This is a genomic window from Streptomyces sp. SYP-A7185 (assembly GCF_046103685.1).
Lineage (GTDB): Bacteria > Actinomycetota > Actinomycetes > Streptomycetales > Streptomycetaceae > Streptomyces.
The window spans coordinates 3087770-3144465 of sequence record NZ_CP122310.1 but is presented as its reverse complement, the minus strand read 5'-3'; the positions used below and the strand labels follow the sequence as shown (position 1 = coordinate 3144465).

At 72.1% G+C, this 56696-nt stretch carries 51 protein-coding genes and 1 riboswitch (2 of these 52 running past the window's edge); of the genes, 20 read left to right on the top strand and 31 right to left on the bottom strand.

What is annotated here, in order from left to right:
* The 5 genes from QBL25_RS13855 to QBL25_RS13835 form a co-directional block, all read right to left on the bottom strand.
* A protein-coding gene (locus tag QBL25_RS13855) for an NAD-dependent epimerase/dehydratase family protein (protein ID WP_409057343.1) crosses the window boundary here: on the bottom strand, positions 1–48 show its beginning. The gene continues 948 nt to the left of window position 1, outside the view; only the first 48 of its 996 coding nucleotides appear in the window; its start codon is at positions 46–48; its stop codon lies beyond the left edge, outside the window.
* 84 nt (positions 49–132) lie between these two features.
* The gene (locus QBL25_RS13850; RefSeq protein ID WP_409057342.1) at positions 133–735 is read right to left on the bottom strand and encodes a winged helix-turn-helix domain-containing protein; all 603 of its coding nucleotides are present in this window, start codon (positions 733–735) and stop codon (positions 133–135) included.
* 424 nt (positions 736–1159) lie between these two features.
* Complete coding sequence (glnII, locus tag QBL25_RS13845) at positions 1160–2179, bottom strand: glutamine synthetase (protein WP_409057341.1); 1020 nt, start codon at positions 2177–2179, stop codon at positions 1160–1162.
* A 159-nt stretch (positions 2180–2338) separates the two neighbouring features.
* Entirely contained in the window at positions 2339–2809 is a 471-nt protein-coding gene (locus QBL25_RS13840; protein ID WP_409057340.1) for a hypothetical protein, read from the bottom strand.
* A 213-nt stretch (positions 2810–3022) separates the two neighbouring features.
* Positions 3023–3391, bottom strand: a complete 369-nt coding sequence (locus QBL25_RS13835; protein WP_409057339.1) for an arsenate reductase family protein — start codon at positions 3389–3391, stop codon at positions 3023–3025.
* Between the two features lie 143 nt (positions 3392–3534).
* Between QBL25_RS13835 and QBL25_RS13830 the strand changes: the two genes are divergently transcribed.
* The 3 genes from QBL25_RS13830 to QBL25_RS13820 all read left to right on the top strand — a co-directional run bounded on the left by QBL25_RS13830 (position 3535) and on the right by QBL25_RS13820 (position 6327).
* Positions 3535–3840, top strand: a complete 306-nt coding sequence (locus QBL25_RS13830; protein ID WP_409057338.1) for a hypothetical protein — start codon at positions 3535–3537, stop codon at positions 3838–3840.
* Between the two features lie 69 nt (positions 3841–3909).
* Positions 3910–4830, top strand: coding sequence for an alpha/beta fold hydrolase (locus tag QBL25_RS13825; RefSeq protein ID WP_409057337.1), 921 nt, complete (start codon positions 3910–3912; stop codon positions 4828–4830).
* Between the two features lie 150 nt (positions 4831–4980).
* Complete coding sequence (locus QBL25_RS13820) at positions 4981–6327, top strand: DUF2252 domain-containing protein (RefSeq protein WP_409057336.1); 1347 nt, start codon at positions 4981–4983, stop codon at positions 6325–6327.
* Between the two features lie 15 nt (positions 6328–6342).
* Here the strand turns inward: QBL25_RS13820 and QBL25_RS13815 are convergent, their stop codons facing one another.
* Positions 6343–7488: a haloacid dehalogenase-like hydrolase gene (locus tag QBL25_RS13815; RefSeq protein WP_409057335.1), complete on the bottom strand. Its 1146-nt coding sequence runs from the start codon at positions 7486–7488 to the stop codon at positions 6343–6345.
* Positions 7489–7684: 196 nt separating this feature from the next.
* Between QBL25_RS13815 and QBL25_RS13810 the strand changes: the two genes are divergently transcribed.
* From QBL25_RS13810 to QBL25_RS13790, 5 genes are all read left to right on the top strand, one after another.
* The gene (locus tag QBL25_RS13810) at positions 7685–8551 is read left to right on the top strand and encodes a helix-turn-helix domain-containing protein (protein ID WP_409057334.1); all 867 of its coding nucleotides are present in this window, start codon (positions 7685–7687) and stop codon (positions 8549–8551) included.
* Positions 8552–8556: 5 nt separating this feature from the next.
* Positions 8557–9024 (top strand): VOC family protein, encoded by a 468-nt coding sequence (locus QBL25_RS13805; RefSeq protein WP_409057333.1) that lies wholly within the window; start codon positions 8557–8559, stop codon positions 9022–9024.
* A gap of 78 nt (positions 9025–9102) precedes the next feature.
* Positions 9103–9289: riboswitch (cobalamin riboswitch) on the top strand.
* A gap of 39 nt (positions 9290–9328) precedes the next feature.
* Positions 9329–10450, top strand: a complete 1122-nt coding sequence (locus QBL25_RS13800; RefSeq protein WP_409057332.1) for an ABC transporter substrate-binding protein — start codon at positions 9329–9331, stop codon at positions 10448–10450.
* A 170-nt stretch (positions 10451–10620) separates the two neighbouring features.
* Positions 10621–11688, top strand: coding sequence for a FecCD family ABC transporter permease (locus QBL25_RS13795; protein ID WP_409057331.1), 1068 nt, complete (start codon positions 10621–10623; stop codon positions 11686–11688).
* Entirely contained in the window at positions 11685–12476 is a 792-nt protein-coding gene (locus tag QBL25_RS13790) for an ABC transporter ATP-binding protein (protein ID WP_409057330.1), read from the top strand. The genes QBL25_RS13795 and QBL25_RS13790 overlap by 4 nt, the downstream gene beginning before the upstream one ends.
* 88 nt (positions 12477–12564) lie before the next feature.
* Here QBL25_RS13790 and QBL25_RS13785 read toward each other — a convergent pair whose 3' ends face one another.
* The 3 genes from QBL25_RS13785 to glnA all read right to left on the bottom strand — a co-directional run bounded on the left by QBL25_RS13785 (position 12565) and on the right by glnA (position 17873).
* Positions 12565–13911, bottom strand: a complete 1347-nt coding sequence (locus QBL25_RS13785) for a hypothetical protein (protein ID WP_409057329.1) — start codon at positions 13909–13911, stop codon at positions 12565–12567.
* Between the two features lie 112 nt (positions 13912–14023).
* A complete protein-coding gene (locus QBL25_RS13780) occupies positions 14024–16075 on the bottom strand; it encodes an ATP-binding protein (RefSeq protein WP_409057328.1) in 2052 nt (683 codons plus the stop codon).
* Between the two features lie 388 nt (positions 16076–16463).
* Positions 16464–17873, bottom strand: coding sequence for a type I glutamate--ammonia ligase (gene glnA, locus QBL25_RS13775; RefSeq protein ID WP_365822919.1), 1410 nt, complete (start codon positions 17871–17873; stop codon positions 16464–16466).
* A gap of 218 nt (positions 17874–18091) precedes the next feature.
* On the opposite strand from glnA, the gene QBL25_RS13770 reads away from it, so the two are divergent.
* On the top strand, positions 18092–18559 hold the full coding sequence (locus QBL25_RS13770; protein WP_409057327.1) for an RDD family protein: 468 nt from the start codon (positions 18092–18094) through the stop codon (positions 18557–18559).
* Between the two features lie 167 nt (positions 18560–18726).
* Here the strand turns inward: QBL25_RS13770 and QBL25_RS13765 are convergent, their stop codons facing one another.
* The 4 genes from QBL25_RS13765 to lipB all read right to left on the bottom strand — a co-directional run bounded on the left by QBL25_RS13765 (position 18727) and on the right by lipB (position 21992).
* Positions 18727–19428, bottom strand: coding sequence for a DUF4191 domain-containing protein (locus QBL25_RS13765; protein ID WP_409057326.1), 702 nt, complete (start codon positions 19426–19428; stop codon positions 18727–18729).
* Between the two features lie 30 nt (positions 19429–19458).
* Positions 19459–19662 carry a hypothetical protein gene (locus QBL25_RS13760; protein WP_160504648.1) on the bottom strand — a complete coding sequence of 68 codons (204 nt, stop codon included), beginning with the start codon at positions 19660–19662 and terminating at the stop codon, positions 19459–19461.
* Between the two features lie 365 nt (positions 19663–20027).
* A complete protein-coding gene (locus tag QBL25_RS13755) occupies positions 20028–20993 on the bottom strand; it encodes a lipoyl synthase (protein ID WP_190081291.1) in 966 nt (321 codons plus the stop codon).
* A gap of 117 nt (positions 20994–21110) precedes the next feature.
* Complete coding sequence (lipB, locus tag QBL25_RS13750) at positions 21111–21992, bottom strand: lipoyl(octanoyl) transferase LipB (RefSeq protein WP_409057325.1); 882 nt, start codon at positions 21990–21992, stop codon at positions 21111–21113.
* Between the two features lie 220 nt (positions 21993–22212).
* On the opposite strand from lipB, the gene QBL25_RS13745 reads away from it, so the two are divergent.
* The gene (locus QBL25_RS13745; RefSeq protein ID WP_409057324.1) at positions 22213–23658 is read left to right on the top strand and encodes a regulator; all 1446 of its coding nucleotides are present in this window, start codon (positions 22213–22215) and stop codon (positions 23656–23658) included.
* Positions 23659–23768: 110 nt separating this feature from the next.
* Here QBL25_RS13745 and QBL25_RS13740 read toward each other — a convergent pair whose 3' ends face one another.
* The 3 genes from QBL25_RS13740 to QBL25_RS13730 form a co-directional block, all read right to left on the bottom strand.
* A complete protein-coding gene (locus QBL25_RS13740) occupies positions 23769–25979 on the bottom strand; it encodes a family 20 glycosylhydrolase (protein WP_409057323.1) in 2211 nt (736 codons plus the stop codon).
* A 302-nt stretch (positions 25980–26281) separates the two neighbouring features.
* Positions 26282–27622, bottom strand: a complete 1341-nt coding sequence (locus tag QBL25_RS13735) for an NAD(P)/FAD-dependent oxidoreductase (RefSeq protein ID WP_409057322.1) — start codon at positions 27620–27622, stop codon at positions 26282–26284.
* Positions 27623–27833: 211 nt separating this feature from the next.
* Complete coding sequence (locus QBL25_RS13730) at positions 27834–28769, bottom strand: TIGR01777 family oxidoreductase (protein ID WP_409057321.1); 936 nt, start codon at positions 28767–28769, stop codon at positions 27834–27836.
* A gap of 62 nt (positions 28770–28831) precedes the next feature.
* On the opposite strand from QBL25_RS13730, the gene QBL25_RS13725 reads away from it, so the two are divergent.
* Both QBL25_RS13725 and QBL25_RS13720 read left to right on the top strand, forming a co-directional pair.
* Positions 28832–29320, top strand: coding sequence for a GNAT family N-acetyltransferase (locus QBL25_RS13725; protein ID WP_409057320.1), 489 nt, complete (start codon positions 28832–28834; stop codon positions 29318–29320).
* A 117-nt stretch (positions 29321–29437) separates the two neighbouring features.
* On the top strand, positions 29438–30730 hold the full coding sequence (locus tag QBL25_RS13720; RefSeq protein ID WP_409057319.1) for a PP2C family protein-serine/threonine phosphatase: 1293 nt from the start codon (positions 29438–29440) through the stop codon (positions 30728–30730).
* Between the two features lie 73 nt (positions 30731–30803).
* On the opposite strand, the gene QBL25_RS13715 is transcribed toward QBL25_RS13720, so the two are convergent.
* On the bottom strand, positions 30804–31427 hold the full coding sequence (locus QBL25_RS13715; RefSeq protein ID WP_409062636.1) for a TetR family transcriptional regulator: 624 nt from the start codon (positions 31425–31427) through the stop codon (positions 30804–30806).
* 261 nt (positions 31428–31688) lie between these two features.
* Between QBL25_RS13715 and QBL25_RS13710 the strand changes: the two genes are divergently transcribed.
* On the top strand, positions 31689–32474 hold the full coding sequence (locus QBL25_RS13710; protein WP_409057318.1) for an SDR family NAD(P)-dependent oxidoreductase: 786 nt from the start codon (positions 31689–31691) through the stop codon (positions 32472–32474).
* A gap of 103 nt (positions 32475–32577) precedes the next feature.
* Positions 32578–33462 (top strand): peptidoglycan recognition protein, encoded by an 885-nt coding sequence (locus QBL25_RS13705; protein ID WP_409057317.1) that lies wholly within the window; start codon positions 32578–32580, stop codon positions 33460–33462.
* Positions 33463–33550: 88 nt separating this feature from the next.
* Here the strand turns inward: QBL25_RS13705 and QBL25_RS13700 are convergent, their stop codons facing one another.
* Entirely contained in the window at positions 33551–34075 is a 525-nt protein-coding gene (locus tag QBL25_RS13700; protein WP_409062635.1) for a DUF4240 domain-containing protein, read from the bottom strand.
* Between the two features lie 217 nt (positions 34076–34292).
* Between QBL25_RS13700 and QBL25_RS13695 the strand changes: the two genes are divergently transcribed.
* Positions 34293–35270 carry an SDR family oxidoreductase gene (locus QBL25_RS13695; RefSeq protein ID WP_409062634.1) on the top strand — a complete coding sequence of 326 codons (978 nt, stop codon included), beginning with the start codon at positions 34293–34295 and terminating at the stop codon, positions 35268–35270.
* A gap of 49 nt (positions 35271–35319) precedes the next feature.
* Positions 35320–36291 (top strand): helix-turn-helix transcriptional regulator, encoded by a 972-nt coding sequence (locus tag QBL25_RS13690; protein WP_409057316.1) that lies wholly within the window; start codon positions 35320–35322, stop codon positions 36289–36291.
* A gap of 123 nt (positions 36292–36414) precedes the next feature.
* Here QBL25_RS13690 and aceE read toward each other — a convergent pair whose 3' ends face one another.
* The 6 genes from aceE to QBL25_RS13660 form a co-directional block, all read right to left on the bottom strand.
* Positions 36415–39111 (bottom strand): pyruvate dehydrogenase (acetyl-transferring), homodimeric type, encoded by a 2697-nt coding sequence (gene aceE / locus QBL25_RS13685; protein ID WP_409057315.1) that lies wholly within the window; start codon positions 39109–39111, stop codon positions 36415–36417.
* A gap of 313 nt (positions 39112–39424) precedes the next feature.
* Positions 39425–40048, bottom strand: coding sequence for a GntR family transcriptional regulator (locus QBL25_RS13680; protein ID WP_409057314.1), 624 nt, complete (start codon positions 40046–40048; stop codon positions 39425–39427).
* Between the two features lie 136 nt (positions 40049–40184).
* A complete protein-coding gene (gene sucB / locus QBL25_RS13675; protein ID WP_409057313.1) occupies positions 40185–41975 on the bottom strand; it encodes a 2-oxoglutarate dehydrogenase, E2 component, dihydrolipoamide succinyltransferase in 1791 nt (596 codons plus the stop codon).
* 100 nt (positions 41976–42075) lie between these two features.
* Complete coding sequence (gene lpdA / locus QBL25_RS13670) at positions 42076–43464, bottom strand: dihydrolipoyl dehydrogenase (RefSeq protein ID WP_409057312.1); 1389 nt, start codon at positions 43462–43464, stop codon at positions 42076–42078.
* 301 nt (positions 43465–43765) lie between these two features.
* Complete coding sequence (locus tag QBL25_RS13665) at positions 43766–45307, bottom strand: leucyl aminopeptidase (protein WP_409057311.1); 1542 nt, start codon at positions 45305–45307, stop codon at positions 43766–43768.
* Between the two features lie 188 nt (positions 45308–45495).
* A complete protein-coding gene (locus QBL25_RS13660) occupies positions 45496–46278 on the bottom strand; it encodes an adenosylcobinamide-GDP ribazoletransferase (RefSeq protein ID WP_409057310.1) in 783 nt (260 codons plus the stop codon).
* A gap of 247 nt (positions 46279–46525) precedes the next feature.
* Between QBL25_RS13660 and QBL25_RS13655 the strand changes: the two genes are divergently transcribed.
* Positions 46526–47287, top strand: coding sequence for a hypothetical protein (locus QBL25_RS13655; protein ID WP_409057309.1), 762 nt, complete (start codon positions 46526–46528; stop codon positions 47285–47287).
* On the opposite strand, the gene QBL25_RS13650 is transcribed toward QBL25_RS13655, so the two are convergent.
* Genes QBL25_RS13650 through cobT form a run of 3 tightly spaced genes read right to left on the bottom strand, consistent with a single transcriptional unit; the run spans position 47230 to position 50963 of the window.
* Positions 47230–47958: a hypothetical protein gene (locus QBL25_RS13650; RefSeq protein ID WP_409057308.1), complete on the bottom strand. Its 729-nt coding sequence runs from the start codon at positions 47956–47958 to the stop codon at positions 47230–47232. The genes QBL25_RS13655 and QBL25_RS13650 overlap by 58 nt on opposite strands.
* Positions 47955–49742, bottom strand: a complete 1788-nt coding sequence (locus QBL25_RS13645; protein ID WP_409057307.1) for a phosphatidylglycerol lysyltransferase domain-containing protein — start codon at positions 49740–49742, stop codon at positions 47955–47957. Before QBL25_RS13645 ends, QBL25_RS13650 begins: the two co-directional genes overlap by 4 nt.
* A gap of 57 nt (positions 49743–49799) precedes the next feature.
* Positions 49800–50963, bottom strand: coding sequence for a nicotinate-nucleotide--dimethylbenzimidazole phosphoribosyltransferase (gene cobT, locus QBL25_RS13640; protein WP_409057306.1), 1164 nt, complete (start codon positions 50961–50963; stop codon positions 49800–49802).
* Between the two features lie 215 nt (positions 50964–51178).
* On the opposite strand from cobT, the gene QBL25_RS13635 reads away from it, so the two are divergent.
* Positions 51179–51916, top strand: a complete 738-nt coding sequence (locus QBL25_RS13635) for a class I SAM-dependent methyltransferase (protein WP_409057305.1) — start codon at positions 51179–51181, stop codon at positions 51914–51916.
* Positions 51917–51925: 9 nt separating this feature from the next.
* Here QBL25_RS13635 and QBL25_RS13630 read toward each other — a convergent pair whose 3' ends face one another.
* On the bottom strand, positions 51926–53125 hold the full coding sequence (locus tag QBL25_RS13630; protein WP_409057304.1) for a bifunctional adenosylcobinamide kinase/adenosylcobinamide-phosphate guanylyltransferase: 1200 nt from the start codon (positions 53123–53125) through the stop codon (positions 51926–51928).
* 90 nt (positions 53126–53215) lie between these two features.
* Here QBL25_RS13630 and QBL25_RS13625 point away from each other — a divergent pair, with 90 nt between their 5' ends.
* A complete protein-coding gene (locus QBL25_RS13625) occupies positions 53216–53440 on the top strand; it encodes a hypothetical protein (protein ID WP_409057303.1) in 225 nt (74 codons plus the stop codon).
* Positions 53441–53497: 57 nt separating this feature from the next.
* Here QBL25_RS13625 and QBL25_RS13620 read toward each other — a convergent pair whose 3' ends face one another.
* The 3 genes from QBL25_RS13620 to QBL25_RS13610 all read right to left on the bottom strand — a co-directional run bounded on the left by QBL25_RS13620 (position 53498) and on the right by QBL25_RS13610 (position 56142).
* Complete coding sequence (locus tag QBL25_RS13620) at positions 53498–54550, bottom strand: S1C family serine protease (protein WP_409057302.1); 1053 nt, start codon at positions 54548–54550, stop codon at positions 53498–53500.
* Positions 54551–54685: 135 nt separating this feature from the next.
* Positions 54686–55393 carry a class I SAM-dependent methyltransferase gene (locus tag QBL25_RS13615; protein WP_409057301.1) on the bottom strand — a complete coding sequence of 236 codons (708 nt, stop codon included), beginning with the start codon at positions 55391–55393 and terminating at the stop codon, positions 54686–54688.
* A gap of 74 nt (positions 55394–55467) precedes the next feature.
* A complete protein-coding gene (locus QBL25_RS13610; protein ID WP_409062633.1) occupies positions 55468–56142 on the bottom strand; it encodes a DUF3043 domain-containing protein in 675 nt (224 codons plus the stop codon).
* Positions 56143–56362: 220 nt separating this feature from the next.
* Between QBL25_RS13610 and QBL25_RS13605 the strand changes: the two genes are divergently transcribed.
* Positions 56363–56696: the beginning of a PspA/IM30 family protein gene (locus QBL25_RS13605; protein ID WP_397710843.1), read on the top strand. It continues 458 nt past the right edge of the window; the window shows 334 of its 792 coding nt (coding positions 1–334); it begins with the start codon at positions 56363–56365; its stop codon lies off the right edge, out of view.

Genomic DNA, 56696 nt, shown 5'->3' with positions numbered 1-56696 from the left:
GACGGCCCGGCCCACGAACTGCGTTCCACCCAGCATCAGAAGTCTCATGCCGACGACTCTGCCCGCGGCGGACCGCCGGCGGAACCGGATTCTGCCACCGGCAGAGCCCGGCCCCGCCCGGGAACCCTCAGGTCAGCGGGTTGCGGGCGGCGCGTACTTGTAGCCGACGCGCCGCACCGTCTGGATCGCCTGGCGGTGCTCGGCGCCCAGCTTGCGCCGCAGCCGCGCGATGTGGACGTCGACGGTGCGCCCGTCGCCCACGTGTCCGTAACCCCACACCGTGGTCACCAACTGGTCGCGCGTGTGCACCCGGTGGGGATGGGCGACGAGATGCGCGAGCAGCTCGAACTCCAGGTACGTGAGGTCCAGCTGCTTGCCGTCGACCTGCGCCGCGCGCTGCACGGCGTCGATCCGGACGGGCCCGCCGGGAGCGGGCCGCTGCTCCTGCCGCCCGGCGGCCTGGAGCGGCTCGGGCCCGGTGACGGCGTGCGGCTCCTGCCCGGCCGGCACGAGCACCAGGTAGCCGATCATCGGCGGCTGGCCCGGCAGCGTGGGCAGGGTGTGCTGGGGCGCGGGCAGCCAGGTCGCGCCCGGCGGCAGGAAGTCGGTGATCTGCACCACCTCGTCCGGGGCGACGGCGCGCAGCCGCCCCCGGCCGGGGCTGGTCAGCGGCGCCGCGGTAGCGGTGGAGGCGGTGGAGGCCGCGGACGCGGAGAAGGTACGGGAGTTCGCCATGGAGGTCAGCTCTTTCGCGCGAGGGAGTCGTCAGTCGTCGAGGACGTACGTACGTCGTGCGCGTCAGGCGAAGGCCGGGTGAACGGCTTTAGAGGGCCTGCGCGTTCGTCGCGCGGCAACACACCCGGTCGAAATCGTGGTGCTGACGGGAAGGCCAGAACGGCTCGAGGTCGTGGTCACGACCCGTCGCGAGGTTCCCGTAGCTGCCCATGACCCCATTGAAGCAGATGGCAGGGGCGCCGGTCGTTCCCTCTCGCACCCTGATACGGCTCCTTGGCGAACCCTTGGCGTGAATCGGACCCTCCGGGCGGTCATGCCGAAGGGGGCGCCCGGCCGGTCCGGCGGGCGCCCCCTTCGGGAACGTACGACTTCAGGAGGTCCCTGAACAGGATGTTCCTGAACAGGGAGTCCCCGAAGGGGAGGCTCAGACCTGGCCGGCCTTCTCCAGGGCGGTGCAGCAGGTGTCGACGATCAGCCGCGTCACGACGTACGGGTCGACGTTCGCGTTCGGGCGGCGGTCCTCGATGTAGCCCTTCTGCTCCACCTCGACCTGCCACGGGATGCGGACCGACGCGCCGCGGTCGGAGACGCCGTAGCTGTACTCGTTCCACGGGGCGGTCTCGTGCAGACCGGTCAGGCGGTCGTCGATGCCCGCGCCGTAGTTCTTGACGTGGTCCATCGGCTTGGAGCCCTCGCCGAGGGACTCGGCGGCGGTGATGATCGCGTCGTAGCCCTCGCGCATCGCCTTCGTCGAGAAGTTGGTGTGCGCGCCCGCGCCGTTCCAGTCGCCCTTCACCGGCTTCGGGTCGAGCGTGGCCGACACCTTGAAGTCCTCGGCGGTGCGGTAGAGCAGCCAGCGGGCGATCCACAGCTGGTCGGAGACCTCAAGCGGCGCGAGCGGGCCGACCTGGAACTCCCACTGGCCGGGCATGACCTCGGCGTTGATGCCGGAGATCCCGAGGCCCGCCTTGAGGCAGTTCTCCAGGTGGGCCTCGACGATGTCACGGCCGAAGATCTCGTCGGCGCCGACACCGCAGTAGTAGCCGCCCTGCGCGGCGGGGAAGCCGCCGACCGGGAAGCCGAGCGGGCGGTCGCCCTCGAAGAAGGTGTACTCCTGCTCGATGCCGAAGACGGGCTCCTGCGAGCCGAACCGCTCCGCGACCTCGACGAGCGCGGCACGCGTGTTGGACTCGTGCGGCGTCATGTCCGTGTTGAGTACCTCGCACAGCACGAGTACGTCGTCGCCGCCGCGGATCGGGTCCGGGCAGGTGAAGACCGGCTTGAGCACGCGGTCGGAGGCGTGACCCTTGGCCTGGTTCGTGCTGGATCCGTCGAAGCCCCAGTTCGGGAGCTCGGCGCCGTCCGCCATGATCTTCGTCTTCGAACGGAGCTTGGCGGTCGGCTCGGTGCCGTCGATCCAGATGTACTCAGCCTTGAAGGTCACGGGGGTCCATCCTTAAAACGCTCGGTACGGCGCAGAACGTGCGGGTGCTGCGGTGCCGTGGTGATGGGGCGGAGCCTGCCAACGCGCGATTTCCCGGCCATTGCTCGAATGTGAACCCCGTGTTACCTGCGGTGGATGTGGCTCAGTTCACGCCGCGCCTCATTTGATGACGGCGTTGGCCGCCGCGATCAGCAGTCCGATCGCCGCGTCCGCCAGGCCCAGCAGGAGGGCCGAGCGCCGCCGGTAGCCCGACCGGAGCGCGGCGAAGGTGCCCCAGGCCAGAAGGAGCGCCGCGTTCAGGAGGAGCACGGAGCAGGTGACGGGTGCCTCGGTCCAGCCGAAGGCGCCGGCGAGGATCAGCAGGGTCACGGTCGGCCAGCAGGCGACGATCACCGGCCACTCGTCCAGGAGTTCCCTGAGCAGCTGACGCCATCGGTGCAGGCCGGTGCCGGGGCGGTGCGTGGACATGTGGTGGGCGTAGCCGTGCGCGAGGGCGGCCGTGCCCGCGGTCACCATGATCCAGGCCGCGTCGTAGTAGGGCGTGTACGTCTGCTGCTCCGAGTGGAGCGCGGCGACCAGCGCGCTGGCGAGGATCGTGCCGTATACGCCTCCGGACTTCACGTTCCGCACGGTGTACTCCTTTCCGTTTCCCGGATCCTTCGTCCGGCCCGCGGCGGGTGGAGTGCCCAACGGTATGGAGGCCTATGTAACGGTTTGCCCGATACGGCTCATCGATCGGCCGTCACCCGGGCCCTGCGTCCTGCGCGCCGCCGCCTCGCGTGCTGCCGCATCGCGCGCGGCCCTCCGCGTGCGGCCCGAGGTCTGCGGCTGCCGGTCGTGCGGCTACCGGGAGAGCGCGTCCCGTACCGCCTCCTCCGTGCGGCCCACCACCGCCGTGCCGTCGTCGGCGGTGATGATGGGCCGCTGGATGAGCTTGGGGTGCCGGGCGAGCGCCGCGATCCAGCGGTCACGTCCGGAGGCGTCGCGCGGCCAGGCCTCGCGGTCCTTCAGGTTCAGCTCCTTGGCGGCGTCCTCCTGGGTGCGCGTGATGTCCCACGGCTCCAGGCCCAGCCGCTCCAGGACGGCACGGATCTCGTCCTCGGAGGGGACGTCGTCGAGGTAGCGGCGGACGGTGTAGTCGGCGCCCTCCGCGTCGAGCAGCGAGAGGGCGCCGCGGCACTTCGAACAGGCGGGATTGATCCAGATCTCCATGCCGCACACGCTACCCGTGACCCACCCGTCACACCGCCTCAAAGGCCTTCTGGCCAGCGGCGATTGTCAGTGCCCGGCAGTAGAATTGAAGCAGTGTTCGAGGGTTCCCGACGGGGGTTCCTGACCGCGACAGGAGGATGCCTGTGCCCGCTGCCGCACTCACATCGAAGTCGAAGCGCAACGCTTCCCGGCCCGTGTTCATCGACCCGACGTACGCACCACCGGAGAAGCGACCGCTCCCGGCCGGCCGGCCGCGCGAGTGGTACATCACGCACAACCGGCGCCTGAAGGCGATGCGCCTGGCGATAGCCCTGCTGGACTCGGGCGTCTACCTCCCGAACCAAGCGAGCAACCCCAGGATCCGGACCATGGCGGAGGACGTGGGAATCCATCCGCCGTCGGACATCACCTGTCACATGGTGCGCGCCCTCATGCGGTACAGCCGCTGAAGGGCCGCTCGGCGCGTGCGGTCGGGGGCCCCAAGGCCCCTGCCCGCACGCGTGGTTCATGCTGTCCGCATGACGCAGCCGGAATCCGACCCCACCCAGCAGTCGCCCGCGGCCGAGCTCCCGCTGCTCGTGACCGCCCAACTCCCGGACGGTGCCCGGTTCCCCGTCCGCGGCCTGCGCGGGAGCGAGGCCTCGCCCCAGCCCGCGCCGGCCGCCCTGATCCTGCCCGCGATGGGCACCCCCGCCCGCTACTACCGCGCGTTCGCCCGCCAGCTGCACGCGGAGGGCCTCACCGCCCTGACCGTGGACCTGAGGGGCCAGGGCGAGAGCACCCCGCGCGTCACGGACGCGGAGGCCCTCGACCACGGCTACCGCACGATCGTGGAGGAGGATCTCGTCGCGATCGTCGGGGCGATCCGCGCCGAGCTGGGCCCGGAGGTCCCGCTGTACCTCATCGGCCACAGCCTGGGCGGTCAACTGGGGCTCATCCACGCCGCGTTGGGCATCGGTCCGGGCGTCGACGGAGTCGCCCTCGTCGCCTCCGGCTCCGTCTGGTTCCGGGCTTACGGTCCGCTGCGCGGGCCCCTGCTGCTCATCGGCGAGCTCTTCACCGCGGCCGCCTCGACGCTGCTCGGCCGGTGGCCCGGGACCAAGCTGGGCTTCGGCGGCAACCAGCCCAAGGGTGTCATGCGGGACTGGGCCCGCCAGGGACGCACCGGCCGCTACACCTCCCCCGGCTCCCCGCACGACTACGAGGCGGCCCTGCGCACCCTCGCCCTGCCCGTCCTCGCGGTCTGTGTCGAGGGCGACACCTGGGCCCCCGAGGCCGCGCTCGACCACCTCGTCGGCAAGGCCCCCGGGGCCCGCGTCACCCGCGCGCGGTACTCCGTACGGGAAGCGGGCGCCCGCCTCGACCACTTCCTGTGGACGCGGGCGGGCGGAGCGCTGGCCAAGAGGGTGGCGGCATGGGCGGTCGACGGCGGAAGCTGAGGTCCAGGCGTACGGGGAGACGGTTCACCCGTTCGGCGTACCCGGCATGCGTGGGCGCCCGCGGCGGCATTGGCTTCTGGTGACGGAAGGCGGCCGCGGGGAGCCGCCGACGCGGAGGAAGGGACGGCCGACGGAGAGGGGAGAGGGGCGATGGCCACTCCGGAAGAGCGTGCCCGCCGGGGCAAGGCCGCCCGCAAACACGCCTCCCGCACCTCGCACGGGGCGTGGATACCCTCCGCCGACCGCGCCGACCCCGTGGCCGTGCTCGAACGGCAGGGCGAGGATCGCGTCCAGGAACTGCTGCCCATCCGGTACGGCCGCATGGCGGCTTCCCCCTTCGCCTTCCTCAGGGGCTCCGCCGCCGTCATGGCGGGAGACCTCGCCGCCCAGTGGAACACCGGCCTGACGGTCCAACTCTGCGGCGACGCCCACCTGTTGAACTTCGGTCTGTACGCCTCGCCGGAGCGCGCCCTGCTCTTCGACCTCAACGACTTCGACGAGACCTGCCCGGGGCCCTTCGAATGGGACGTCAAACGCCTCGCCGCGAGCATCGCCGTGGCGTCCGGCGACAACGGCCACCCCGAGAGCGGGGCACGCGAAGCCTGCCGCGCGGCGGTGGCCGCGTACCGCACGTCGATGCGGCGCCTGGCCGGACTCGGCGAACTGGCCGTCTGGTACGAACGCACCGACGCACACGACCTGTTGCCGCTCATCCGCTCCGACCGCCACCGCAAGCGGGCGGCCACCACCCTGGACCGGGCCCGCCGCCGCACGAGCCTGCACGCGCTCGCCAAGCTGACCGAAGAGGTCGAAGGCGCTCCCGGCGTCCGCCGCATCATCCACGACCCGCCGCTCGTCCAGCCGGCCGCCGCCACGGACCTCGCGGCGCTGCGCAAGATCTTCGGCGACTACCGCTCCACGCTCTCCGAGGAGCGCCGGCTCCTCCTGGACCGCTACCACTTCGTGGACGCGGCCCGGAAGGTGGTCGGCGTGGGCAGCGTCGGCACCCGCTGCTTCATCGTGCTCCTCGCCGGACGCGACGCCGACGACCCGCTCTTCCTCCAGATCAAGGAGGCGGTCCGCTCGGTCGTCGAGGAGCACCTCCCCGCGGGGCCCTACGTCCACCCCGGACACCGCGTGGTCGCGGGCCAGCGCCTCCTCCAGGCGGCCGGCGACATCTTCCTCGGCTGGATGACGGGCCCCCAGGGCCGCGCCTTCTACTGGCGCCAGCTGCGCGACATGAAGGGCTCGGCGGACGTGGAAGCCATGTCCCCCGCCGAACTGCGCTCCTACGCCCGGCTCTGCGGCACCGTCCTGGCCCGCGCCCACGCCCGCTCCGGCGACCGCATCGCCATCGCGGCCTACCTGGGCGGCTCCGACACGTTCGACCGGGCGATCGCGGACTTCGCGCTGCGCTACACCGCGCAGAACGCCCGGGATCACGCGGCCCTGACCGAGGCGATCTCCTCGGGCCTGGTCAAGGCCACGGATCCGTGACGGGCGAGCGGTGACCTAGCCGATCTGGTCCGGCGTCACCGTCAGCCACCGCTTGTCCGCGGTGACCTTCTGGCCGAGCTCCCGCTGCCGGTCGGCGTTCTTCTGCTTCATCCCGGCCAGCTCCTTCATGTAGGAGTCCTTGCGGTTGACCCAGACCCGCGCCCCGCCGTGCTCCACGTCCGCCGAGTGGAACAGCATCGGGCCGTCGCTCTTGGGGGTGTCGCCGGCCACCAGGACCGGCTTCTTCCACTCGTCGATGTAGGTGTTGATGGCCGCGGGCTTGCCCTGGAACCAGGTCATGGGCGCCCACAGGTTCGGCGTCAGCTCACGCCCGGCGAGCTTCTTCTCGTCGAAGCGGCCCTCCGCGATCTCCTTGCGGGAGCTGGTGACCTGGCCGGTCTTGCGGTCCTTGAGCTGGAGACCGACGCCGATGACGTTCTCCGGCTTCACGCCGTAGCCGTACTTCGGGTCGGCGAGCACCATGCGCACCAGGTCCTCGCTGGCCGCGCTGACGACGTAGACCTCGATGCCGTGCTTGCGCAGGGACTTGTAGAGCTCCTGCATGCCGGGGAAGAACTCGGGCGTCTTCACCTCGGTCTTCGTCAGCTTGCCGTCCTCGTAGTACTCGGCGGGGATCGGCTCGTCGCGGGCGAGGAGTTCGTCGACGTACCCCTTGAGCTCCTTCAGCGTGAAGCCGGAGAAGACCTGCGCGACCCAGGGGTAGCAGACCTGGTCGTCGACCTCGCACAGCCGGTTGTAGTAGCTGTACAGGCTCTCCTTGTGCTGCGCCGTGTCCTTGAACGGGATGATCTTCAGCGACGGGTCCATCGTCTTGCGGGTCAGCACCCCCTTCATCTCCAGGAAGGGCAGGAGGGACTCCTCCAGGTCGTTGCGGTACGTGGTGTTGTCCGCGTCGAATACGGCGTACGCGCCCCTGCGCTCGTGCCGGGCGATGACCTTGCCCAGCTGCTTCGCGACCGGCTCGGGCCAGTGCTTCAGCTCGGCCGCCGCCCGCGCGGTCCGCGCCGCCGTGGTGGAGCTGTCCGCGGCCGTCGCGTCCGTGCCCGGCCACAGCGCCGTCCCCGCGAGAACGGCCGCGGTGAGCGCGCCCGCCGTGCCGATGACGGCCAGCTTGCCCTTGCCCTTTGCCTTTACTGCCATGGTCGTGTGCCCCCTGAGAGCGGTCTGCGCCCCGTCCGGAGCGGCGGGTCATCGTATGGGCCGGGGCGGCGGATTCCCATGATCGACATCACCGGCCGGAACCGGCATGGGACGGGCGGGGGCGGGTAGCGGCGTCAGACGGGCGGAATGCCTTTCGACCCTGCTTCGCGGCGCCGTCCCTCGCATACTGGAAGGCATGGAGACCGTCTCCCGGGAGTTCGTGCGGGCCGCCCCGCGGCTCGACGGCATGGTGGTGTCCGCCGTCGGCTACCGCACGCGCGGCGAGCAGCCCGGGCTGCACCGCGGCCTGCCCTCCCCGTATCTGACGCTGATCTTCTCGCTGGACGGACCCGTCGTCACCGGCGAGAGCCCCGAGCAGGCGGGCGGCCGGGACGCCGTCCGCACGGACATCGTCCTCGGCGGCCTGCACCGGTCCCCGGCCTACGTCCTGCGGCCCGAGTACGAGGCCGGCATCCAGCTCGCCGTCCACCCGCTCGCCGCCCGCGCCCTCTTCGGCGTACCGGCCGGAGCGCTGGCCGGTGAGCTCGTGACGCCCGGCGCGGACGTCCTGGGGCACCGCGCCGCCGACGTACGGGAGCTGCTGTGCGAGCAGGGCACCTGGCAGGAGCGGTTCGCCTCCCTGTCCGGCTACCTGCGCCGGTGCGCCGCCGACGCGGACGCCGCCGGGTCCGTACGCCCCGAGGTCGCCGAGGCCTGGGCCTGGCTGGCCCGGCACCGGGGCACGGGCACCTTGCGCGGGCTCTCCCGGCACGTCGCGCTCAGCGAACGCCGCCTCACCACGCTCTTCCGCGCCGAGACGGGCCTGAGCCCCAAGCAGGCCGGCCGCCTGATGCGCTTCCAGCGCGCACGGAACGCCGTGGTCCGCCCGGTCGCGGCGGGCGCGGCCCCCGACCTGGCCCGCGTCGCCGCCGACTGCGGCTACTACGACCACTCGCACCTGGTGCGGGACTTCCGGGAGTACGCGGGCGTGAGCCCCAGCGGCTGGCTGGCCGAAGAGTGCCGGAATATCCAAGCCGGGAGCCATGGCGGGGGCGAAGAGTAGGAGCCATGAACACCAACGAAGCGGTGGACACCACCGAGAAGCAGCAGGACCGGTCCGCGTCCGGCGCCGGCCGCGCCCCCGACGTCTGGCCGACGCTCCAGGCGCACGACGCCCCCGCCCTGATCGACTTCCTGGTCGGCACGGTCGGCTTCCTGCGCACGGCCGTCTACCAGGACGGCGACAGCGTGGCCCACGCCGAGCTCGACTGGCCCGAGGGCGGCGCGATCATGCTCGGTTCGTACGACGAAGGGGCCGGTGACTGGTGCCTGAAGCCGGGCACCTCCGGGGCGTACATCGTCACTGACCACGTGGACGACCTCTACCGGCGGCTCACGGCCGCGGGGGCCGACATCATCCGCGAGATCGAGGACAAGCCGTACGGCAGCCGGGAGTTCGCGATCGCCGACCCCGAGGGCAACAAATGGTCCTTCGGCACCTACCGCGGGGCACCGAGGCCCGGCCCCGCGGCCTGACCCGGACCGGCGTTCTCACCCGGCCCCGCGTCCTGACCCTGCTTGACCCGGCTTGACGGCAGCCTTCCTGACCTCGCGTGATAGCTTGCGCACGCCAGTCAACCCACACCAGGGCCAGGGAATCCGGTGCGAATCCGGAACTGACGCGCAGCGGTGAGGGGGAACGGGCGGGGCCACGGCCACTGGGCGTCCACGGACGCCTGGGAAGGCGCCCCGTCCGGCCGATCCCCGAGTCCGAAGACCTGCTGGCACCTCCGTCCGCACACCGGGCGGCGGAGGTGACGAAGCAGGCCAGGCTCCGCGTATGAGCCGTGAGACTCAAGGGATCCCCGTGTCCTTCATAGCCCGTCGTGCACGCGTGCACGTTCCTGGCCGTCGCAGCCGTGGTCGCCGTCGTATACGTGGCCCTGTCTCCGTCCTCCTCGGCACGGCCCTGGCCGTCACGCTGACCTCCTGCGGCGGCTCGCCCTCCACCGCGTCCGGCACGGACCGCGAGGCGGCCGGGTATCCGCTGACCCTGACCTCCTGCGGCAAGAAGGCGGAGATCAAGGCGCCGCCGCGGCGGGCCGTCTCCCTCGACCAGGGCTCCACCGAGATCCTGCTCTCCCTCGGCCTCGCGGACCGCATGGCCGGCACCGGCACCTGGACGGACCCGGTGCTCAAGGGCCTGGAGAAGGAGAACGCCGGGGTCGACCGCCTCGCCGACAGCTACCCCTCCTTCGAGAAGGTCCTGTCCAAGGAGCCGGACTTCGTCACGGCCTCCTTCCTTGCCACGGTCAGCAAGGGAGGCGTCGCCGACCGCGCCAAGTTCGCCGAGCTGGGCGTGCCCGCCTATGTCTCGCCCTCCGACTGCGCGGGCAAGGACAACAGCGGCGACGGCGACGGCCGCCGCGTCAAGACGCTCACCATGGACACCGTCTACGGCGAAGTACGCGACCTGGCCAGGGCCTTCGGCGTCGAGAAGCGCGGCGAGCGCCTGATCGGCGAACTCAAGGGGCGCGTGGCGAAGGCCACCGAGGACATCGACGCCTCCGACGCCACGCTCCTCTACTGGTTCGCCAACTCCGACGCCCCGTACATCGCGGGATGCTGCGGGGCCCCGGGCATCATCACGCGCGAGCTGGGCGCGAAGAACGTCTTCGACGACACCCGCGAGGAGTGGCCCCAGATCAACTGGGAGACGGTCGCCGACCGCGACCCGGACGTCCTGGTCATCGGCGACCTCACCCGCAAGTCGCAGACGGCCGAGAGCGCGAAGAAGAAGATCGCGTTCCTGGAGTCCGACCCGGTCACCAAGAACCTCACCGCCGTGAAGAAGAAGCGGTACGTGCTGCTGAGCGGCCAGGCCATGAACCCGACGATCCGCACGGTGGACGGCGTGGAGCAAGTCGCCGCGGCGTTGCGCGAGTTCGGGCTCGCGAAGTGAGGGGAGGTGTGGGTGCTGGTGCTGGTGCTGGTGCTGGTGCCGGTGGGGGTGCCGGAGCTGATGCCGACACCGGTGTCGGAGCTGATGCCGGTGGGGGTGCTGGTGCCGGCGGGGGATCCGGGGCCGGTGCTGGTGGAGGTGTCGGTGCTGATGCGGGTGTCGGGGGTGGTGTGCGTGCCCGCGTCGGGGCCCGGGTCCGGGTCCGGGCCGGGGTCGGAGGGCCGGGCGGTGTGCGGCACGTGCTCCTCTGGGCGGCGGGCCTCGCCGCCCTCGCCCTCTCCGTCGCGGTGGCCGTCACCATCGGGCCCGCGGACATCTCCGTACCGGACGTGTGGTCGGCGGTCGCGGCCCACCTCGGCGGGGGAGAGGCGCGGCTCACGCCCATCCGGGACGGCATCGTCTGGAACCTGCGCATGCCGCGCACGCTCCTCGCGGCGGTCTGCGGGGCGGGCCTCGCGGTCTGCGGGACGGTCCTCCAGTCCCTCCTGCGCAACCCCCTCGCCGACCCCTTCGTGCTCGGCGTCTCGTCGGGGGCGTCCACGGGCGCGGTCGCGATCGTCGTCCTGGGCATCGGCGGGGGAGCGGTGTCGGTCTCGGCGGGCGCCTTCGCCGGGGCGGTGTGCTCCTTCGCGCTGGTCCTGTTCCTGAGCCACACCCTGGGCGGCAGCGCGGACCGGGTGGTGCTGTCCGGTGTGGCGGCGATGCAGCTTTTCTCCGCCCTCACCTCCTTCGTGATCCTGACGTCCGGTGACGCGGAGACGACACGCAGCGTCCTGTTCTGGCTGCTCGGCTCGTTGAGCGGGGTGGGCTGGATCGACGTCTGGCTGTGCGGGGCGGTGCTCTTCGCGGCGCTCGCGGTCTGCCTGACGCAGGCGCGCACCCTGGACGCGTTCGCGTTCGGCCAGGACGCGGCGGCCACGCTCGGCGTCCACGTGGCCCGCACCCGCCTCCTGCTGCTCTCCGTCACGGCGCTCCTGACGGGGGCGTTGGTCAGCAGCGCGGGGGCCATCGGCTTCGTGGGCTTGGTCCTGCCGCACGCGGCCCGGGCGCTGGTCGGCTCCGGGCACGCACGCCTGCTCCCGGTCACGGCGCTCGCGGGCGCGGTGTTCCTGGTGTGGGTGGACACCCTGGCCCGTACGGTCCTCGACCCCCAGGAGGTCCCCGTGGGGGTGGTGACGTCGCTGATCGGTGTCCCGGCGTTCGTCCTGGTCCTGTACCGCACGCGGCGGACGACATGACCGGCCGGCCGCATGCCGCCGGGTGCGGGCTGCGGGCCGATCGGGTGACCAGGGCGGCGGCGGGCCACCTCCTCGTGGACGGGGTGAGCCTGTCGCCGCCGCCCGGAGCCACGGTCGGCCTGCTCGGCCCGAACGGCTCGGGCAAGTCCACCCTGCTGCGCCTCCTCGCGGGCGTCCTCGCCCCGACGTCGGGCGTGGTCACGCTGGACGGCGACCCGCTGCGGGAGATCGGCCGCCGCACGGTGGCCCGCAGGGTGGCGGTGGTGGACCAGGACGCCACCACGCAGGTGGAGCTTTCGGTGGAGGAGGTCGTACGCCTGGGCCGCATCCCGCACCGCAGGGCGTGGACGCTCCCCACCCCCGAGGACGAGGAAGCGGTACGGGAAGCCCTCCTCCGTACGGGCCTCGCGGACCGGGCGGCCCAGTCCTGGCACACGCTCTCGGGCGGTGAGCGCCAACGGGTGCAGATAGCGCGGGCGTTGGCGCAGACGCCACGGGAACTGCTCCTGGACGAACCCACCAACCACCTGGACATCCAGCACCAGCTGGATCTCCTCGCCCTGGTGGCGGACCTCCCCCTGACGAGCGTGATCGCCCTGCACGACCTGAACCTGGCGGCGATGTTCTGCGACCACGTCCTCGTCCTGCGCGAGGGGGTGACCTACGCGTCGGGCACCCCGGCGGAAGTGATCACGGAGGAACTGATCGCGAAGGTGTACGGCGTCCGCGCCGAGGTCACCCACCACCCCGCCGAACCCCACCCCTCCATCCGCTTCCTCCGCGGCTGAGTTCACGGGAGGGGCAGCGGCGGCCGTGCGTCACCGGCTGCCAGCGGCTCGGCCTCCGCACGGAGCCGCGGCTGCGCCCCACCAGGTGTCAAAGGCTCCGCACGACCTGCCCGGCCCGGAACCGGAGCTTGGCGTCGGCGTCCTCCAGCAGGGCGGCAGCGGCGCGCCGTCGCGAGGCCTCGTCCTGCGCGCACAGCAGCCGGAAGGCGGCGACGCGGGTGTGCCGGGGGAGGCCGGGCCCCAGGCGCGCCATCAGCCACTCCGTGGGGAGCTGCCGCGCGCCGGGCAGGAGCGCGGCGGAGGCCTCGCGGGCGACGGCGGGCGCGGGGTCGTCCAGGAGCACCCGCACCTCCTCGCCGCACGCGACGTCGAGCAGCCGCAGCCCGGCCACGGCACGGGCCCTGACCCCGGAGACCTCGTGCGCGAGGAGCGGCAGCAGCAGCCCGGCATCGGTGCGGACACCGCACTCCGCCAGGCCGACGGGGGCGCCCGGCGGCAGCGCGGCGTCACCGGGGTCGGCGCACCACGCCCGGTAGAGCGGCAGCGGATCGGTCCCGGACTGCCGCAGGACGTAGCGGGCGCAGGCGCGCACGAGCGCCGAGCGGTCCGTGAGGTACTCCCGGGCCGCTTCCGGCCGCCCCACGCGGCGCAGCGCGGTGACACCGGCGGAACGGACGCGGGGGGTGCGGGCGCCCAGGAGGGGCACGACCACGTCGCGGTACGCCCCTTCGCCCGCGGCCTCGCCCAGGCCCGCGAGGGCGGCGTCGGCGCAGAGGTTCTGGATCACGACGTCGCGGTCGTGGACGGCGACACGGGCCAGCTCCGCGACCGGCTGCGCGTGCGCGTCGACGGCGATGCGATGAGCGAAGCGCCGTACGACGGGATCCCCGTGGCCGAGCAGCGCCACGAGCCGCTCACCCGCCGCATCGCCCGTCGTTTCACCCGCTGCATCGCCCGCCGTACCGCTCACCACTTCCCGCAGCAGCTCGACGCCGAAGGCTCCGCGTTCCCGGCGCCCCACGCGCAACAGCACGGGCGCGAGCGAGGCCAGCTCCGCGGCGCCGAGGCGGGGCAGGGTGTCCCGCAGCAGGCCGCGTGCCTTCTCCCGTACGGGCGCGGCCCAGTCGGCACAGCGGATGACGACCAGGGGCAACAGCACCGGATGCCGCGCGGCCCGCCGCACCGCCCGCTCGCGCACCCGGCCGTCGCGACTGCACAGAGCGAAGGCGACCTGGCTCTCCTTGGCCTTCACGACGCCCGGGTGCGAGAACATCCCGCGCATGTCGGAGTCGAACGCGATCCAGGCGGCGGGATCCGACACATCGAGCACGTCCCGCAGGGAGTCCCCGGGCATGCCGCCCACGAGTTCCCCTCGTTTGCCGCCCCCACCGAACCAACTGCGCATCACCATCGCGGCCGCCCCCCGTCGCCCCATTGAGACGGCGATCGTAGGCGGCGAAAGGGCCCCGGCGCGCCCGAGTTTCCTCCGGCCCGGACTGGGGAGTTCCCCTGCCTCGGACTGGGGAGTTCCCGCTCGCTGCCCCGGCCTAGAGAGGCGGTGCGGAGCTGGAGTCGAGGGCGTGGACGATGCCGGATTCCGGATCGGTGGTGTGGCCGGCGTCGAAGGCGTGCCGGTAGGCGTCTTCCCCGAGGGCTTCGCGGGTCCGCCGTTCGCAGACTTGGTGGGCCACCACCATCGGGGGGATGCCCGCCTGCGGTCGGCCAAGGGTCTCCCACAGCTGCGCGGCCAGTCCGAGCAGCCAGGCGGCGTCCCGGTACCGGCCGGTGGCGGTGGCGGAGCGGGCCAGGGATTCCAGGGCGTGGGCGGTGCCCACGCCGTCGCGCAGCCGGTGTTTGACCACGAGTGCCTCGCGGGCGTGCCAGCGGGCCTCTTCGAAGAGGCCCAGGGCCAGCTCGGCCTGGGCGCGGACGAAGTCACCCCAGGCGCACATGCTGCGCTCGCCGCTGCGCTCACTGGCGGCGCGCAGTTCGTCCAGCCAGCGGAAGGCCTCCTCGAAGCGGCCCGCGGCGACGAGCGAGTGGGTGAGGAAGACCAGGGCCGCCAGCGGAAGCAAGGTGAGGGGCTGCTCGCGCCAGTCCGTGGCGAGCTGGGCCTCGGCCCGGGCCACCGTCGACTCCAGATCGCCGCGCACCGCCGACACCCGCAGCTCGGTGGCGGCCGCGTACCCGCGCTCCGTGTCGCCGAACCGGGCGGCCAGGGCCGTGCACTCGGCGGCCCGTTCCTCGAGGGCCGGGAGATCGCCCAGGTAGAGCAGCAGTTGACCGATGGCGTACAGGGCCTTCACCCGGGCCGGGGAAGGGGCGGTGTCGGCGGCCAGGGCCCGGTCCAGGTAGTGGCGGCCCTCCTTGACGAACCCGCACGCCTGCCAGAAGAACCACAGTGTTCCGGTCAGCTCCAGCGCGACCTGGCCTTCGGCCTCGGCCAGGCTGAACTCCAGCGCGGCGCGGAGGTTGTCGTGCTCGGCGGTCATCCGGTCGTACCAGGCGAACTGATCGGGGCCGATCCAGGCGGCGTGGCCCCGGCGGGCCAGAGCCAGGTAATGGTCCCGGTGGCGGCGGCGCAGCGCGTCGTCCTCGCCGAGACCGCGCAGCCAGTGGGCCCCGAACTCGCGGATGGTGTCGAGCATGCGGTAGCGCTCGCCGCCCCCGGTGGGCCGCCAGAGCAGGATCGACTTGTCCATCAGCGTGTCGAGGACGGCGGGAATGTCCGCGGCGGGAAGGTGGTCGTCGGCGCAGATCCGCTGGGTCGTCTCGACGTCGAAGCTGCCGGCGAACACCGAGAGACGGGCCCACAGGAGCCGTTCGGCGGGAGTGCACAGCTCGTGGCTCCAGCCGATCGCCGTGCGCAGAGCCTGGTGCCAGGGAGGATCGGCGTCGGTGGCGATGCCGTCGGTGTCGCCCAGGACGGCGAAGCGGTCGTCGAGTCGGGCGGTCAGTTCCTTGACCGGCAGATCACGGAGACGGGCCGCGGCCAGCTCGATCGCCAGCGGCAGCCCCTCCAGGCGCCGGCACAGCCGTACCAGCTCCGCGTGGTCGGCATCGGTGACGGTGAAGCCGGGCACCGCCTCCATGGCGCGCCGGGTCAGCAGCACCACCGCGTCCGCCGTGCCCGCCCGCGCGTCGTCGTCCTCGGGCACCGGCAGCGGCTCGACGGTGAGGACCCGCTCGCCCGCCGCGTTCAGAACGCGCCGGCTGGTGGCCAGGACCCGCAGCCCCGGCGCGGCCCGCAGCAGGGCCTCGGCGACGCGCGCGCAGTCCTCGACCAGGTGCTCGCAGGTGTCGAGCACGAGCAGCAGCTCCCGGTCGGCCAGGTACTCCGCGAGGACCTCGGTCATCGGGCGGGTGGTCTGATCGGCCAGCGGCAGGGTCTCCGCGATGACGTGGGCGAGCAGGTCGCCCTGCCGGCGCAGCGGGGAGAGCTCCACCAGCCAGGCCCCGTCGCGGAAGCGGGGCTGGAGCGCGACGGCGGCATCCAGCGCCACCCGGGTCTTGCCCACTCCGCCGACGCCGGTCAGGGTCACCAGCCGCGTCGGCTCTTCGAGCGAGGGGGCGAGGAACATCCGCTCGATCGCGCTCACTTCCGCCCGACGATCGACGGTTTCGGTACGCGGCGGGGTCAGGTTCCCCACCCGTCGTCCCCCGCGCGGCTCCCCCTGCTGCCCCGACGCCGCCACCACGACTGCCCCCCTCGCACCGGTCCCGTGCCCCACAGCGTGGGCCGACGGCGGCAGCCTGCACCACAGCGCCACCCCACACGACGAGAGGCACGAAACTGCCCGAAGGAGTCCGCACCTGATCGCGAGGAACCACCAAGAACGGCCAAGAACGGCCAGAAGGGACCAAAACAACGAGGGCCGCTCCTCCCGACCCGGAAGAAGCGACCCTCGCCGCCGTACTCAGATGCGATGTGAAGCCAGAGGCCTGCCCGGCGAGCAAAAACCCGGCACGGCCACCCGACCCCGCGGTTTAGATGTCGAAGTACAGCTCGAACTCGTGCGGGTGCGGGCGGAGCTGGATCGGGGCGATCTCGTTCGTCCGCTTGTAGTCGATCCACGTCTCGATCAGGTCGGACGTGAAGACGCCGCCCGCCTGGAGGTACTCGTTGTCCGCCTCCAGGGCGTCGAGGACCGCGGGGAGGGAGGTCGGGACCTGGGCGACGCCCGCGTGCTCCTCGGGGGCGAGCTCGTAGAGGTCCTTGTCGATCGGCTCCGGCGGCTCGATCTTGTTCTTGACGCCGTCCAGGCCGGCCATCAGGAGCGCCGAGAACGCCAGGTACGGGTTCGAGGACGGGTCCGGCGCGCGGAACTCGACGCGCTTGGCCTTCGGGTTCGAGCCCGTGATCGGGATACGCATGGCGGCCGAGCGGTTGCGCTGCGAGTACACCATGTTGACCGGCGCCTCGAAGCCCGGGACCAGGCGGTGGTACGAGTTCACCGTCGGGTTCGTGAAGGCGAGCAGCGACGGGGCGTGCTTGAGGATGCCGCCGATGTAGTAGCGGGCGGTGTCCGAGAGGCCCGCGTAGCCCTGCTCGTCGTAGAACAGCGGGTCGCCGTTGGCCCACAGCGACTGGTGGACGTGCATGCCCGAGCCGTTGTCGCCGAAGATCGGCTTCGGCATGAAGGTCGCGGTCTTCTGGTTGCGCCAGGCGACGTTCTTCACGATGTACTTGAAGAGCATCAGGTCGTCGGCCGCGGCGAGCAGCGTGTTGAACTTGTAGTTGATCTCCGCCTGGCCGGCCGTGCCGACCTCGTGGTGCTGGCGCTCGACCTGGAGGCCGTTCTTGTCCAGCTCCAGGGAGATCTCGGCACGCAGGTCGGCGAAGTGGTCCACCGGCGGGGCCGGGAAGTAGCCGCCCTTGTAGCGGACCTTGTAGCCGCGGTTGTTCTCGACCGCACCGGTGTTCCAGGCGCCCGCCTCGGAGTCGATGTGGTAGAAGCTCTCGTTCGCCGACGTCTGGAAGCGGACGTTGTCGAAGACGTAGAACTCGGCCTCGGGGCCGAAGTACGCGGTGTCCGCGATGCCGGTCGACGCGAGGTAGGCCTCGGCCTTCTTGGCGATGTTGCGCGGGTCACGGCTGTACTGCTCGCCCGTGATCGGGTCGTGGATGAAGAAGTTGATGTTGACGGTCTTGTCGCGGCGGAAGGGATCGACCCGGGCGGTCGACAGGTCCGCGCGCAGCGCCATGTCGGACTCGTGGATGGCCTGGAAGCCGCGGATCGACGATCCGTCGAACGCCAGCTCCTCGTTCGGGTCGAACGCCGCTGCCGGGATCGTGAAGTGCTGCATCACTCCGGGCAGGTCGCAGAACCGGACATCTACGAACTTCACGTCCTCGTCCGCGATGAACTTCTTTGCGTCGTCGGCGTTCTGGAACATCCAACTCCTCCTACTCCCGACCCCCAGGCGGGGACGGGGTTGCAGCTCGTTGTGCGGCCAGTGCGGTGGCACACGCTGGGACCCGACCATAGGTACGGGGGATTTCTCAAGCATGACCCATTTGTTTCGCGGAAGTTAACCGGGCCGGGTCCGCGCCGGGTGTCATTCGCCCTACCCCGCCCGTCCTCGTACGAAATCGGGCGCAGTACCGTGGACGGGTGGACAACAGGCAAGCAATCGGATCGTGGCTCTCCGGGCCTCGTGCGGCGGCAGAGGAAGCGGGCGTCGACTTCGGGTACCGGGGCGAGCAGCTCGGTCTGCCCGAGGAGGGGCCGGGATCGATCGCGCGGCCCGGGCGGCGCATGGGCGCCATCGCCGTCGACTGGGCCCTGTGCCTGCTCATCGCATACGGCCTGTTCGCTCGCGGTGACCAGCAGGCGATGGGCAACTGGGCGCTCGGCATCTTCTTCGTCATGACCGTCCTGACGGTCGGCACGGTCGGCTGCACCCCCGGCAAGGCCCTCTTCCGGCTGCGGGTGGTCGCCGAGGGCGGCGGCCGGCTCGGCATCGGCAGGGTCCTCGTCCGCAGCGTGCTGCTGTGCGTCGGCGTCCCGGCCCTGATCTGGGACCGCGACGGCCGCGGCCTCCACGACCGCCTCGCCCGCGCCGTCCAGGTCCGCATCTGATCCCTACTGACACGAACTCGACGACGAACACGAGCTCGAACGCGAACGCGAACCCGAGCTCATGACGAAGGCCCCGGAACCGATCGGTTCCGGGGCCTTCGTCTACGTAGAGACAGGGAAAGACGGGGGAGAGGCAGGTGAGCCTCGGACCAGCAGCTCTGCGGCGATTACCGCATCTTCGGGCCGCCGCGAGGCATCCGCATGCCCTTCGGCATCGGGCCCTTCGGGAGCGGCATGTTGCTCATCAGGTCGCCCATCGCGCGCAGCCGGTCGTTCGTCGCCGTGACCTGCGGGCCCTGGAGGACGCGGGGCAGCTTCAGAAGCGTCGTGCGCAGCTTCTTCAGCGGGACCTGGCCCTCGCCGGTGCCCACGATCACGTCGTGCACGGGGACGTCGGAGACGACCCGGGCCATACGCTTCTTCTCGGCCGCCAGCAGGCTCTTCACCCGGTTCGGGTTGCCCTCGGCGACGAGCACGATGCCGGCCTTGCCGACCGTGCGGTGCACGACGTCCTGGCTGCGGTTCATCGCCACCGCCGGAGTCGTCGTCCAGCCGCGGCCGATCTTGTCGAGCACCGCGGCCGCCGCACCGGGCTGGCCCTCCATCTGCCCGAAGGCCGCACGCTCGGCCCTGCGCCCGAAGACGATCGCCATCGCGAGGAAGGCGAGCACAAAGCCGAGAATGCCGAGATAGATCGGGTGACCGATCAAGAAGCCGATCGCGAGGAAGACACCGAAGGTGACGATTCCCACAGCCGCGATGACAAGCCCGATCCGCGGATCGGCCTTGCGGGTCATCTTGTAGGTCAGGGCAATCTGCTTGAGTCGCCCGGGGTTCGCGGCGTCCGCCGCGGTTTCCTTCCTCGCCATGTCGTGAAGTCTACGTGTCCCTGGAGGTGACTACGACGTGCGGGTTGTCATCGCCTCTTCGAGGACACGCAGCGCCTCGGCCCGGTCCTTGGCGCGGCGCCGGTCGTCGAGCACGGACGTCCAGGCGTTGCGGCGAGCGGTGCGCTGGCCGCTGCTCATGAGAAGCGACTCGACGGCACGCAGTGCGTCGGTGACGGACGGGATGGCGGTGGCGCGTACGGGCGCGGCCTGCATGGTGGGGCCCTCCTGGGCGGCTATGGGTAGGGCTGTACGTGGGGTAATTCCAGGGTCACTGATTGGTGTTACCAGGGCGTGACCGACCGGTCAAACACGGATGAAGCCTTGACGCCCGACCTCGAAACCCTGACGCGGCCCTGACGATCCCCCTCACCTGCGGGGACCGTCAGGGCCGCGTCATCTCGGCCACTACTCGTCAGTAGTCACTTGTGCGCCGATTCACACACTGCGACCTCCACGCGGCGTTCGTGAGGCCTTCGTGCGCCCCTCATGCAGCCTTCGTGCGGCCTTCACGCAGCCTTGGTACGGCCTCCAGGCGGAACCGGAAGCGGAACCGGAATCCACGCGGATCCCCGCCCCGCTCAGACCGCCTGCGACGCGACGTACGCCCCGCGCTTCTCGATCGCCATCTGGTAGAGGCGACCGGCGCGGTACGAGGAGCGGACCAGCGGGCCCGACATGACGCCGGAGAAGCCGATCTCCTCGGCCTCCTCCTTGAGCTCCACGAACTCCTGCGGCTTGGCCCAGCGCTCCACGGGGTGGTGGCGCGGCGTCGGGCGCAGGTACTGCGTGATCGTGATGAGCTCGCAACCCGCGTCGTGCAGCGCGTGCAGCGCCTCGCTGATCTCCTCGCGCTCCTCGCCCATGCCCAGGATGAGGTTCGACTTGGTGACCAGGCCGGCCTCGCGGGCGCGGGTGATGACCTCCAGCGAGCGCTCGAAGCGGAAGCCGGGGCGGATGCGCTTGAAGATGCGCGGCACCGTCTCCACGTTGTGCCCGAGGACCTCGGGGCGCGAGGAGAAGACCTCGGCCAGCTGGTCGGGGTCGGCGTTGAAGTCGGGGATGAGCAGCTCGACCTTGGTCTGGCCCTCCGCGCGCTCCGCCGTCATCGCGTGGATCTGGCGCACGGTCTCCGCGTACAGCCAGGCTCCGCCGTCGTCCAGGTCGTCGCGGGCGACGCCGGTGATCGTGGCGTAGTTCAGGTCCATCGTGACGACGGACTCGCCCACGCGGCGCGGCTCGTCACGGTCGAGTGCCTGCGGCTTGCCCGTGTCGATCTGGCAGAAGTCGCAGCGCCGGGTGCACTGGTCACCGCCGATGAGGAAGGTGGCCTCGCGGTCTTCCCAGCACTCGTAGATGTTGGGACAGCCCGCTTCCTGGCAGACCGTGTGCAGGCCCTCGCTCTTCACGAGGTTCTGCATCTTGGTGTACTCGGGGCCCATTTTCGCCCGGGTCTTGATCCACTCGGGCTTGCGCTCGATGGGGGTCTGGGCGTTCCGGACCTCCAGGCGCAGCATCTTGCGTCCGTCGGGTGCGACTGCGGACACATCGGCTCCCTGTAGCTTCGATTCTTCGGCGTACACCAGGGTACGCCCGTGATCTCGTCGGCCTGACGTTCGGCCAACCTCTGGCCCACGGGTTGCATTCCCCGTGGCCCGCCCCGTCTAGGCGGTCGCCTTCTCGGCTTCCGGGTTCTCGACCGTCTTCGGGGCGGACTCCGCGCCCGTCTTCGCGACGGACTCTTCGGCCGTCTTCTCGATCGTCCGCGGCTTGAGGTCCGCGTTCTCCAGGACCTCCCGCAGGTGTTTCTCGGCGACGGGCAGGACGTCGGCGATGGTGACCTCGCGGCCCAGCTCGTACGAGACGGACGTCACGCCCGCGTCGCGGATGCCGCACGGGATGATCTTGTCGAACCAGGTGTTGTCCGGATTCACGTTCAGCGCGAAGCCGTGCATCGTCACACCCTTGGCGACGCGGATGCCGATGGCCGCGATCTTGCGGTCCTCGCGGCGCTGGCCCGCGTTGGACGGGGCGTACTCCGGGCCGTTGAACCGGGCGTCGAACTCGTCGTCCTGCGTCCGCGGGTCGAGGTCCAGGGTCAGGCCGCCCAGGGCCGGGGCCTGGTCCGCCGCCTGACGCGGGTCACCGAGCACCCATACGCCGCTGCGCCCCTCGACGCGCGACGTCTCCAGGCCGAATTCCGCACACGTACGGATAAGAGCCTCTTCCAGGCGGCGCACATGTGCTACCACGTCGACCGGCCGCGGCAGCTTCTGGATCGGATAGCCCACGAGCTGTCCGGGGCCGTGCCAGGTGATCTTGCCGCCGCGGTCCACGTCGACGACGGGGGTGCCGTCCAGCGGGCGCTCGCTGTCCGCCGTGCGGCGGCCCGCGGTGTAGACCGGCGGGTGTTCAAGCAGCAGACACGTGTCCGGGAGCTCGTCGGCGAAGCGGGCGGCGTGCACGCGGCGCTGCTCGTCCCAGGCCTCCTGGTACTCGACCGCGTCGGGGCCGAAGCCGAGACGGACGAACTGAAACTCACTCACGGCAAGTGCCTCCCTAGAACCTGCACCGTGCACATATCGCGCCCCCAGCCACTGTACGGGCCGCGGATTCTCGTCAGTCCTCCGGTCAATCCTCACACGATCGGATGAATGCCGGTCGAAGGCCGCGATGGGGGCGGTGAGGGCCGCTACATTCACGCCGTTCACGGAGCCATAAGGGCTGCTCAAGGCAACGCCCGAAAGGCAGGAGACCGCACAGCTGATGACGGAACGACCTCCGCAGCGCACGCCCAACCGCCAGCTAGCCGCGCTCATCTCAGAAGCCGGCTTCTCCAATGCGGGGCTCGCGCGCCGCGTCGATCAGCTGGGCCTCGAACACGGTCTGGATCTGCGGTACGACAAGACATCGGTGACCCGCTGGCTGCGCGGACAGCAGCCGCGCGGCACCACCCCCGCCCTCATCGCCGAGGTCTTCACCCGGCGGCTGGGGCGCCGCCTCTCCGCACAGGATCTGGGGCTCGACGCGTGCGCGCCGGTGTACGCCGGTCTCGAGTTCGCGGCGAGCCCCGAAGAAGCCATCGACATCGTCGGCGGGCTCTGGCGCAAGGATTCCGGGAGCCACGCCGAACTGCGGAAGATCGCGTTCACCCCGGCGGGTCTCGTCGTCCCCAGCAGGGACTGGCTGATCGGCCGCCCCGACGACCGGGTGAGCCGCGGCGACTACGCGCAGAGCGGCGCCCGCGTCCCCTCGCAGGGCCGGCCCGCCATACCGCGCCAGCGCAAGGAGCCCGAGCGGGGCGTGGGCGCCAAGGTGACCAGCGGCGACATCTCGGCCCTGCGCTCCGTCGGCGAACTCTTCCGGGCGCTCGACCACGCGTACGGCGGCGGGCACGCCCGGCAGGCGCTCGTGCGCTATCTGGAGCACGAGGCCGAGCCGATGCTGCGGGGCACGTACGGCGAGCAGGCCGGGCGGCGGCTCTTCGCCGCCGCGGCCGACCTCACCCGCCTCGCGGGCTGGACCTCGTACGACATCGCGGCGCACGGCCTGGCCCAGCGCTACTACGTCCAGGCGCTGCGGCTCTCGCAGGCGGCGGGCGACCGCGCCTACGGCTCGTACGTCCTCGTGACGATGAGCCGCCAGGCGGTCTATCTCGGGCACGGCAGAGAAGCCGTGCAGCTGGCGCGGGTGGCCCAGCAGGGCGTCGGCTCTTCGGCGCCGCCCGTCGTCCAGGCCCTGCTGCACTCCGTGGAGGCGCGCGGTCACGGCGTGCTCGGCGAGGTGCGGGCGTGCACGGCGTCGATGGTGCGGGCCGAGCGCGCCCTGGAGACGTCACGCCCGGGCGACGAGGTCCCCTACTGGGCGCGGTTCTTCGACGAGGCGCAGCTCGCGGACGAGTTCGGGCACTGCCACCGGGACCTCCAGCAGTACCGCGTGGCCGCCCAGCACGCGGAGCGCTCGCTCCAGCTGCGCGCCCCCGGGTACGCCCGCAGCCGCCTCTTCTGCCGGATCGTCCTCGCCACCTCGCGCCTGGGCCTCGGCGAGCTGGAGCAGGCCTGCCAGCTGGGCGCGGAGGCCGCGCAGGCGGCGGGGGAGATGCGGTCGGTGCGGGCGGTGGAGTACGTACGCGACTTCGAGCGGCGTCTTGAGCCGTACCGCGACGCGGCGGCGGTGCGGGGATACCGCGACCGGGTGGCCGCCCTGGGGTGACACCGAAGGCATGGGTACGCCGAAGGCGTAGGTAAGGGGCGGGGCTGCGCAGCCCCGCCCCTTACCCGTCCCAGCCGTCTCAGCCGTCTCGGCGCGGCCGCGTGGCTGGCTCAGCGCCGGCGCGCGACCTCCGGGGGTGCGACCTCCAGGCGTGCGACCTTCTCTGGGGACAACGCCTCGTCCCACGTGGTGAGTTCGTCCAGGTCGCCCCGCAGGCTCGCCTTCTCCGTGCCGATGGACCGCAGCGGCAGCGGGATCGACGCCGCGACGGACCCGACCCGCTCCCCGTCCGCGTACAGCGTGGTATGGCCCGGAGTCGTCACCCACGTCAGCCGCGTCCAGCGGTCGAGCGGCAGCGTGTGCGCGAAGCTGAAGTCGGCTTCGCCGTACCGCGTGAAGCCGACCTTCCCGGTGCCGTGCTGCATCAGCTTCAGCGCGCCCGCCTTGGAACTGAGCAGCACCTGGTCGCCGGTCACGGCCGTCGGGCGGACCCGCACCGACACGGTCCACGGCTCGGCGACGTCGAGACCGCCGAAGCCCACGCCGTCCCGGTCGGAGTCGAAGCGCCAGGCCCGGCTGCCCGCGCCCGCCGTCCCGTCGACGGGAGTCGGGTTATTGATGATGTAGGAAGTCCCGGAGAGACCGCCCGCCGTGTCCTCGGCGAGGATCGTGTTGCCGGGACTGCCCGCGTACGTCCAGCCGCTGGGGTACGACGCGTCGTCGAACGTCCAGTGGTGGCTGGGCCGCCCCTCGACCCGCGGCGGCACCGGCGCGGGAGTCGTGCCCGGTGGATCCCCGATGCGGGCCGCCCGGGCCCTGAACTCGGCGAGGGTGTCCGGCGTCGCCGACCCGTTCCAGGCGCGGTCGGCGAGGATCGCGCGGGGGCCCGCCATGTGCTGCTCGAAGTAGCCGTCGTCGGCCCAGAAGTTGTAGTCGGCCCAGTTGGTGACGCCGGAGCCGAGCATGTCCGGGGCGCTGCTCGGCGCCCAGTCGTCGTACATCCAGGGCTCGTCCGGATACAGGTGGTGGTAGTTGTTCGGGGTGTCGTAGAAGGGGCCGATGGCGATCTCGTCGTGGCCCGGGATCTCCGGCTCGGCCCCCGTGCCCTCCCAGGTGAGGAAGACGACCGGGGCGTGGACCTTCTGCTGGGGCGCGGCCAGGTGTTCGGAGCCGTTGTAGACGGCCGTGCGCTTGCCGTGCGAAGCGACCACGTCGTCCAGGGTGTTGATGTAGCGGTTGAGGAGGTCGCCGAGCGTCGACACGTCGGGCGCCGACGCCAGGTGGTCCCGCACGCGCGGGCACTGCGCGAGCTGCCCGGGCACCTCCTCCGCGCCGATCGAGAACAGGGGCGCGTCGAACCAGCCCGCGAACTCGTCGACGATCTCCTTCGACTTCCTGATCGCCTTGTCGCTGGTCATGTCGATGATCCAGTCCGGCGTGAGGTGCGCGTGCGTGTGCGCGCCCGTGCACGCTCCGGCGCCCGATCCGAAGCCGATGCCGAAGGCCTCACTGATCACCGTGGCATGGCCGGGGAGCTCCAGGCCCGGCATCAGCTGGACGTGGTGGCGGGCCGCGAAGGCCTTCAGGCGCTCGATGTCGGCGCGGTCATAGCTGTGGCCGGGGTCCGCGAGGCCGGGGAACTTCGGGCTGTACAGGCGGAAGCCCTCGGACTCGGAGAGGTGCAGGAAGAGGGTGTTGAGCTTCTGGTCGCCCATCCTGCGGATCAGGTTCTCCAGGTAGGGGATCTTCCAGTACTTGCGTCCCGCGTCGAGGTGGACCATGCGGACGGCCTGCGCGGGGCGGTCGGTGGAGCGGGCGCGGGGGACCGCGCGGTGGTCGTCTGCCGTGGCGCGCAGGAGCTGGAGGAGCGTGCGGGTGCCGTAGTAGAGGCCGTGGGTGGAGGCGGCTTCGATGCGGATCGGGCCCGCACTGTCGAAGCCGTAGCCCTCGGCGCCGAAGTCGCCCTGCGCGGTGAGGCCGAGCGTGATGTCGCCGGCGGCGGGGCGGCCCGTGCGCGGGGCGATCCGGGGCGTGATGCCGGTGACCTGCTTGATCTCCGTGCGGAGCTGATCGGCGAGCTCGCGTACGGACTGGTGGGCGGGGCCCGGGAATTCGCTGCGGCCCGCGGGGAGCGCGGTGGTGGACGCGGCGCGCGGGTCGATCAGGATGCGGGTGCGTGCGGTGAGCCGCGTACGGCCGTCGAGCGCGGTCCAGTCGGTGGGGCGGGGGACCACGGAGGGCACGTCGGCGGTGGCGCCCGTGGCGGTCGCGTCACCCGGGGCAGCCGCGTCGGCCCGGGCGGCTGTGGACGCTGTGGACACCGTGGCGCCTGGGGATGCGGTGGATGCCGTGGATGCTGTGGCGGTCGGCAAAGATAGACCTCCCATGAATAGGCCGAGGATGAGTGATGTCACCGGGATGGTGCGACGCACGTGAATCCTCCTGCGGCTTGGCGATCCGGTGGGACCGTAGCCGTGAGGTACCCGTGTGGCAAGGGGAATTGCAGGGGCGAGCGAGGTTCGGTGGCTCGTACGGAGCTCGTACGGAGAGGGTGCGCGGGACAGCGGAAAGCCCCCGCGCGAGGGAGCGGGGGCTTCCGGAGGTCACGCAGAGATCGGATGGATCAGGCCGCCATCGGCAGATCCCCCGAGCCGTACGCGGAGGCCACTCCGAAGTCCGCGAGCGCGGCCCGTGCCGCGCGGCGGCCCGAGTACAGGGCGCCCTGCACCGTGCTGGTGTCCCGGTGGTCGCCGCAGACGTAGAGCCCCGCCAGCAGCCGCACCGGGCGGCGCAGGTCGTGCGGTGGCGGCATCGCGGGCACCGCCTCGCGGGTGTGGTGGACGGCCAGTGATTCCCAGCGGGCGGTGGACGTGCCGTACAGGTCGGCGAGATGGGCGAGGACGGCCCGCTCGTCCGGCGGCGAGCCGAGGACCGTCGAGGAGACGAGGGCCCGGCCCGCGGGCGCGCGCGACGGGTCGACGTGGCTGATCACGGCCGTGTGCGCGACCGGGCCCGAGCGGTCGGCGTCGAGCAGCAGCGCGGGCTCGGCGAGCGGCGCCTCGGGTGCCGCGTGGTGCACCACCGTCACCTGGTGGAAGGAGGGCACGCGCAGGCCGGGCAGCAGCTCGGCGGCGGCACGCGCGTCGGTGGCCAGCAGGACCGCGCGGCAGCGCACTTCGCCGTGCTCGGCCGTCCTGACGGAGGTCGTGGAGACGGCGTCGACGCGCACGCCGGTGCGCACGGTCCCCGGCGGGAGCGCGGCCGACAGGAGTTCGGGCAGTACCTCGGCGCCGCCCTCGGGCAGACACAGGCGGCCGCGCGCGAAGGAGCGCAGGGCGAGGTCGGCGCACCGGCTCGACGTCGAGAGGTCCGGGTCGCAGAGGAGCGCCGAGAGCAGCGGGCGCAGGAAGCCGGTGACGGTGCGCGCGGGCAGGCCGCGGGCGAAGAGGGCTTCCGATGCCGGGAGTTCGGGGCGGGCCAGGAGGCGCCCAGGGGTCGTCGCCGCGAGCCTGGCGAGGGCCGCCCCGAGGCGGGCCTGGTCGAGCGGGCCGCCGAGGGGGGTGGCGTGGGGCGCGACACGTGCCGCTCGCGGGCCCCTGGGGGCGCTTGCCAGGGCGCGTGCGGCGGTGAGTGCGCCCCTTGCGCGCCGGGAGCTCGTCGGTTCGACGGCGCGGTGGTGCCGGCCGTCGCTGTGCACCAGGACGCCGGGTATGAAGGGCCGCAGTACGAGCGCGTCGAGCCCGGGGGTGTGGCGCAGTTCGGGATATGAGGTGGTGAGCAGCTGCCCGATCCTGTCGAGTCGGAACCCGTCGACCTTCTCCGTCGACATGCGCCCACCGACGTAAGGGGCGGCTTCCAGGACAACGGTCGTTACACCGGCCCTGGTCAGGTGATGGGCCGCCGACAGTCCCGCGACCCCCGCTCCCACGATGACGACATCCGCATGGTCCGCAGGCTCTGGCACGTGCCCCTCCCCGAGGTTGCGCGGCTGCTGGGGACGTCATGCCCTCAACAGGGCTTCGGAATCAATGAGTTCCGCACGAGGGTAGGAGCACTCACGGGCAGGGGCAGTCGCGCATCGACCGGGCACGGTCGCACGCCGGTCGCACACGGTCGCAGAAGCGAGTGCCGCCCGCCCGGACGCGACCCAGGGGCGGGCGGGCGCCGCCGGCCTTCTAGCGCAGTGCCGCGCGGAGCGTCTCGTCGATGCCCGGGAACGCGAACGAGAATCCCGACTCCAGGAGCCGGGTCGGCAGGACCCGCTGGCTGCCGAGCACGTCACCGGCCATCTCGCCGAGCGCGACCCGCAGCGCGGGCGCGGGCGCGGTGAAGAGCGTGGGCCGGTGCAGCACCCGCCCCATCGCGGCCGTCACCTCGCGGTTGGTCAGCGGATCGGGCGCCGTCAGATTGACCGGGCCCGCCAGCGACTCCGTGTCGAGCAGATGCCGCAGCGCGGCCACCGCGTCGTGCAGCGAGATGTAGCTCCAGTACTGGCTGCCGTCTCCCAGGCGCCCGCCGAGCCCCGCCTTGAAGAGCGGGAACAACCGCTGCCAGGCCCCGCCCTCGCGCGACACCACCAGGCCGTTGCGCGCGAAGACCGTACGGATCCCCGCCGTGTGCGCGGCGGCGGCCGCACCCTCCCACTCCACGCACACGGACGGCAGGAAGCCCTCCCCGGAGGGGGCGCTCTCGTCCACCGCGCGCTGACCGGTGTCCCCGTAGTAGCCGATCGCGCTCGCCGAGAGGAACACCCGGGGCGGCTCGTCCAGCGAGGCGGCGGCCTCGGCGAGCGTGGTGGTGCCGAGCACCCGGCTGTCGCGGATCTCCTGCTTGTAGGCGTCCGTCCAGCGGCGGTCGCCGATCCCGGCTCCCGCCAGGTTGACCACCGCGTCGCAGCCCGCGAGCCCCGCCGTGTCGACGTACCCCTCCTTGGGGTCCCAGCGGACCTCGTCCTTCGCGCGAGGTGCCCGGCGCACCAGCCGCACCACCTCGTGGCCGTCGTCGGACAGGGCGCGCGTCAGCGCCGTTCCGATGAGGCCGGACGCTCCGGCCACGGCGATACGGGACCGCTGCGGCGAAGAGGCGGACTGTGCGGACTCGGTGGGCTCCATGGACCCATCCTGCCCCGGAAATCCGCCGAAAGGCGTCAGGCGCCCGTCGTACAGTGACGCCCATGCCGGACACGTTCATACGGACCGCCCTGCCGGAGGACGAAGAGGTCCTCGGCCGCATCGACCGCGCCACCTGGTCCACCCTGCACGCGGTCCAGCCTGCCCCGCAGCCTCCCCACCCGCCGTTCTTCAGCGACCGCTTCGGGCCCCACGACCACCTGGTCGCCGAGCTGGACGGGGTGGTCGTCGGCTACATACGGATCGGTTATCCCACCGCCCTCCTCGCCAACGCCCACGTGCGCCAGATCCTGGGCTTCGCCGTCGCGTACGAGGCGCGCGGCCAAGGAGTGGGCCGCCGCCTGGTCAGGGCCGCGGTGGATTCGGCCCGCCGCCAGGGCGCGCGGCGCGTCACGCTGCGGGTGCTCGGCCACAACACTCCGGCCCGTGCGCTCTACGCCTCCGAGGGCTTCGTGGTCGAGGGGGTGCTGCCGGGCGAGTTCTTCCTCGACGGCGCGTACGTGGACGACGTGCTCATGGGGCGCGTGCTCTGACGCTCCCCGGGGCCGGCCTCGGCCCCGCCCGGTGGGTGCCACCCGACGGACCGGCCCGGCGTGCGGCGGGCACGCGCGCGTAGGAGCGTGGGGAGGCCGACCGGAAGGAGCGAACCGATGTTCAGGGTCGCTGCTGCGAGCCGGCGGGACCACGACGAACCCGGCTGGCTGCGCGGTGCGCCTGCGCCCCACTGGGTGCGCTGGCCGCCGCCCGTGCTCCTGGTCGTGATCTGCGTCGTCCAGCTGTCCACTCCGGAGACGGTCGACCTCAGTTTCCTGCTCGCCGCCGTGCCGCCGCTGGCCGCGCTGGCCTACCCCGCGTCCGCCACGGCCCTCTTCGGCGGAACCGTGGTGCTGCTGCTCTATCTGCCGGGCTTCGGCCTCGGCCGCCCGGGCGAGAGCGACGTCCTGACGGTCGCGTTCGTGGCGGTCCTGAGCGTCGTGTTCGCCTGGGTACGCAGTCGGCGCGACACCCAGCTCGTCACCGTCCGCACCGTCGCGGAGGCCGCCCAGTTCGCCGTCCTGCCGCCCCTGCCGGAGCGCGTGGGCCCGGTGCGCTGCGCGGGCCTCTACCGCGCGGCGCAGGGCGGGACGCTGGTCGGCGGCGACCTCTTCGACGTGCGCAAGGGCCCCAACGGCGTGATGGCGCTGGTCGGCGACGTCCAGGGGCACGGCATGACCGCCGTCGGCACGGTCGCCGCGCTTCTGGGTGCCTTCCGGGAGGCGGTCCTTGACCAGCCGGACCTGGAGGGGGTCGCCGCCCGGCTCGACCGGCGTCTGGTGGTCGACTCCGCGGAGGCCGAGCACGCGGAGCTCTTCGCCACCGCCGTGCTCCTCGAATTCCGGGGCGACGGCTCCGAGCTGCGGGTCGTCTCCTGCGGCCATCCGCCGCCGCTACTGCTGCGCGGCGGGGCCGTGGAGGAGCTTCATGTGCCGCCCTGTGCCCCGCTCGGGCTGGGCATCGCGGGTCTCGCGCCTCCCGAGGCGGTGAGCGTGGGCCTGCGGCCCGGCGACCGGCTGCTCGCGGTGACCGACGGTGTGACCGAGGCGCGGAACGGCGACGGCGTCTTCTACCCGCTGGCCGAGCGGCTCCCGACGCTCTGCGCCGACCTCAGGGACGATCCGGCGGCGCTGACGTCCGCGGTCTGGAGGGACCTGGTCCGCTACTCGGGCGGGGTCGGCGACGACGTGGCCCTGCTGGCGTTCTCCCCGGATCTGCGGCGGGGCGGGGCTGCGGGGGCGTCGTCGGGGGTGGCGGGGACGTGGGGTGTGTCGGGCACGGAGGGTGTGTCGGGCGCTTCGGGCGCTTCGGGCGCCTCGGGTGCGTCTGACGGGTCTGATGGGTCTGATGGGTCTGACGAGTTTGGTGCGCCGGGTCTGCGGGGGGATCCGGAGCTTCCGGAGCTGTAGCCGGGGCGGTGTGAGGGGCGATGTGAGGGGCGGCGGGCTTGGGCTTGGCCCCCTGTTTGGCTCCGGCCCGGCCTCAGGCGTCGTCTCGCCCGGCCGTCAGGAGGCGTAGGCCGCCCGTCAGTTCGCGGAGGCAGTACACCGCCAGGGCGGCGGGGGAGCCGGGGCCCTCGGTGGGCGCGTCGCCGGCGGCCCAGGTCTCCAGGGCCAGGCGGATGGCGTCGGTGGCGGCCGCGGCCGCCAGGCGTACGTCCAGGTCGTCCGCGTCGTCCCCGGCCAGCCGGGCGAGCACCGGCACGAGCTGCTCCTCGGACTCCTGGTTCACGCGGTACCAGACGGCCCGCAGCGCCGGGTCGTCCTGCGCGGCGCGCAGCAGGCCGCGGGTCCACTCCAGGGACTCGGCCGCGCGGTCGTCCGCCGCGGTCAGCGCGTCCGCGATGGACCGCTCCAGGGCCGTCGGGACCCCGGCCGCCGGGTCGAGGGCCGCCAGGTGGGCCCGCCACTCGGCGGCGCCGCCCGCGAGGAGCGGGGCGACCGCGTCCTGCTTGTTGCGGAAGTACCGGTAGAAGGTGCGCAGCGCCACGCCGGCCCGGCCCGCGATCTCCTCCGCCGTGGTGCCGTCCGGGCCGCGCTCGGCGAACAGCTCGGCGGCGGCGCGGGCGATGTCGAGCTGCGTCGCCGCCTTGCGTCGCTCGGTCAGCGACGGCGGCGCGGGCGGCGGGGCCTGCGAGGCCTGCGAGGCCTGCGAGGCCTGCGAGGCCTGAGGGTCCGGCACGGGCTGCTGGGGCGGCGATGGCTGCGACGAGTGGATGCTCACCCTCGCAGCCTACGCGCGATCGTCACCCTGATACATGAATTGTCGCCATGGCAAAACGTGCCAGGAAGGCGTACATTGAAATCAGATCGGGACGACCGGATCCATGGGCGGATCCGGGTGCCCGGAGTCGAGCGGAGGCATTTCATGAACCGGTACGCAGGCCGTCGTGCACTCATCACCGGCGGTGGCTCGGGCATCGGGCAGGCCACCGTGCTCCGGATCCTGGAGGAGGGCGGCAGGGTCGTGGCCGCCGACGTCAGCGAGGCCGGCCTGAAGGACACCGCCGAGAAGGCGGGCGTCGCGGCCGACCGCCTCACCACCCTCGTGGTCGACGTCGCGGACGAGACGTCGGTGCGCGAGGGCGTCGCCGCCGCCGTCGCCGCGCTCGGCGGCCTGGACGTCCTGGTGAACGCGGCGGGCGTGCTCCGCTCCTCGCACACGCACGAGACCAGCCTGGATTCCTTCAACCGCGTGCTCCAGGTCAATCTGGTGGGCACGTTCCTGGTGATCCGCGAGGCGATCCCGGCGCTGCTCGGGGGCGAGGACGCCGCCGTCATCAACTTCAGCTCCACCTCGGCGGCGTTCGCCCACCCGTACATGGCGGCGTACGCGGCCAGCAAGGGCGGCATCCAGTCCATGACGCACGCGCTGGCCAGTGAGTACGGCAAGCGGGGGATCCGGTTCAACTCCGTCCAGCCCGGCTCCATATCCAGCGGCATGACCGACGGCAGCGGCGCCAGCAGGCAGAGCATGGGGCCCGGCCTGCCCGAGGACGCCGACATGAGCCTGTTCGTGAAGCTGGCCCCGGCCATCGGCCAGGGCTTCGCGGGTCCGGAGTCCGTGGCCTCGGTCGTCGCGCTGCTGGGCTCGCAGGACGGCAAGTTCATCACCGGCACCGAGGTCAGGGTCGACGGCGGTACCCACTTCTGACGCCCGCCCGACCTCCTGCCCGCCCTCAGTCCGGCCTTCGCCGGTTCACCCGAGTGGCGGAGTGTGGATCGCGGGGTGAGGGGGCGGGCCGGACAGTCGGACCATGCGTGTCTTCCGTGGGGTGTCCGCGGCGCGCGGGCCGGCGGCGGCGCGTGCGGTGCGGGCTGTGCGTGCGGCGGCGGGCTGCGTGCCCGGGGCCGTGGCCGTGGTGCTCCTGGTGCTGTGCGCGCTGTTCGTGGGGCCCGGAGCGGTGGGCGCGACGGGGGCCGGCGACGACGGTCCGGTGGCGTTCGCCGGGCTCGGAGAGCGGGCCGGGGTGACCGGGCGCTCCGCGCGGATGCCGGCGGCCGCGGCACCGGTGCGCAGGGCGGTGGGGCATCCGGCGGCGCGACCCCGCGTCGTACCGCGCGCCCAGTGGCTGGACGGCGGGAAGGGGAAGCCGCCGCCCGCGCGGTACGCCGACCGGGTCCGGGCGGTGTTCGTGCACCACACGGACACCCCGAACGGCTACGACTGCGCCGACGCCCCGCGCACCGTCCGCTATCTCCACGCGGGCCAGACCGGGGGACGGCAGTGGGACGACATCGGCTACAACTTCCTCGTCGACCGGTGCGGGACGGTCTACGAAGGCCGTGCGGGCGGTATCGAGCGGGCCGTCATAGGGGCGCACACGCAGGGATTCAACAAGGGGTCGGTGGGGATCGCGGCGATAGGGACGTTCACGGCGGGGACCCCTGTGCCCCGGGCGATGACGGATGCCCTGGCGGCAGTGATCGCCTGGAAGCTCGGGATCGCGGACGTGGACCCGCGCTCCATGGTCCGGCTGGTCTCCTCGAACAGCCTCAGCAGGTACCCGGCGGGGGCGACGGAGTCGTTCAGCGCGGTCTCCGGGCACAACGACGGCTACTCCACGTACTGCCCGGGTGCGGCGCTCACGGCCGAGCTCCCCGCGATCAGGGAGCGGGCCGCACGGCTCCAGGGCAGGTAGACGGAAGTCAGAAAGGAGCCGGACGGGAGCCAAGCGGGAGCCAGACAGGAGCCAGAAGGGGCGCGTCGACGCCCGGCGGTCCAGGCGCTCAGTCGACTTCGCCGAAACGTTCCCACAGCTTCGGGTAGCGCTGGGCCATCGCGGTCTCGTTCTCGAAGTCGAGCGGGGTCCCCAGGGGTTCTCCGGGGGCGGGGGAGATGCCGAGATCCGGGGTGACGACGCCGGTGAGCTGCTCGTACGCCTCGTCCGCCGCGTAGCCGAGTTCCTCGCCGTCGCCGTCGATCTCCTCGTCGAAGTCGTCGAGGAGGTCCGCGAGGGAGTCCGGGTCGTGCAGGGCGCCCTCGAAGACCTCGCGGCCCTGGCCGATGAGCCAGCAGCGGAAGTAGTCGAAGGCGTCGTCGCTGGCGCCGCCGAGGATGATCCAGGCGGCTCCCCACAGGTCCCAGCGGTACGCACGGTTGTAGCGCGCCTCGAAGTGACGGGCGAAGTCGAGCACCATGTCCGGCTCGAGTTCCAGCAGCTTCTCGGTGAGCAGCTCGGCGTGGTCCTCGGGGTCGCCCTCGGCGGCCACGCGGGTGCGGTCCACGATCTCCCAGAACTCCGTCTCGTCCATCACGGGACAAGCATCGGTCCTGGGGGGTGGGTACGCACGCGGAGTGCGGCGGATGCGGCTGTCTCGTTATGCGTGCACATGCCCATGGAAAACCCGACAGCAGGTGTCGGCATTGGCTGGCAGCCTCAAAGACATGGGCAACGACACGGGCAACGACATGGGCGACGACACGAGCAATGACATGGCCAAGGGCACACGGAACGACACGGGCGACGACATGGACGGCAACGTGAACCACACGGAGAACACCCCCGCACTCCCGCACCCGCTGGCCGGGAAGATCGCCCTGGTCGCCGGGGCCACCCGCGGCGCGGGCCGGGCGATGGCCGTGGAGCTCGGCCGCGCCGGAGCCACCGTGTACGCGACGGGCCGGACGACCCGCGCGCACATCAGCGAGGTCGGCCGCAGCAAGGAGACCATCGAGGAGACCGCCGAGCTGATCACCGCCGCGGGCCGGGAAGCGGGCGGACCCGGCACCGGGATCGCCGTGCCCACCGACCATCTGGAGCCCGAGCAGGTCGAGGCACTCGTCGACCGGATCGACCGCGAGCAGGGCCGTCTGGACATCCTGGTCAACGACATCTGGGGCGGTGACCTCCATGTCGAGTGGGACAAGAAGATGTGGGAGCACGACCTCGACAAGGGGCTGCGCCTGATGCGCCTCGGCATCGAGACCCACATCGTTACCAGCAGGTACGCGCTGCCGCTGCTCGTGAAGAACCCCGGCGGCCTGGTCGTCGAGGTCACCGACGGCACCGAGGAGTACAACACGCACAACTACCGCAAGCCCTTCTACTACGACCTGGCCAAGGGGGTCCCGCTGCGGATGGCGCACAACCTCGCCGCGGAGGTCGAGGAGTACGGCTGCACGGCCCTCTGCCTGACCCCCGGCTGGCTGCGCTCCGAGGCGATGCTCGACACGTACTTCAAGGTCACCGAGGAGAACTGGCAGGAAGGCTGCGCGCAGAACCCGCACTTCGCGATCTCCGAGACCCCGGTCTTCGTCGGCCGGGCCCTGGTCGCCCTCGCCGCGGACCCCGAAGTGGCCCGCTGGAACGGCAAGTCGCTCTCCAGCGGCGGCCTCGCCAAGGAGTACGGCTTCACGGACGTCGACGGCACCGCGCCGGACGCCTGGCGGTACATCACCGAGGTGGACCAGGGGAGCAAGACCGCGGACGTCACGGGGTACCGCTAGCCGCTTCCGGCCCGGCGGCCGGCGGCATCACGGACGGCATCATGGGGACATGCGCGCTGCCCGCCTCATCAAGATGGTGCTCCTGCTCCAGGCCCGCCCGTCCATGACCGCCGCCGAGCTCGCGGGCGAGCTCGAAGTCTCCGAGCGGACCATCACGCGGGACGCCCAGGCCCTCTCGGAGGCGGGCGTCCCGGTCTACGCGGACCGGGGCCGGGCCGGCGGCTACCGCCTGATCGGCGGCTACCGCACCCGGCTCACGGGCCTCGGCCGCAGCGAGGCGGAGGCCCTGTTCCTGTCCGGGGTGCCGGGCGCGCTGCGGGAGATGGGCCTGGAGGACGCGGCGTCGGCGGCCCGCCTGAAGGTGTCGGCGGCGCTGATGCCCTCGCTGCGGGACGCCTCGCAGAACGCCTCGCAGCGGTTCCACCTGGACGCGCCGGGCTGGTTCAAGGAGACGCCGGCCCCCGAGCTGCTGCCCCCGCTCGCGGACGCGGTGTGGGACGACCGGCGCGTCACCGCCCGCTACCGGCGCCAGGACACCGAGGTCGAGCGGGTTCTCGAACCGTACGGCCTCGTGCTCAAGGCCGGGGTCTGGTATCTGTGCGCGCGGGTGCCCGACACGGGGTCGTTCCGCGTGTACCGCATCGACCGGTTCACCGCGATCACCGCCGACGAGGACCGCTTCGTACGCGACGAGGAATTCGACCTGCCGGGCTTCTGGGAGGAGCGTGCCGCGCAGTTCGCCCGGGCGATCCTGCACTCCGAGGTCGTGCTCCGGCTCTCCGAACAGGGCGTACGGCAGCTTCCGTACGCCACCGACTCCGCGTCCACGCGCGAGGCGATGGAGACGGCGAGCGAGCCGGACGAGCAGGGCTGGGTGACGGTGACACTCGCGGTGGAGAACGAGACGGTCGCCTACACCCAGCTGATGTCCCTGGGCCCGGAGGCGGAGGTCCTGGAGCCGGCGACTCTGAGGGAACGATTCAAGGAAGCGGCCCACAGAATGGCCGATCGCTACCGGTAATCGGGTGGGCGGGCGGGAAACCACCATCCGCCGCGAAGCGGCGGGCCAGAAACGCTCCCGCAGCCGAAAGCGGGCCCCCACCCCCAGAGGGGCAGGGACCCGCGTCAACCCGAAGGCCGAAGGCTACAGACCGTACTTCGCCCGCGCTTCCTTCACCGAGGAAGCCGGCACCTCACCGCGACGGGCCAGCTGCGCCAGCGCCGCCACGACGATCGACTCCGCGTCGATGCCGAAGTGCCGCCGCGCCGCGTCCCGCGTGTCCGAGATGCCGAAGCCGTCCGCGCCGAGGGACGAGTAGTCCTGCTCGACCCACTGCGCGATCTGGTCGGGAACCTGGCGCATGTAGTCGGAGACCGCGAGCACCGGACCCTGCGCGCCCTCAAGGGCCGTCCGCAGGTACGGAGTGCGCTCCTCGCCGCGCAGGATCGCCTCGTCCGCCTCCAGGGCGTCGCGGCGCAGCTCGGTCCAGGAGGTCGCGGACCACACGTCGGCGGCCACGCCCCACTCCTCGGCGAGCATCTTCTGCGCGGCGAGCGTCCAGTGGATGGCCGTGCCCGAACCGATCAGCTGGATGCGCGAGGCGTTGGCCGCGGGGGAGTGCCCCGCCGTCTCGGCCGTGTTGAAGCGGTAGAGGCCCTTGACGATGCCCTCGTCCACACCCGCGGGCTTCGCGGGCTGCGGCATGGGCTCGTTGTAGACGGTGAGGTAGTAGAAGACGTTCTGGTCCTCACCGGGGGCGGCCTCGCCGTACATCCGGCGCAGACCGTCCTTGACGATCGCCGCGACCTCGTAGGCGAACGCGGGGTCGTACGACATCGCGGCGGGGTTCGTCGCGGCGATCACCGGCGAGTGGCCGTCCGCGTGCTGGAGACCCTCACCCGTCAGCGTCGTACGGCCGGCGGTGGCGCCGACGAGGAAGCCGCGGCCGAGCTGGTCGCCGAGCTGCCACATCTGGTCGGCGGTCCGCTGCCAGCCGAACATCGAGTAGAAGATGTAGAACGGGATCATCGCTTCGCCGTGCGTCGCGTACGACGTCGACGCGGCGATGAAGTCCGCCATCGAACCGGCCTCGGTGATCCCCTCGTTGAGGATCTGGCCGTCCTTCGCCTCGCGGTAGTACATCAGCTGGTCGCGGTCGACCGGCTCGTACGTCTGGCCCTTGGGCGAGTAGATGCCGAGCGAGGGGAAGAGCGACTCCATGCCGAAGGTGCGCGCCTCGTCGGGGACGATCGGCACCCAGCGCTTGCCGGTCTCCTTGTCGCGGATCAGGTCCTTGACCAGGCGTACGAAGGCCATGGTCGTCGCCATCGACTGCGAGCCGGAGCCCTTGTCGAACGCGGCGAACGACTTGTCGGCCGGGGCCGGCAGCGGCGCGATCGGCTGCGTGCGGCGGGCCGGGGCCGGACCGCCGAGGGCGGCACGGCGCTCCTGGAGGTAGCGGACCTCGGGGGAGTCGGCGCCCGGGTGGCCGTAGGGCACCTGGCCGTCGACGAAGTCACTGTCCGAGATCGGCAGCTCGAGGAGGTCGCGCATGTCCTTGAACTCGTCCACCGTGAGCTTCTTCATCTGGTGGTTGGCGTTCTTGGACTCGAAGCCCTTGCCGAGCGTGAAGCCCTTGACCGTCTGCGCGAGGATCACGGTCGGCGCGCCCTTGTGGGTGAGCGCCGCACGGTAGGCCGCGTAGACCTTGCGGGCCTCGTGGCCGCCGCGCGAGAGGTGGAAACACTCGCTGATCTTGTCGTCGCTCAGCAGCTTGCCCAGCTCGACGAGCGCGGGCTCGGAGCCGAAGAAGTGCTCGCGGATGTAGGCGGCGTCACGCGTCGCGTACGTCTGGAACTGCGCGTCCGGTACCTCGCGCAGGCGGCGGACCAGGGCGCCGTTGGTGTCGAGCTGGAACAGCTCGTCCCAGGCGTTGCCCCACAGGACCTTGATGACGTTCCAGCCGGCGCCGCGGAACTGGGCCTCCAGCTCCTGCACCACGCGGAAGTTGGCGCGGACCGGGCCGTCGAGGCGCTGGAGGTTGCAGTTGATGACGTACGTGAGGTTGTCGAGACCCTCACGTGCGGCGAGCGCGAGGGCGGCCGTCGACTCGGGCTCGTCCATCTCGCCGTCACCGAGGAACGCCCACACGTGCGAGGGGGAGACGTCCTTGATGCTGCGGTTGGTGAGGTAGCGGTTGAAGCGCGCCTGGTAGATCGCCGACAGCGGGCCGAGGCCCATGGAGACGGTCGGGAACTCCCAGAGCCAGGGCAGGCGGCGCGGGTGCGGGTAGGACGGCAGGCCGTTGCCCCCCGACTCCTGGCGGAAGTTGTCGAGCTGCGCCTCGTTCAGGCGGCCGTCGAGGAAGGCGCGGGCGTAGATGCCGGGGGAGGCGTGGCCCTGGATGTAGAGCTGGTCGCCGGACCCGTCACCCTCCTTGCCGCGGAAGAAGTGGTTGAAGCCCGTCTCGTACAGCCAGGCGGCCGAGGCGAAGGTGGCGATGTGGCCGCCGACGCCGTGCTTGCTGCCCCGGGTCACCATCGCGGCCGCGTTCCAGCGGTTCCACGCGGCGATCCGCTGCTCCATCGCCTCGTCGCCCTCGATCGCCGGCTCGGCGGAGGTGGGGATGGTGTTGACGTAGTCGGTCTCAAGGAGCTTGGGCAGCGCCAGGCCCGCGCCCTCGGCGCGCTCCAGCGTGCGCCGCATCAGGTATGCGGCTCGGTGCGGCCCGGCCGCCTGGGTAACGGCGTCCAGGGAGGCCTGCCATTCGGCGGTCTCCTCGGGGTCGCGGTCCGGGAGCTGGTCGAGCTCGCTCGGCTGGATTGCGGAGGGGTCGGTCATGTCGCCGCCTTCCTGAGTCGGAGGGGGTCCCCTGTTCGGTAAGGGGTGGGGGTGCCCGAAGTCTTTGGCAGGACAGGGCGTGGGGTGCTGGGGCGGAGTCGTTGTACGGCTCTGCCTCAACCCCGTCGGAGACTGTAACTCCGTGATCGATGATCGATCAAAGGGTTGAAGGCGAAAACTCCTTCGTATCGAGAAAGTAGGCATCCGGTGCCATTAATTCGGGCACGCGGTGCCTTCGATCTGAAGGGTCTCCGCAGGTGAGAGCACGTATGAGCGCCCTCGTGCTCCTACGGTGAAGGGTGGCGCGAGGCCGTCAGGGACGCGGCGCGCAGCCGAGCACGTGGGCCTTCACCAGCTCCGCGATCGCGGGATCACGCCGCTGGAAGGCCGAGACCAGGGCCTCGTGCTCCTCGGCGTACGACTGCTGCACCGTCCCGAGCCACCGGATCGAGAGGGCGGTGAAGACCTCGATGCCCAGGCCCTCCCAGGTGTGCAGCAGGACGGAGTTGTCCGCGGCCCGCACCAGCTCCCGGTGGAAACCGACCGTGTGCCGCACCTGCGCGGTGCCGTCGGCGGCGCGGTCCGCCTCGTACAGGGCGGCGACATGCGGTTCGAGGGCCGAGCAGTCCGCGGCCAGGCTCTCCGCCGCCAGCTCGGCGGCGATGGCCTCGAGGCCCGCGCGGACGGGGTAGCTCTCCTCCAGGTCCGCCGCGGTCAAGTTCCGCACGCGGACACCCTTGTTGGGCGCGGATTCGATGAGCCGCAGCGTCTCCAGCTCCCGCAGCGCCTCGCGCACGGGGGTCTGCGAGACCTCCAGCTCCACGGCGATGCGCCGCTCCACGATCCGCTCGCCCGGCTGCCAGCGCCCGCTGACGATCCCCTCCACGATGTGCTCGCGGATCTGTTCGCGCAGCGAGTGAACGACGGGCGCGGTCATGTGGGCTCCTCCGGCGGGGGCAGCGCCCCCAGGGCGTTGTGACCCCTAGACAATACGGCGACGCCCCCGCTCGGAAACCTCCGAACGGGGGCGTACGCGCTGATGAGACGAGTCTTACAGCCCGGTAGCCGCAGGACTACAGGCCGAGCTCGACCTCGAACTCGCCGGCCTCAAGGATCGCCTTGACCGTGGTCAGGTAGCGGGCGGCGTCCGCGCCGTCCACCAGACGGTGGTCGTAGGAGAGCGAGAGGTACGTCATGTCCCGGACGGCGATGGTCTCGCCGAGGTCCGGGTGGTTGATGACGACCGGACGCTTGACCGTGGCACCGATGCCGAGGATCGCGGCCTGGTTCGGCGGCACGATGACCGTGTCGAACAGGGCACCGCGCGAACCGGTGTTGGAGACCGTGAAGGTGGCGCCGGACATGTCGTCCGGGGTGAGGCCACCGCCACGGGCCTTGCCGGCCAGCTCGGCGGTCTTCTTGGAGATGCCGGCGATGTTCAGGTCGCCCGCACCCTTGATGACCGGCGTCATCAGACCCTTCTCGGCGTCCACGGCGATGCCGATGTTCTCCGAGTCGAAGTACGTGATGGTGCCTTCGTCGTCGTTGATCCGGGCGTTGACGACCGGGTGGGCCTTCAGCGCCTGGGCGGCGGCCTTGACGAAGAACGGCATCGGGGAGAGCTTGACGCCCTCACGGGCCGCGAACGCGTCCTTCGCCTTGGCGCGCAGCTTCATCAGCTTCGTGATGTCGACCTCGACGACCGAGGTCAGCTGGGCCTGCGAGTGCAGCGCCTTCATCATGTTGTCGCCGATGACCTTGCGCATGCGGGTCATCTTGACCGTCTGGCCGCGGAGGGGAGAGGCCTCCAGGGCCGGGGCCTTCGACGCGGCCGGGGCAGCGGCGGCGGGGGCCGGGGCGGTCTTCTTGGCCTCGGCGGCCGCGATGACGTCCTGCTTGCGGATACGGCCGCCGACGCCCGTGCCCTTGACGTCCGACAGGCTCACGCCGTGCTCGTTGGCGAGCTTGCGCACCAGCGGCGTGACGTAGGCACCGTCGTCGGACGGCGAGGCCGGAGCCGCCGGGGCGGCCGGCTGGGCCGGAGCCGCGGGCTGGGCCGGGGCGGGCGCGGGCTTGGCCGGGGCGGCCGGAGCCTGGGCGGCCGGGGCCGCGGGCTGCGCCGGGGCGGGCGCGGGCGCGGCGGGCTGCGCGGGAGCCGGGGCGGCCTCCTGCTTCGGGGCCTCCTGCTTGGGGGCCTCCTGCTGCGCGGGGGCGGCCGGGGCCTCCTCCTTGGCGGGCGCGGGCGCGGCACCGGGAGCACCGATGACGGCGAGCTTGGCGCCGACCTCGGCGGTCTCGTCCTCGCCCACGACGATCTCGAGCAGCACGCCCGCGGCCGGGGAGGGGATCTCGGTGTCGACCTTGTCCGTGGAGACCTCGAGCAGGGGCTCGTCCTCCGCGACCTCCTCGCCGACCTCCTTCAGCCAGCGGGTGACGGTGCCCTCGGTGACCGACTCGCCCAGTGCGGGCAGCGTGACGTCGGTGCCCTCGGCGGAACCGCCGGACGGGGCGGGGGCGGCGGGCGCCTCGGCCTGGGCCGGGGCCTCCTGCTGCTGGGGGGCCTCCTCCTGGGCGGGGGCGGCCGGGGCCTCCTGCGCCGGGGCGGCCGAGCCGCCCGCGTCGCCGGAGCCGTCGTCGATGACGGCCAGCTCGGCGCCGACCTCGACGGTCTCGTCCTCGGCGACCTTGATGGAGGCCAGGATGCCCGCTGTCGGGGAGGGGATCTCGGTGTCGACCTTGTCGGTCGAGACCTCGAGCAGCGGCTCGTCGGCCTCGACGCGCTCGCCCTCGGCCTTCAGCCAACGGGTGACAGTGCCCTCGGTGACGCTCTCGCCGAGCGCCGGAAGGGATACGGAAACCGCCATGGTTTCAGTTGCTCCTTACGAAAATGGGGTCTCCCCTGCTCGAGCGAAGCCGAGAGCTTGGGGAAGGAGGTCTGTGGTCGTCGCGCCCGAAAACTGAAGGTCAGTCGTGGGAGTGCAGCGGCTTGCCCGCGAGGGCCAGGTGAGCCTCGCCCATCGCCTCGTTCTGCGTGGGGTGGGCGTGGATGAGCTGGGCGACCTCGGCGGGCAGCGCCTCCCAGTTGTAGATCAGCTGGGCTTCGCCGACCTGCTCGCCCATGCGGTCGCCGACCATGTGGACGCCGACCACGGCACCGTCCTTGACCTGGACGAGCTTGATCTCGCCCGCGGTCTTGAGGATCTTGCTCTTGCCGTTGCCCGCGAGGCTGTACTTCAGGGCGACGACCTTGTCCGCGCCGTAGATCTCCTTGGCCTTGGCCTCGGTGATGCCCACGGAGGCGACCTCGGGGTGGCAGTACGTCACCTTCGGCACGCCGTCGTAGTCGATCGGGACGGTCTTGAGACCGGCCAGGCGCTCTGCCACCAGGATGCCCTCGGCGAAGCCGACGTGCGCGAGCTGGAGGGTCGGCACCAGGTCGCCCACGGCCGAGACGGTCGGGACGTTGGTCTGCATGTACTCGTCGACGAGGACGTAGCCGCGGTCCATCGCGACGCCCTGCTCCTCGTAGCCGAGGCCCTGCGAGACGGGGCCGCGGCCGATGGCGACGAGGAGGACCTCGGCGTCGAAGGTCTTGCCGTCGGCCAGCGTCACGCGGACGCCGTCCTGCGTGTACTCGGCCTTCTCGAAGAAGGTGCCGAGGTTGAACTTGATGCCGCGCTTGCGGAACGCGCGCTCAAGAAGCTTCGAGGAGTTCTCGTCCTCGACCGGCACGAGGTGCTTGAGGCCCTCGACGACGGTGACCTCGGACCCGAAGGACTTCCACGCCGAGGCGAACTCGACGCCGATGACGCCGCCGCCCAGGATGATCGCGGACTTCGGCACGCGGTCCAGGGTCAGCGCGTGGTCCGAGGAGATGATGCGGTTGCCGTCGATCTCCAGGCCCGGCAGCGACTTCGGCACGGAGCCGGTCGCGAGCAGCACGTGGCGGCCCTGGACGCGCTGGCCGTTCACGTCCACCGAGGTGGGGGACGAGAGCTTGCCCTCACCCTCGATGTACGTCACCTTGCGCGAGGCGATGAGTCCTTGCAGGCCCTTGTAGAGGCCGGAGATCACGTCGTCCTTGTACTTGTGGACGGCCGCCATGTCGATGCCCTCGAAGGTGGCCTTCACGCCGAACTGACCGGCTTCGCGAGCCTGGTCGGCGATCTCGCCGGCGTGCAGCAGCGCCTTCGTCGGGATGCAGCCGTTGTGCAGGCAGGTGCCGCCGACCTTGCCCTTCTCGATCAGGGCGACGTCCAGGCCCAGCTGCGACGCGCGCAGTGCCGCGGCGTAACCGCCGCTACCGCCGCCGAGGATCACTAGGTCGAAAACGGTGCTGGCGTCGTTCGCCACGTCACGTCCTCCATGCATGTGCGCCGTACGCCGGACCCCTTTTCTCGGGGGACGACCGGTCGGTCGGCTGGTATCGGCCGCTCTTGTTTCGGCCCTGTGGTGGGGGCCCTGTCCTGCCGAGAACCCATCTTCGCACTTGTCGGCGACAGGTGGGACGGCGGGCCGGGCTGTGAGACGTCTGATTCGCCACGTCGGGCGTTGCTCAGGCGTATGAACGTACGGATTTCGTCGAGGGCGAAATCGGCAGGGGCCCGGACATCTGGATGTCCGGGCCCCTGCCCGCGAACGACGGACCGGCAGGTCAGCCGAGGTCGCCCGCGGCCGTGCGCTCGGCGAGGCGGACCAGGGTGCGGACCGCGGTACCGGTGCCGCCCTTGGGCGTGTAACCGAAGGGGCCGCCCTCGTTGAAGGCCGGGCCCGCGATGTCCAGGTGCGCCCAGGTGATGCCCTCGCCGACGAACTCCTGGAGGAAGAGACCGGCCACCAGACCGCCGCCCATGCGCTCGCCCATGTTGGCGATGTCGGCGGTGGGGGAGTCCATGCCCTTGCGCAGGTGCTCGGGCAGCGGCATCGGCCAGGAGGGCTCGCCCGCTTCCTCGGACGCGTCGTGGATCGCGGCACGGAACGCGTCGTCGTTGGCCATGATGCCGAAGGTGCGGCTGCCGAGCGCCATCATCATCGCGCCGGTCAGCGTGGCCACGTCGACGATCGCGTCGGGGGTGTCCTCGGAGGCCTTGGCGATCGCGTCGGCCAGGACCAGACGGCCCTCGGCGTCCGTGTTCAGGACCTCGACGGTCTTGCCGCTGTACATCCGCAGGACGTCGCCGGGGCGGGTCGCGGAGCCCGACGGCATGTTTTCGGCGAGCGCCAGCCAGCCGGTGACGTTCACCTCGAGGCCCAGGCGCGCGGCGGAGACGACGGCCGCGAAGACGGCGGCGGCACCGGCCATGTCGCACTTCATGGTCTCGTTGTGACCGGCCGGCTTCAGCGAGATGCCGCCCGAGTCGTACGTGATGCCCTTGCCGACGAAGGCGAGGTGCTTCTTCGCCTTGGACGACGTGTACGAGAGCTTCACCAGGCGCGGCGGGGCCTCGGAGCCGACGCCGACGCCGAGGATGCCGCCGAAGCCGCCCTTGGCGAGCGCCTTCTCGTCCAGGACCTGGACCTTGATCCCGTGCTCCTTGGCGGCCGCGGTCGCGACCGCGGCGAAGGCCTCGGGGTTCAGGTCGTTCGGCGGGGTGTTGATCAGGTCGCGGGCGCGGTTGAGCTCCTCGGACACGGCGGTGGCGCGCTCGACGGCGGCCTTGTAGGCCTTGTCGCGGGCCTTGCCGCCGAGCAGGGCGATCTCGGCGAGGGGGCCCTTGGCGTCCTTGCCGCCCTTGCCGCTCTTGCCCGTGGCGGAACCATTTTCCTTGTACGCGTCGAAGGAGTACGCGCCGAGCAGCGCGCCCTCGGCGATCGCGCCGATGTCCTCGGCGTCCTCGGCGGGCAGCGCGAAGGCGGCCTTCTTCGAGCCGAACAGGGCGCGCGCGGCGCTGCCGGCGGCGCGGCGCAGGGCGTCGGTGCCGTACGTCTCGTCCTTCTCCGGCACCGCGCCGAGGCCGACCGCGAGGACGACCGGCGCCTTGAAGCCGGACGGTGCGGGCAGCTTGGTCACTTCGCCCTCGCCGCCGGAGGCGCCGAGGGTCTCCAGGACGGACGCGAGCTTGCCGTCGTACGCCTTGTCCACGGCCTCGGCGCCCGGGGCGACGACCGGGCCCTTAGCGCCCTTCGCCACGCCGACGACGATCGCGTCGGCACGGAGACCGGACGCGGCGGCGGTGCTGAGAGTCAGAGCAGTCACGGTGGTGAATTCTCGCTTCCGTTGAGTTCCTTGGCCGATGGGGTGGGTCGGCCCGCCCGGCGCCAGCCTAGAACGGGCCGGAAAGGCACCGAACATGAGCCTACGCGCGTCGCGCCCATTCGATCGTGTCGGCGCAGATTCATCCGTTCGTGTCGACGCTTTCATGTTTCGGCGGAAGCATCCGTGATTCAGCCGAGGGCGAGGACGACCAGGGCGGTCGTGGCCGCGGTCTCGGCGAGCGCGCCGAAGACATCGCCGGTGATGCCGCCGAAGCGGCGGACGCAGTGGCGCAGGAGCAGCTCGGCGGTGCAGAGGGCGAGGACGACGGCTGCCGCGCACCGCACTGCCTCGTACGCCCCGAAGGGCGTGGCGGCCAGCGCGGCCAGGGCGGTGACCAGGCCCGCGGCGAGCAGGGCCGCGGGCCGGGGAACCGTTCCTGCCACCGCCGCGCCGAGCCCCTCGGGGCGGGCCGCGGGGACGCCGCTGCGGGCGGCCAGGGTGAGGGCGAGGCGGGCCGCGGCCGCCGAGACGGCCGCGGCGAGCGCGCCCCGGGTCCACGAGGTCTCGTAGAGCTGGAAGAGGACGGCCACTTGGGCGAGCAGGACGAAGAGCAGCGTGATGACGCCGAAGGGGCCGACGTCGGACTGCTTCATGATCTGGAGCGCCTGCTCGGCGGGTTTGGCGCTGCCGAGACCGTCGGCGGTGTCGGCGAGACCGTCGAGGTGGAGTCCCCGGGTGAGCGCCGCGGGGACCGCGGCGGTCGCCGTGGCGGCGAGGAGCGGGCCCGCTCCCAGGGCCAGCAGCGCGCTGCCGAGCGCGGCGGCGCAGAGCCCGACCACCAGACCGGCCAGGGGGGCGCAGAGCATGCCGGCGCGGGCGGCGTCCCGGTCCCACTTGGTGAGGCGGACCGGAAGCGCGGTGAGGGTGCCGAAGGCGAAACGGAGCCCGTCGGCGAGGGAGGTTCGAGACACCGCGGCAGGCTACCTGGCCCGGATTTCCGGCCGACCGACAGCAGACAGGACAGCCCGCGGCCAGCCGAGTCCCAGCGCCTACGGCCAGCCGCCTCGAAGCGAGAACCGGGCGCCCGTCAGCGCCACCCGCCGGGCGCCCCGGCGGGTGGGCGCGGGCAGGGGGAGCCGCGGCGCCCGCGGACGCGCGGGCAGGTCCGCGTGTCCGTGGCGAAATGCGGTCGTCAGGTCCCCGGCCGAGGATGGCTCCATGGGCGACTGGTGGTACCGGAACATCGTGGAGCCGGGGAAGCTCCCGCTCCTCCTCGCCCTGCTCTCCTTCGTCGGCTGCTTCCTCGTCACGAGGACCATCACGCGCCTCATCCGCGCGGGCAAGGGGCCCTTCCGGAACATCAGCTCGGGAGACGTGCACATCCACCACGTGGTCCCCGGCATCTTCCTCATGCTCGTGGGGGGATTCTGGGCGGTCGCGGCCGGCCGGCACAGCCTCGCCTCGATGCTCGCGGCCGTCATCTTCGGCATCGGCGCCGGTCTCGTGCTCGACGAGTTCGCGCTGATCCTCTACCTCGACGACGTCTACTGGAGCGAGCAGGGCCGCAAGAGCGTCGAGGTCGTGATGCTGACCGCGGCCCTGGTCGTCCTCGTCCTCACCGGCTTCACCCCGTTCGGCGTGAACGACCTGACGCCCGAGGAGCGGAGCAACCGCGCGGGCCTCGCCCTGAACGTCGCCGTCAACTGCTGCTTCGCCCTGGTCGCCCTGGCCAAGGGCAAGCTGCGGACCGCCCTGATCGGCATGGTGGTCCCCCTGGTCGCGATGGTGGGCGCCATCCGCCTCGCCCGCCCCGGCTCGGCCTGGGCCCGGCGCTTCTACCGCAACCGGCACCGCGCCCGCGCCCGTTCGGGCCTGCGCGCCTTCCACCACGACCGCCGCTGGGCGGGCCCCCGCCGCAAACTTCAGGACCTCATCGGCGGCAAGCCTGACCCGGAGCCGGTCCGCCCGCCGCGCCGCTGAAGCAGCTCCGCGCCGCCGCACAGCACCAGGACCGCCACGATCGCGGCCAGGTGCTCCTTGCCCGCGAGGTTGTTCTTGACGAGCACCTCGACGACCATCACGGCGATCACCAGACCCGCCGTGACCCAGGCCCGGTGGCGCCAGCACACGTAGACCGCCAGCCCGACCACCGCGGCGGACGGCCCGGTGTCCACGACCTGCGCGTCCGAGGCGGGCAGCCCCAGCGGGGTGCCGGGACCCCAGGCGATGCCCACGCGCGCGTACAGCGTGCCCGCGAGGGTGGCCGCGTAGCCGACGACGAGCGTGCGCCACCGGCCCACGGAGATCTCCGCGATGCCGAACACCAGCAGGATCTGCGCGAGCGCACCCCACACCGGCAGGTCGAGCGCGGGCACGAAGAGCGACAGCGGGGTGCGCAGGAGGGCGAGCCAGAGCGGTTCCTCGGCCCGTACGGAACCGATGTTCTGCACGAACTGATAGCCCCAGGGCTGGTTCTGCGTGAACTGGCACAGGGCGGTGAGGCAGACGGCGACCAGCGTCAGGGGCGCCGCCCGCCACCCCCGCTCGGCGATGCCGTCGCGCACGGCGGCGTACAGCGGCCCCCACTCGCGGCGGGCCAGCCGGGCGATGCGGGCCGGGGCGGCCGGACGGGCCGGGGCCGGGGTGCTCATCTTCGGGACTCCAGATGCTTGCGGTGCAGCCGCCCCCATGTTCTCGGCTTCGCTCGAACGGGGAGGGACCCTCGGGGCAGGCCCGGCGCTTCCAGGAAGCCCTCCGCGCGGGCCGACGCGATGCCGATGCGCGGCAGGTCGCCGCTCTTCTCGAAGAGCAGGAAGCGGGGCTCCCAGATCGGGCGGTACTTCGCGTTGGCGCGGTACAGCGACTCGATCTGCCACCACCGCGAGAAGAAGGTGAGCAGGGAGCGCCACAGCCGCAGGACCGGGCCCGCGCCGAGCCGCGAGCCACGTTCGAAGACCGAACGGAACATCGCGAAGTTGAGCGAGACCTGAGTGATCTTGATCTCGGCGGCCCGCTGGAGCAGTTCGATGACCATGAACTCCATCAGGCCGTTCTCGGAGTCGCGGTCACGCCGCATCAGATCCAGGGAGAGCCCGTGCGGGCCCCACGGGACGAAGGAGAGCAGCGCCTTCAACCGGCCCTCGCCGTCGGTGCATTCGAGCATCACGCACCGCCCGTCGACCGGGTCGCCGAGCCGCCCGAGCGCCATCGAGAAACCGCGCTCGGTGGCCCCGTCCCGCCAGTCGTCGGCGCGCTGGAGCAAGACCGCCATCTCGTCGGCCGGGATGTCCTCGTGGCGCCGGATCCGCACCTCGTACCCGGCCCGCTTGACCCGGTTGTACGCCTGACGGACCGTCCGCATGGCCCGGCCCTCCAGGGTGAACTCACCGGTCTCGACGATGGCTTCGTCGCCCAGTTCGAGCGCGTCGAGGCCGTGCCGGGCGTAGATCGTGCCCGCCTCCTCGCTCGCGCCCATCACCGCGGGGAGCCAGCCGTGCTCGCGGGCGTCGGCGAGCCAGGGCTCGATGGCGCCTGGCCAGGCCTCCGGATCCCCGATGGGGTCGCCGGAGGCCAGCGAGACCCCTCCGATCACCCGGTAGACGACCGCGGCCTTGCCGCTCGGCGACCACACGGCGCTCTTCTCGCGGCGCAGCGCGAAGTAGCCGAGAGAGTCGCGTTCGCCGTACTTGTCGAGCAGTTCGTGCAGCCTGCGCTCGTCGTCCTCGGTGAGCGGGTCGACCGCCTTGCGCGAGCGGAACGCGGCGTACAGGACGGCCAGGAGGAGCAGGGTGCTGAGCACGTTGATGGTGACGTTGACCCAGCCCGGCGTGGTGATGCCTTCGAAGCGCCGGTCGTCGGCGGCCAGCGAGACCAGGCGCATCGTGCCGTAGCGCCAGCGGTCGAGGAAGGTCGAACGGTATTCGTCGTGCGCGCGGTTGGTGACGGTGACCAGGAGCGCGGCGATCAGCGAGGTCACCAGGAGCCCGCCGGCGGCGACGGCCGCGGCGAGCTTCGGATTGGAGCGGTCGCCCTTGGCGTAGAACTCCCGCCGCCCGACGATCAGCGCGGTGACGAAGGCCGCGGTCAGGGCGAGGGAGATCCAGTTCTGCGCGTACCGCCTGATCTCCGGGAAGATCATCGCGAACGCGAAGAGCAGCAGGAAGAGCCCGCTGAGCACGAGGTTGAGGATCCAGGCGGCGCGTTTGCGGCGGCGCATCGTGATCGCCAGGAACATCGTGAACGCGCCGGAGGCGAAGCCCGCGGTGAGCAGGTACGGCGTGAAGTAGTTCTCGGTGTTGTGCCGCCGCAGATCCTGTCCCAGGGAGACCCAGACCGCGCTCAGGAAGTTGATGAAGGTGACCGCGCGGAGGTACCAGACGCTGAAGGCCGCGGCGAGACGCCGACGGCGCCCGGCAGCAGATTGCTCATCTCCCATGAAAAGGGATCATATGGGTCGTGCCGGGCCGTCATCGGGTGCGCGCGGACGCGCCGCCTACTCGACTTCGGGGTCCCCTGCCCTGGCCGGGATCCCGGAGCCCGCCCCGGGCGCGGCCCCCGTCGCGCTCCCGGCCGCCGGCTCCGGCTCGGGCTCGGCCTGCGGTTCCGGCTCGGGCTCGCGCTCGGGCAGCTCGGCGAGGAGCGCCGCCGCGGCCCGCACCAGCGGCAGCGCGAGCAGCGCGCCCACGCCCTCGCCGACCTGCACGCCCTGTTCGAGCACGGGGTCCAGCGCCATCCGGTCCAGGGCCTTGGCCTGCGCCGGCTCCCCGCTGCTGTGCCCCGCGAGCCACCAGTCCGGCGCCCGGAAGGCGACCCGCTGGGCCACCAGCGCCGCCGCCGACGCCACCACGCCGTCCAGGACGACCGGCGTACGCCGCACCGCGCACTGCAAGAGGAATCCGGTCATGGCGGCGATGTCCGCGCCGCCCACCGCCGCGAGCAGCTCCAGCTGGTCCCCGAGCACGGGCCGCGCCCGGCGCAGCGCGTCCCGCACCGCCGCGCACTTGCGCATCCACGCGAGGTCGTCGATCGGCGCGCCGCCCCGCCCGGTCACCACGGACGCGTCGGTCCCGCACAGCGCGGCGACCAGCGCCGCCGCGGGCGTCGTCCCGCCCACGCTCACGTCGCCGAGCACCACCAGGTCGGTCCCGGAGTCCGCCTCCTCGTCGGCGACGGCCATCCCGGCCCGCACCGCCGCCTCGGCCTCATCGGCCGTCAGCGCGTCCTCGATGTCCACGCGCCCCGAGCCGCGCCGCACCCGGTGCCCCGCCACCTCGGCGGGCAGCTCGGCGGGGTCGCAGTCCAGGGCCATGTCGACGACCCGGACGGGCACGTCGAGGCGGCGGGCCAGGACGGAGACGGGGCTCGCGCCGGAGAGCACGGCACGGACGAGGTCGGCGGCGCTGCCCGCGGGCCGCGCGGACACGTCGAGACCGGCGACGCCGTGGTCGCCCGCGAAGAGGATCACGCGCGGCCGCTCGATCGGCTTGACCGGCACCGAGGACTGCGCCGCGGACAGCCACTCGCCGAGTTCGTCCAGGCGGCCGAGCGCCCCGGGCGGCACGCCCTGCCGTGCCCTGCGCTCCTCGGCGTCGCGGCGGATCCCGCCGTCGGGCCGCTCGATCAGGTCGGTGAAGTCGTCGAGATTCAGCGAGCTCATTCGCCGAACAGTACCGGCAGCACCCGTACGCGACTCGAACGGCCCGGCAGCGGGCGCCCCCGCACCGGCGGGAGCACGGAACGCACCCGCTCCACGGTGTCGCTGCGCCGGTGGCGATGATCCATTACGTACCGTTTGGGCTGGGTTGTCGTGCCATGCCGTGCCCCGCGCATGCGCACCGTCCGCGCCGCCCGACGAAGGAGCCCGCCACGCCCATGGACGCCGCACAGGCCGCCGCCGCACAGGCCGAGAAGATCTTCGCCGTCCCCGGCGCCACCCGCCGTCACCGGGCCCGGGCCCGCGCGCTGGGCCGCTTCGCCGAACCCGAGAGCTGGCTGGACGTCGACACCGGGCACGGCCACTTCCCCGCCGTGGCGCGGCAGGTGCACCCGTACACCGCCTTCGACGGCCTGGACCGCACCGCGCGCGTGGACGAAGGGCGCAGGGCGGGCCGTGTGGAGGAGGCCCACCGGGGGCTGCTCGCCGACCTGGCGCCGAAGCTCGCCGGGCGCTACGACGCGCTGAGCATGTTCCACTACCTGGAGCGCAGCGCCGACCCGCGCATCGAACTCATCGCCGCCCGCACGGTGTTGCGGCCGGGCGGCCATCTGATGATCGAGGTCCCCGTCCCGCACAGCCGGTACGCCAGGATCCTGGACAAGGGATGGATCAGGCCCGAGCCCTACCACCGCATCCCGCTCGCCGACCTCCGCCGCGAGCTCGAAAGCCTCGGCTACTCCGTCGTGGCCACCGATCTGCGCGAGCCGCACGTCCCGTTCGACCTGGCCGCGGGGCTCGCCGTCGTCCTCGGCCGCGTCCGGGCCGCGGCCCGCGTCGCGGTGCCGCTGCTCGCCGCCGCCGCCCTGGCCGACCGCGCCCTGGCCCCGCTGGTCAGCCGCACCCGGTTCGCCAACGCCTACCGGGTCATCGCCCGCCGCAACCCGGACGCCTGAGCGGCCGGGTCAGCCGCGCAGGCCGAGCGCCTGCCCCGCCACGACCAGCAGGACGTGCTCGCACTCCGAGGCGAACGCCGCGTTCAGCCGCCCCAGCTCGTCGCGGTAGCGGCGGCCCGAGGCGGTCGCAGGGACGATGCCCGAGCCGACCTCGTTCGACACGGCCACGACCGTCCGGCGCGTCGCGCGCACGGCGTCCGTGAGCTCCGCGACCCGCTTGCGCAGCGCGCGCTCGCCGCCGCCCGCCCACTCGTCGTCGTCCCACGCGTTCACCTCGTCCATGGCGTACGTCAGCCACAGCGACAGGCAGTCGATGAGCAGCGGGGGCCCGTGCTCGGCGAGCAGCGGCACGAGGTCGCAGGTCTCGGCGGTGCTCCAGGACCCCGGCCGCCGCTCCCGGTGGGCGCTGACCCGGTCCGCCCACTCGGAGTCGCCGTTCCTGGTCCCGCCCGTGGCCACGTACAGCACCTCGGGGAAGGCCTCCAGGCGGCGCTCGGCCTCCACGGACTTCCCCGACCGGGCGCCGCCGATGACCAGGGTCCGGCGCGGCACGTCCGGTACGTCCTCGTAGGCGCCGACCACCAGCGTCGTCCCGTCCGGCACGGCCCGCGCACCGGCGGCCGCCAGCCTACGGGCCAGCTCCGCGCCCGGCGGCACCTCGTGCCCCAGGTGGAGGGCGACCACGTCCGTGGTCGGCCCGATGGCCCCGGTGGCCCGCAGCCGCGCCAGCGCGTCGGGGCGCCCCACGACATCGGCGAGGACCATCTCGTACGCGGGTTGCTCGTCCGGCAGCCCGGCGGGCGCGCCGCCCGGCGGCAGATACAGGAGCCGCTCGCCGTCGGGTCCTGCCACCTCGTACCCCGTGCCCGGGTGGTCCATCGCCACCGCGCGCACCCGGTGCCCGGTCAGCAGCGCGAGCTCCCGGCCGTCGGGCACCCGGCCCGGCTGCGGCAGACCGGCCGGCACCTCCACCGAGGGGCCGTCGTGCGGATGGGAGAGCAGCACCTGGCGCACACCGCCGAGCGAGTGCCCGGAGCGGGCGGCCGCGAAGGCCGCGCCAGGGGTGAGGTCGAGCAGCAGGACGCCGTCCACCAGGACCGCGGTGGCGGCCCGCGCGGCGCCGCCGAGCGCGGTCGCGCAGGCCGCGCAGGGGCAGCCGGGACGGGGCAGGCCTTCGGGGGCACCGGTGCCGAGCAGAGTCAGTTCCACGAGAAGATCCTCCCGCGTCACCGCGAGCGCCGCTCGCCCGGCTAGGCTTCAAGCGGCTTCACACAGCTGTCGGACCATCGGGAGGCTGGCATGGCGGCATGGACGTGGCGGTTCGAGAAGGCGGACGGGACGGAGGTCCAGCCCGCTCTGACGCCCGAGGAGTTCACGACTCAGGGGGACGCGGAGTCGTGGGTCGGCGAGTACTGGAAAGAGCTCGCGGACGGCGGCGCCGACCAGGTGTCGCTCTTCGAGGACGCGAACAAGATCTATGGGCCGATGAGTCTGCACGCGGAGGAAGCGGCGCAGGCTGAGTGACGCCTGAACGCGCAGGGGCGCCCGCTCGAAGCGGGCGCCCCTGCGCGCGTCTCTACCTCACATCTCGCCCAGCGTGACGTCGACGGTCTTGTCGGCGCCCTGCCGGGTGTACGTCACCTCGGTCTTGTCGCCGGGCTTCTCGCCGGCGAGCGCCTCGGAGAGCGAGGTGATCGTGGTGATCCCGGTGTCGCCCAGCTTGGTGATGATGTCGCCGGCCTCGATGCCCGCCTTGGCCGCCGCCCCGTCCTTCTGCGTGTCGGCGACGGCGACGCCCGCGGGCTTGTAGTCGTCGCCCAGGACCGTGCGTCCGGTGATGCCGAGCGCGGCCCGGCCCGAGTCGGTGACCTCGCCGTCCTTGATGATCTGGTCGACGACGGTCTTCACCATCGAGGACGGGATCGCGAACCCGATGCCGGGCGCCGCGCCGTCGCCCATCTGCGGGTCGGTGGCGGCGAGCGTCGGGATGCCGATGACCTCGCTGTCGAGGTTGACCAGGGCGCCGCCGCTGTTGCCCGGGTTGATCGCGGCGGACGTCTGGAGCATGTTCGCGATGGTGGCCCCGGCCGAGCCCTCCGAACGGGGCTCGCTGACGGTCCTGCCGGTGGCCGAGACGATCCCCTGCGTGACGCTGGAGGACAGGCCGAGCGGCGAGCCCATGGCGAGCACGATCTGCCCGACCTTCGCCTTCGTGGAGTCCCCGAACTCGGCGGCCTTGAGCCCGCTCGGCGGATCGTCGAGCTTGATGACGGCGAGATCCTGCTCGGGGTAGGAGCTGACGAGCTCGGCGGTGAGGGCCTGCTCGCCGGTGGCCGTCGTGACCTTGAAGGTCCGCTCCTTGCCCACGACGTGGGCGTTGGTGACGATGTGGCCCTTGTCGTCGTAGACGACGCCGGAGCCGAGACTGTCGGAGGCGTCGATCTGCACGACCGACGGCAGGACGTTCTCGATCACCTTCTGGTAGTCGTCCTGAAGGTCGCCCTCGGCCATGGGCGCGGCCTGGGTGGTGGACTCACCGGAGTTCCCGGAGCCGGAGCTCGAACAGCCGCTCAGAAGAAGCCCGGCGGCGACGACTACGACGGCGGTGGCGTTACGGGTGCGCGAGACATTCATGCCCCGAGTGTCCCGTTCGCCCCTGTATGTCGCCCTGAATTAGGGGGCCGATCAGGGCGTTCGGGCCACCCACGGCTACTCCGCCGCAGGGTGGTCGAGTGGGCGGGAGACGTCCGCCGCGGGGCGGCGGCCTCGTCAGTCCCGCACGCCGCAGACGTGCAGCAGGGCCGCGACCCGGCGGTACGGGTCGGTCCGCCCCGCCCGCTCCTCGGCCGCGAGCAGCGCCGAAAGCTCCGCGTCCTCCGGCACGGCCGCGTCGTCCGCCGCCCCGTCGGTGAAGACCCGCACGCCGTACCAGGCGTGCAGCGGCGCCGCGATCCCCGCGAGCGAGGCGGTCACCGCCGAGAGCCGGTCCGCCCGCGCCTCCAGGCCGATCCGGTTGCGGTAGACGGTCGAGTCGAAGGCGGCCATCGCCCCCGCCCAGTCACCGGCGAGCCCCGGCCGCATGGCCAGCGCGTCCGCGTTGCGCACGAGAAGGGAGAGCAGCCCGCCGGGGGCCAGCATCCGGGCCAGGCCCGCGAGCAGCGCGTCCGGCTCCTCGACGTACATCAGGACGCCGTGGCACAGCACGACGTCGAAGCTGCCCGGCAGGAAATGCACCCCGGTCTCGCGCCCGTCGCCCTCGACGATCCGCACCCGGCCCTGGATCCCTTCGGGCTCGGCGCTCAGCGCGGTCCGGGCCGCGGCCACCATCGCGGAGTCCTGCTCGACGCCCGTGACCTTGTGCCCGGCACGGGCGAGCCGCAGCGCCTGCGTGCCCTGCCCCATGCCCACGTCGAGCACCCGCAGCCGCTGCCCCACGGGGAAGCGCCCGGCTATCTGCTCGTCGAGCTGCCGGGTCACCAGCTCCTGGCGTACGGCGTTACGCAGGCCGCCGAGCTTCTCCAGCCACGCGGCGGCCCCGCCGGCGAATCCGCTCAGGGCCGCTCTCCGCGCTTGACCTGGGGCTTCGGCAGCCGCAGACGGCGCATCTGGAGCGTGCGCATCAGGGCGTACGCGACGGCGCCCTTCTTGCTCTGGTCCGGGAAGCGCTCGTTCAGGCGCTTCTTCAGCCGGAACGCCGTCGTCACCGAGTCCACGATGATCAGGACGATCACGAAGAGCCAGAGCAGCAGCGCGATGTTCTGGAGCTGCGGGATCCGGACCATGCTCAGTACGAGGATGATCACGGCCAGCGGCAGGAAGAACTCCGCGATGCAGAACCGCGAGTCGACGAAGTCACGCGCGAACTTGCGCACGGGGCCCTTGTCGCGGGCGGGCAGATAGCGCTCGTCACCGCTGGCGAGTGCCTGGCGCTGCTTGTCCATCTGGGCGCGGCGTTCGTCGCGCTGCCGCTTCGCCGCCTCCTTGCGCGTCACGGGCGTGTTGGCCACGCTGCGGCGCTGGGTCTGGGCCTCACTGCGCTTGGGCGTGGGGCGGCCCTTGGGGGCCTGCGGGTCACGGGGCTGCTGGGAGTCGGTCACCGGGGCGTTGCTCGCCGGGGCCTTCTCGTCCTTGGATCGGCTACGGAACACAAAACCCAAGGGTACGGGGTGCGGACGTGTGGGCCCCAGCCCGACGGGGAACGATCCGGCAACACCGGGCGTCTTGATTGTGTGGCTAAGGGGACGTTCCGTGTGGTTTACAAGCGGTTTTCGGGCGGTTCCCGGGGGTGCACCTACTCCCTACGCCTGAGCCCGGCCGGACACAGTCGTCCTTGGGGATGAGCGCATCCGCACGCGAACAGTGCGGTAATGGATGCAGGGCCCGTACTGTGGGTTCTGTTGCAGTACCTGGAGCTGGAAGTCCGTCAGAAGGGGGCGCGCGAAGCCCATGAGCGGTGTCATGAAGCGTATGGGGATGATCTTCCGCGCGAAGGCGAACAAGGCCCTTGACCGGGCCGAGGACCCGCGCGAAACCCTCGATTACTCGTACCAGAAGCAGCTGGAGCTGCTCCAGAAGGTGCGCCGCGGTGTCGCCGACGTGGCGACCTCGCGCAAGCGCCTGGAATTGCAGCTGACCCAGCTCCAGAAGCAGTCCTCCACCCTGGAGGACCAGGGCCGCAAGGCCCTCGCCCTCGGCCGTGAGGACCTCGCCCGTGAGGCGCTGTCGCGCCGGGCGGCCCTGCAGCAGCAGGTGACCGACCTGGAGACGCAGCACCAGACGC

Excerpts from the sequence above, each read along its gene's own strand:
- QBL25_RS13705 (WP_409057317.1), top strand. The coding sequence starts at position 32,578 with ATGCGTGTCTTCCGTGGGGTGTCCGCGGCGCGCGGGCCGGCGGCGGCG.
- QBL25_RS13695 (WP_409062634.1), top strand. The coding sequence starts at position 34,293 with ATGGACGGCAACGTGAACCACACGGAGAACACCCCCGCACTCCCGCAC.
- QBL25_RS13745 (WP_409057324.1), top strand. The coding sequence starts at position 22,213 with ATGACGGAACGACCTCCGCAGCGCACGCCCAACCGCCAGCTAGCCGCG.
- QBL25_RS13720 (WP_409057319.1), top strand. The coding sequence starts at position 29,438 with ATGTTCAGGGTCGCTGCTGCGAGCCGGCGGGACCACGACGAACCCGGC.
- QBL25_RS13815 (WP_409057335.1), bottom strand. The coding sequence starts at position 7,488 with ATGGCAGTAAAGGCAAAGGGCAAGGGCAAGCTGGCCGTCATCGGCACG.
- QBL25_RS13655 (WP_409057309.1), top strand. The coding sequence starts at position 46,526 with ATGGGCGACTGGTGGTACCGGAACATCGTGGAGCCGGGGAAGCTCCCG.
- QBL25_RS13725 (WP_409057320.1), top strand. The coding sequence starts at position 28,832 with ATGCCGGACACGTTCATACGGACCGCCCTGCCGGAGGACGAAGAGGTC.
- QBL25_RS13710 (WP_409057318.1), top strand. The coding sequence starts at position 31,689 with ATGAACCGGTACGCAGGCCGTCGTGCACTCATCACCGGCGGTGGCTCG.
- sucB (WP_409057313.1), bottom strand. The coding sequence starts at position 41,975 with ATGGCGGTTTCCGTATCCCTTCCGGCGCTCGGCGAGAGCGTCACCGAG.
- QBL25_RS13810 (WP_409057334.1), top strand. The coding sequence starts at position 7,685 with ATGGAGACCGTCTCCCGGGAGTTCGTGCGGGCCGCCCCGCGGCTCGAC.
- QBL25_RS13825 (WP_409057337.1), top strand. The coding sequence starts at position 3,910 with ATGACGCAGCCGGAATCCGACCCCACCCAGCAGTCGCCCGCGGCCGAG.
- QBL25_RS13850 (WP_409057342.1), bottom strand. The coding sequence starts at position 735 with ATGGCGAACTCCCGTACCTTCTCCGCGTCCGCGGCCTCCACCGCCTCC.
- QBL25_RS13730 (WP_409057321.1), bottom strand. The coding sequence starts at position 28,769 with ATGGAGCCCACCGAGTCCGCACAGTCCGCCTCTTCGCCGCAGCGGTCC.
- QBL25_RS13635 (WP_409057305.1), top strand. The coding sequence starts at position 51,179 with ATGGACGCCGCACAGGCCGCCGCCGCACAGGCCGAGAAGATCTTCGCC.
- QBL25_RS13790 (WP_409057330.1), top strand. The coding sequence starts at position 11,685 with ATGACCGGCCGGCCGCATGCCGCCGGGTGCGGGCTGCGGGCCGATCGG.
- glnA (WP_365822919.1), bottom strand. The coding sequence starts at position 17,873 with ATGTTCCAGAACGCCGACGACGCAAAGAAGTTCATCGCGGACGAGGAC.
- QBL25_RS13700 (WP_409062635.1), bottom strand. The coding sequence starts at position 34,075 with ATGGACGAGACGGAGTTCTGGGAGATCGTGGACCGCACCCGCGTGGCC.
- QBL25_RS13765 (WP_409057326.1), bottom strand. The coding sequence starts at position 19,428 with ATGGCGAGGAAGGAAACCGCGGCGGACGCCGCGAACCCCGGGCGACTC.
- QBL25_RS13760 (WP_160504648.1), bottom strand. The coding sequence starts at position 19,662 with ATGCAGGCCGCGCCCGTACGCGCCACCGCCATCCCGTCCGTCACCGAC.
- QBL25_RS13650 (WP_409057308.1), bottom strand. The coding sequence starts at position 47,958 with ATGAGCACCCCGGCCCCGGCCCGTCCGGCCGCCCCGGCCCGCATCGCC.
- aceE (WP_409057315.1), bottom strand. The coding sequence starts at position 39,111 with ATGACCGACCCCTCCGCAATCCAGCCGAGCGAGCTCGACCAGCTCCCG.
- QBL25_RS13820 (WP_409057336.1), top strand. The coding sequence starts at position 4,981 with ATGGCCACTCCGGAAGAGCGTGCCCGCCGGGGCAAGGCCGCCCGCAAA.
- QBL25_RS13805 (WP_409057333.1), top strand. The coding sequence starts at position 8,557 with ATGAACACCAACGAAGCGGTGGACACCACCGAGAAGCAGCAGGACCGG.
- QBL25_RS13645 (WP_409057307.1), bottom strand. The coding sequence starts at position 49,742 with ATGGGAGATGAGCAATCTGCTGCCGGGCGCCGTCGGCGTCTCGCCGCG.
- QBL25_RS13835 (WP_409057339.1), bottom strand. The coding sequence starts at position 3,391 with ATGGAGATCTGGATCAATCCCGCCTGTTCGAAGTGCCGCGGCGCCCTC.
- cobT (WP_409057306.1), bottom strand. The coding sequence starts at position 50,963 with ATGAGCTCGCTGAATCTCGACGACTTCACCGACCTGATCGAGCGGCCC.
- QBL25_RS13785 (WP_409057329.1), bottom strand. The coding sequence starts at position 13,911 with ATGGGGCGACGGGGGGCGGCCGCGATGGTGATGCGCAGTTGGTTCGGT.
- QBL25_RS13625 (WP_409057303.1), top strand. The coding sequence starts at position 53,216 with ATGGCGGCATGGACGTGGCGGTTCGAGAAGGCGGACGGGACGGAGGTC.
- QBL25_RS13620 (WP_409057302.1), bottom strand. The coding sequence starts at position 54,550 with ATGAATGTCTCGCGCACCCGTAACGCCACCGCCGTCGTAGTCGTCGCC.
- QBL25_RS13800 (WP_409057332.1), top strand. The coding sequence starts at position 9,329 with ATGAGCCGTGAGACTCAAGGGATCCCCGTGTCCTTCATAGCCCGTCGT.
- QBL25_RS13690 (WP_409057316.1), top strand. The coding sequence starts at position 35,320 with ATGCGCGCTGCCCGCCTCATCAAGATGGTGCTCCTGCTCCAGGCCCGC.
- QBL25_RS13680 (WP_409057314.1), bottom strand. The coding sequence starts at position 40,048 with ATGACCGCGCCCGTCGTTCACTCGCTGCGCGAACAGATCCGCGAGCAC.